Origin of the sequence: Curtobacterium luteum (genome assembly GCF_001475545.1) — a bacterium.
Classification (GTDB): domain Bacteria; phylum Actinomycetota; class Actinomycetes; order Actinomycetales; family Microbacteriaceae; genus Curtobacterium; species Curtobacterium luteum_A.
Genome location: NZ_LDQC01000095.1, coordinates 1 through 41,199 on the forward strand (window position 1 = coordinate 1; position 41,199 = coordinate 41,199).

Sequence of the window (41,199 nt, forward strand, 5' to 3'; positions counted from 1 at the left end):
CCTCGCTGCCGGACGGCGTCAGCCGGCGCTCACCCGGTACACGTCGTACACCGCATCGATGCGCCGCACGGCGTTGAGCACCCGGTCGAGGTGCGTGGTGTCACCCATCTCGAACACGAACCGGCTCAGGGCGAGGCGGTCGGACGAGGTGGAGACGGTCGCCGAGAGGATGTTCACGTGGTGGTCCGTCAGCACCCGGGTCACGTCGCTGAGCAGGCCCGAGCGGTCGAGTGCCTCGATCTGGATCTGCACGAGGAACACCGATTTCGACGACGGAGCCCACTCGACCTCGATCATGCGGTCCGGCTCGTTCATGAGGGACTTCACGTTCGAGCACGACGCCTGGTGGACGGAGACCCCCTGGCCTCGGGTGATGAACCCGACGATCTGGTCGCCCGGCACCGGGGTGCAGCACTTCGCGAGCTTGACCAGGATGTCCGGCGCACCGCGGACGAGGACGCCCGAGTCGCTGTTGCGGAGCTGGCGACTCGTGATCTGCCGCGGGAACGCGAGCTCCGGCTCGTCCGTCTCGGCCTCGGTCTGGACACTGCCCAGCACCTTCTCGATGACGGACTGCGTCGAGACGTGCCCCTCACCGATCGCCGCGTAGAGGGCGGAGACGTCCTCGTACCGCATCGAGGACGCGACCTCGGCGATGGTGTCCTGGCTGAGGATGCGCTGCAGCGGCAGGTTCTGCTTCCGCATCGCACGCGCGATCGCGTCACGGCCCTGCTCGATCGCCTCTTCACGACGTTCCTTCGTGAACCACTGCTTGATCTTGTTCCGGGCTCGAGGGCTCCGGACGAACGTCAGCCAGTCCTGGCTCGGGCCGGAGTCGGGGTTCTTCGAGGTGAAGATCTCGACGACGTCGCCGCTCGACAGTGTGCTCTCGAGCGGGACGAGCCGGCCGTTGACCTTCGCACCCATCGTGCGGTGGCCGATCTCGGTGTGCACCGCGTACGCGAAGTCCACCGGGGTCGCGCCCGACGGCAGACCGATGACCTTGCCCTGCGGCGTGAAGACGTAGGTCTCCTTGGCGCCGATCTCGTAGCGCAGGGAGTCGAGGAACTCCCCCGGGTCGCTCGTCTCGGCCTGCCAGTCGGTGATGTGGGCGAGCCACGCCATGTCCTGGTCGTTCTGACTCGACGAGTCGACGTCGCGGCCGGTGACGCGCTGCTTGTACTTCCAGTGCGCCGCGACACCGAACTCGGCACGCTGGTGCATCTCGTGCGTACGGATCTGGATCTCGACCGCGCGGCCCTGGGGCCCGAGCACCGTGGTGTGCAGTGATTGGTACAGGTTGAACTTCGGCGTCGCGATGTAGTCCTTGAACCGGCCGGGCAGCGGCGTCCACCGTGCGTGCACCGAGCCGAGCATCGCGTAGCAGTCGCGCACGGTCGGGACGAGCACGCGGATCCCGACGAGGTCGTAGATCTCGTCGAACTCGCGCCCGCGCACGATCATCTTCTGGTAGATCGAGTAGTACTGCTTCGGACGCCCCATCACGTCGCCGCGGATCTTGGCGGCCTTGAGGTCCTTCTTCAGCGTGCCGATCACGTTCTGCACGAACTGCTCGCGCTTCGGCTGCCGCTCCTTCACGAGGCTGTCGATCTCGACGTAGAGCTTCGGGTGCAGCACCGCGAACGAGAGGTCCTCGAGCTCCAGCTTGATCATCTGGATGCCGAGCCGGTGTGCCAGGGGCGCGTAGATCTCGAGCGTCTCCTTGGCCTTGCGCGTGGCCGAGGCGGACTCGACGAAGCCCCACGTGCGGGCGTTGTGCAGGCGGTCCGCGAGCTTGATGACGAGCACCCGGATGTCCTTCGACATCGCGATGACCATCTTCCGGACGGTCTCGGCCTGCGCGCTGTCGCCGTACTTGACCTTGTCGAGCTTCGTGACGCCGTCGACGAGCATCGCGATCTCGTCGCCGAAGTCGGCGCGGAGCTGGTCGAGCTGGTAGTCGGTGTCCTCGACGGTGTCGTGCAGGAGCGCCGAGGCGATCGTGATCGTGCCGATGCCGAGGTCCGCGAGGATCTGCGCGACCGCGACGGGGTGCGTGATGTACGGCTCGCCGGACTTGCGCTTCTGCCCGTCGTGCGCCTGCTCGGCGACCGAGTACGCCCGCTCGATGAGCGTGACGTCGGCCTTCGGGTGGTGTGACCGCACCGTGCGGATGAGCGTGTCGACCGCGCCGGCCGGCTGCGCTCGCGAGAACAACCGCGGTAGCAGCGAGCGGAGCGAGCCGAGGTTGCCCGTGGTGTTCGGGCCGATCGGACTCGTCGGTCGGGTGGGCGATGCTGGACGGCTCGCAGCGTCCGACGGCGACGATTCGCGCGTGTCGGTCATGATGCGCCTCCCGAGACCTCGTCCGGTGCGGAGTGCCTCCGCGCTCGATCCGACAAGACTACGCGCGTCCGGTCAGTGCTCGTGACGCGGTTCGCTCTGGGCACCGCGGACGACGTCGGCGCCCGACTGCTCCCACGCGGTCATCCCGCCGAGCACGTTCACGGCGGAGACCCCCGACTGCTCGAGCGCCGCGACCACCCGGGCCGAACGACCGCCGGAGTGGCAGATGACCATCGCCGGGGTGTCCCCGCCGTCGATCTCCTGCCAGCGCGACACCAGTTCGGACATCGGGACGAGCGTGGCCTCGGGAGCGTGGACCTCGTCCCACTCCCCCTGTTCACGGACGTCGAACAGCCGCGCACCTCCGGCCAGGCGGCGCCGGGCCTCCGTGACGTCGATGTCGGTGATCTCGACCGCCATCAGACGCCCGCCGTCGCGTCGACCTGCTGCTGACGCTTCGCCGCGGCCTGTTCCTTCTTCGCGTCGGCCTGCTTGATCTTCGGCTCGTTCTCGCGCAGGTGGGCGTACATCGGCGACGCGATGAAGATCGTCGAGTACGTGCCCACGATGATGCCGATGAACAGCGCGAGCGAGATGTCGCGGAGCGTGCCGGCGCCGAGGACGTACGAGCCGATGAAGAGGATCGCCGCGACCGGCAGCAGGGCGACCACCGAGGTGTTGATCGAGCGCACGAGAGTCTGGTTCACCGCGAGGTTCACCGACTGCTTGAAGGTGCGGATGCTCTCCTGACTGGTGTTCTCCCGCACCTTGTCGAAGACCACGACGGTGTCGTAGAGCGAGTAGCCGAGGATCGTCAGGAAGCCGATCACGGCCGCCGGGGTGACCTCGAGGCCGACGATGCCGTACACGCCCGCGGTGATGAGCAGGTCGTGCAGCAGCGCCGTCATCGCGGCCAGCGACATCTTCCAGGTGCGGAAGTACAGCGCCATGACGACGGCCGCGAGGGCGAGGAAGATCACGAGGCCGCGGATGGCCTGCGCGAGGACGTCAGCACCCCACGTCGCGCCGATGAAGGTCGCCGCGACCTGGCTGTCCGGGACGTCGTACGCCTTCGCGAGGGCGTCCTGGACCTCGGTGGTCTGCCGGTCGGTCAGCTGGCCGGTCTGCACGCGGATGCCGTGCTGACCGAGCTGCGAGACGCGCGGCACACCCTCGGGGACGATCGACTCGACGGTGTCCGTCGCGATCGCCTGGTTCGTGGTCTTGACGTCGGAGATGGTGAACTCCGAGCCGCCGGTGAACTCGATCCCGAGCTGGTACCCGCCGCGCAGCCACGGGATACCGAGGGACAGCACGATCATCACGATCGCGATGAGGTACCACGTGCGGCGGCGTCCGACGATGTCGTATGAGCGCTTGCCCGTGTAGAGGTCGCTGCCGAACTGGCTGAAGCTGGCCATCAGTCGTCCTTCCCGTCCGGCGTCGTGCCGTTGTCGCCCGCGGCTTCGCGGGCCTTCCGCTCGGCGATCGTCTGGCGACGCTGCGCCTCACCGGCGCTCCGCTGCTGACGCTTGCCGTCCACGACCGGTGCCCGGAACTGCGCGCGGCCCCGGTAGACCGCCCCGAGGGCGCTCGGGTCGAGCCCGCTGAAGCGGTGGCCCTCACCGAAGAACCGGCTGCGTGCGATGAGCTGCATCATCGGGTGCGTGAACAGCACCACGACGACGACGTCGATCAGGGTCGTGAGGAGCAGCGTGAACGCGAAGCCCTTCACGTCGCTGACCGCGAGGATGTACAGGACAACGGCGGCGAGGAAGTTGATCGAGTCCGACGCGAGGATCGTGCGCAGGGCTCGACGCCACCCGGACTCGACCGCGCCCTCGAGTCCGCGGCCGTCCCGCAGCTCGTCGCGGATGCGCTCGAAGTACACGATGAACGAGTCCGCGGTGATGCCGATCGCGACGATCAGACCTGCCACACCCGCCAACGAGAGGCGGTAGTCGACGCGCCACGACATGATCGCGATGACGAGGTAGGTCAGGGCTGCTGCGACCGCGAGCGACAGCACCGTCACGAACGCGAGCGCCCGGTACTGGACGACCGAGTAGATGATCACCAGGATGAGGCCGATCAGGCCGGCGACGAGACCGCCGACCAGCTGGGCGGTGCCGAGCGTCGCCGAGATGTTCTCGTTCGACTGGACCTGGAAGTTGATCGGCAGCGCGCCGTACTTGAGCTGGTCCGCGAGGGTCTTCGCGGAGTCGGCCGTGAAGTTGCCGGTGATCTGCGCCTTGCCGTTGGTGATCGCCGCGTTCGATGCCGGCGCGGTGATGACCGTGCCGTCGAGGACGATCGCGAACTGGTTCTGCGGCGCCTGCAGCTTCACGAGTCGGCTGGTGACGTCACGGAAGTCGTCCGAGCTCTTGCCCGAGAACGTCAGGTTGACGGCCCACTGGCCGGTGGACGCACCCTGCGAGTCGGTGGCGAGACCCGAGGTGGCGTTGCTGATGCCGGAGCCCGAGACCTCGACCGGACCGAGGATGTACTTCGCGGCGCCGTCTTGGTCGCACGTCACGAGCGGCTCGTCGTCCGGTGCAGCGGTGACGTCGTCCGGTGCCTTGCAGTTGTAGTTCGTGTAGAGCGCCTGGAGCGCCGGTGTGACCTGCGAGAGGTCGCTGCCGTTCGTCGGCTTCGTGCTCGGCGTCGCCTGCAGCGATGCCGGCGGCGTGTAGGGCGTCGGCGAGGCCGAGGAGCCGTCACTGCCACCGACCGCGGCGTTCGTGGCGGCCTCGGTGTAGAGCACCGGACGGAAGGTCAGCTTCGCCGCTGCCTCGATCCGGTCGATGGTCGCCTGGTCGGGCTTGCCGGGGATCGAGACGACGATGTTGTTCGTCCCCTGCGTGTTGATCTGCGACTCCGACACACCCGTCGCGTTGATGCGCTGACGGATGATGTTCACGGCCTGGTTGAGCTGCTGGCTCGTGACCGAGCCGCCCTCGGTGTTCTGCGCCGCGAGCGTCAGTTGCGTGCCGCCCTGCAGGTCGAGCGCGAGCTCGGGGACCCAGCTGGCGCCCGCGAACCACTTGTCGCCGGCGTCCTTCGTCGTGCTGGCGAGGATCGAGGCGGCGGTGTTCAGCCCCGCGAGGACCGCCATCAGGATCACCAACCAGGTGAGCGAGCGAAGCGCCTTCTTGACGGGTGTCGATCGTGCCACCGGTCGTCTCGTCTTTCTGTCAGGACCGACGGCGACAGCCGGCGGCGGGGATGGTGCTGCCGGACGTCACCGCCGACAGCCCAGGAGATCAGTTGTCGTTCTTGCGGTTCGGCTCGTCGGTGCGCTCACCGTACGCCGGGGCCTGGTCGTCGACGACCGGCTGGCCGTTCAGCTCGGTGACACGCTTCGGCTCGTCCTCGGGGGTGACCGCGGTGTCGACGTCGTTCGCGGTGTCGTCCACGACCCGCGAGAGCGTCTGGCGGTGCACGGTGACGATCGTGCCGGGGGCGATCTCGACCTCTGCGGTGACCTTCTCGTCGTCGACCGAGAGGAGCTTGCCGTACAGGCCGAAGGACAGCATGACCTGGGCACCCGGCACCATCTTGGTGGCGAGCTCCGCCTGCTGCTTCTTGCGCTTCCGGCTGTTGTAGAACATGAAGGCCGCGAACGCCACGACGATGACGATGAGGATGACTTCTTGACCCATGATGCGATGCCTTCTCTGGTTGCTCGGTTTCGGGCCGTAGCAGTCTAGGGCACTCGTCCACGGGGAACGTGTGCGGCCGAGGACCGCGCTGCCCGTCGGTCAGTCTCCGTCGTCGAACAGACCGGGTTGTGCGGTCGCCTGACCCGGTGTCAAGCCGAAGTGCCGCCAAGCCTGCGGGGTGGCGATCCTCCCCCGCGGGGTTCGGGTGACGAGACCGAGACGCACCAGGAACGGCTCGACCACGGACTCGATCGTCTCGGATTCCTCACCGACCGACACCGCGAGCGTGTTCAGCCCGACGGGCCCGCCGTCGAACCGGGTCAGCATCGTCTCGACGACGGCCCGGTCGAGTCGGTCGAGGCCGAGCTCGTCGACGTCGTAGAGGTCGAGGGCGCCCTGGACCGCGGCCATGCCGTCACGGGGCCGGTGCACCAGGGTGAAGTCCCTGACTCGTCGGAGCAGTCGGTTCGCGATGCGCGGGGTACCGCGGGAGCGCCCGGCGATCTCCCGCAACGCGGACCGGTCGATGTCGAGCTCGAGGAGGTGCGCGGCACGGATGAGGACCTGCTCGAGTTCGTCCTTCTCGTAGAACTCGAGGTGGGCGGTGAAGCCGAACCGGTCCCGCAGCGGGTTCGGCAGCAGGCCGGCCCGCGTCGTCGCGCCCACGAGCGTGAACGGTGCGAGGTCGAGCGGGATGCTCGTCGCGCCGGCGCCCTTGCCGACCATCACGTCGATCCGGAAGTCCTCCATCGCGAGGTAGAGCATCTCCTCCGCTGACCGGGCCATCCGGTGGATCTCGTCGATGAACAGGACTTCACCCGGGACCAGTGAGGAGAGCACGGCCGCGAGGTCGCCGGCGTGCTGGATCGCCGGGCCGCTGGACATCCGCAAGGGACGACCGGACTCGTGCGCGACGATCATCGCGAGGGTCGTCTTGCCGAGCCCGGGTGGTCCGGCCATCAGGATGTGATCGGGTGTGCGGTCCTGCATGGCCGCGGCCTTCAGCAGCAGGTCGAGCTGGCCGCGGACCTTGCGCTGCCCGACGAACTCGTCGAGGGAACGGGGACGGAGGGCTCCCTCGAAGGCGAGCTCCTCCTGCGATTCCGCTCCGGCGGCCGTGATGCCGCTCACCGGCCCGCACCGGCGGGTCGGAGCGCTCCGAGCGCAGCGCGGAGGAGCGCCTGGGTCCCGAACGTCGCGGCGGCCGGGTCCTCGGTGACGACGGCGTCGACGGCGGCGCGCGCAGCGTCCTCACGCCATCCGAGCCCGACCAGCGCGACCACGACGTCCTCGGACGCGGGGTGTGCGGTCGGGCCGGCACCCGCAGCCGCTGTGGCCGGCTGCTCGAACGCGGCGAGCTTCCCGGCGAGAGCGACCGTGATGAGCTTCGCGGTCTTCGGCCCGATGCCGGACACCTTCCGGAAGGCCGCGTCGTCCTCGTGCGCGACCGCGGTGGCGATCTGACCCGGGTCCATGTGGGCGAGCACCCCCAGGGCGGACTTCGGCCCCACACCCGACACACTGCGGAGGAGGTCGAACACGCGGAGGGCGTCGGTCGTCTCGAAGCCGAACAGGAGGTGCTCGTCCTCGCGCACGATCATCGCCGTCCGCACGAAGACCTCGGCCCCGTGACGCATCGTCAGGGCGTGCGCTGGCGTGACGGTGACGGCGTACCCGACTCCCCCGACCTCGATCACCACGCTCGACCCGGCGACGTCGATGCAGGTGCCCCGGAGACTCGCGATCATGCCTCGAGCCTAGGGCCGCCCACCGACGTTGCCCCGGCACCACGCGCGACGCCGCGGGAGCCACCGCGCGCCGCGGCCGCCGCCGCGCGGGCCAGGGGCGAGTCGGCGCCGGTGCCCTGCTGCGCGTCGCGCCACGCGCGCTGCGCCGGGGTGAGGGTCGACGGACCGGAACCGACCTGGTCGGGTGATCCGAGCCTCCAGGCGTGACAGACCGCGAGGGCGAGCGCGTCCGCTGCGTCAGCGGGCTTGGGGGCCTCGGCGAGGCCGAGCACCGCGGCGACCATGGTCTGCACCTGTCGCTTGTCGGCGTTGCCGTACCCGGTGATCGCAGCCTTGACCTCGGACGGGGTGTGCAACCCGACCGGCAGGCCGCGCGCCGCGGCAGCGTGCAGGGCCAGTCCAGCAGCCTGTGCCGTACCCATCACCGTCCGGACGTTCGCCTGCGCGAACACCCGCTCGACCGCGACGGCCTGCGGCCGGTGCTCGTCGATCTCGGCGGCGATGCCGTCCGCGATCCGGAGCAGCCGCTGTTCGAGCGCCATGTCCGCCGGCGTCCGGACGACGGTCACGTGCACGAGCCGGGCGCGCCGGTTCGGTGCGACCTCGACCACGCCGACGCCGCACCGGGTGAGCCCGGGGTCGACCCCGAGCACCCGGAGCATCGCTACTCGCCCTCGTCCTCGTCGAGCTCGGCCTGGACGTCGGCGGGGATGTCGAAGTTCGCGTAGACGTTCTGCACGTCGTCGCTGTCCTCGAGCGCGTCGATCAGCTTGAACACCTTGCGGGCAGTGTCGGCGTCGACCGGGACCTTGAGCCCGGGCACGAACTCGGCGTCGGCCGAGTCGTAGTCGATGCCGGCCTCCTGCAGGGCCGTGCGGGCCGCGACGAGGTCGGACGCTTCGGTGATGACCTCGAAACCGCCGCCCTGGTCGACGACGTCCTCGACACCGGCGTCGAGCACGGCACCCATCACGGTGTCCTCATCGAGGCCGTCGGTCTTCGTCACCGAGATGACGCCCTTGCGCGAGAAGTTGTACGCGACGCTGCCCGGGTCGGCCATGGTGCCGCCGTTGCGGGACATCGCCGTCCGGACCTCGGCCGCGGCACGGTTCTTGTTGTCCGTGAGGCACTCGATGAGCATCGCCACGCCGTTCGGGCCGTAGCCCTCGTACATGATCGTGGTGTACTCGATGGACTCACCGGTCAGGCCGGCACCGCGCTTGATGGCGCGGTCGATGTTGTCGTTCGGCACCGAGGTCTTCTTCGCCTTCTGCACGGCGTCGACGAGGGTCGGGTTCCCCGACAGGTCGGCGCCGCCCATCTTCGCGGCGACCTCGATGTTCTTGATGAGCTTGGCGAACGACTTCGCACGGCGCTGGTCGATGACCGCCTTCTTGTGCTTGGTCGTTGCCCACTTGGAATGCCCGGACACGGTGCTCCTTGCGTCTTGCGGAAGATCCTGGTCAGTCTACCGAGCCGGGAGGCACGGTGTCGGTCCGGCGCGCTGGCCTGTGGAGAGTGTGTGACTCGGTCGAGGGAACCAGGCTTCTGACACAGCACCGCGAAGCAGCACGGTGCAGTGTCCGGCACCTGGTTCCGCCGGCCGGGCCGGGTGACGGTCCGGTCAGGCGCTGTGGACGAGGTCGAGGAAGCGCCGGTGGAACCGGTCCTCCCCCGCGACTTCGGGGTGGAACGCGCTGGCGATCACGTTGCCCTGCTGCACGGCCACGACCTGGCCGTCCGGCAGCGCCCCGAGGACCTCGACCCCCGGGCCGTGTTCCTCGACCACGGGCGCGCGGATGAACACGGCGTGCACCGGGGCGTCGCCGAGTTCCGGCATCGGGATGTCGATCTCGAACGAGTCGTTCTGACTCCCGAACGCGTTCCGGCGCACGGTCGTGTCGAGCACGTCGAGCGTCTGCTGACCGGGGATGCCCGCCGCGATGCGCGAGGAGAGCATGATCATGCCCGCGCAGGTGCCGTACGTCGGGAGTCCGCCGCGGATGGCCTCGGCCAGGGGCTCCGCGACGCCGAACGCCCGGGACAGCTTGTCCATCACGCTCGACTCGCCGCCGGGGACGACCACGCCGTCGAGCGACGCGATCTCCTCCGGACGGCGGAGCGGGACGACGTCGGCGCCGAGTCCGGTCAGCGAGGCGATGTGCTCGCGGAAGTCGCCCTGGAGTGCGAGGACCCCGATGCGCGGGTGCGCGGTCGGACTACCAGCCACGCTCGGCCAGGCGGTGCGGCGCGGGGACGTCGGCGACGTTGATGCCGACCATGGCCTCGCCGAGCCCGCGGGAGACCTCGGCGATGACCTTCGGGTCGTCGTGGAAGGTCGTGGCCTTGACGATCGCGGCCGCGCGCTTGGCCGGGTCGCCCGACTTGAAGATGCCGGATCCGACGAAGACGCCGTCCGCGCCGAGCTGCATCATCATCGCGGCGTCGGCCGGGGTGGCGACACCGCCGGCGGTGAAGAGCACGACGGGGAGCTTGCCGGTCTGGGCGACCTCCTTGACGACGTCGAACGGCGCCTGGAGCTCCTTCGCGGCGACGTAGAGCTCGTCCTCCTTGAGGTACCGGAGGGCAGCGATCTCCTTGTTGATCGTGCGGATGTGCTTGGTCGCCTCGGACACGTCGCCCGTGCCGGCCTCGCCCTTGGAGCGGATCATGGCCGCGCCTTCGGTGATGCGACGGAGGGCCTCACCGAGGTTGGTCGCACCGCAGACGAAGGGGGTGGTGAAGTTCCACTTGTCGATGTGGTTGACGTAGTCGGCGGGCGAGAGCACCTCGGACTCGTCGATGTAGTCGACGCCGAGCTCCTGCAGCACCTGCGCCTCGACGAAGTGGCCGATGCGGGCCTTCGCCATGACGGGGATCGACACCGCGGCGATGATCTCCTCGATCATGGACGGGTCGGACATGCGGGCGACGCCGCCCTGGGCACGGATGTCGGCGGGGACACGCTCGAGCGCCATGACGGCGGTCGCGCCGGCCTCTTCCGCGATGCGGGCCTGCTCGGCGTCGACGACGTCCATGATGACACCGCCCTTGAGCATCTCCGCGAGGCCGCGCTTGACGCGGTCGGAGCCGGTGATCGAGGTGCCGGGGGTGCTCGGGGTGCTGCTGCTGTCGCTCATGATGCCGACAGTCTAGTGCTCCGCAGGCCACCCTTCCGCGACGAGTCGGCGGGTGTCCCCGAGCAGCTGGGACATCGACTTCGTGCGCGCGATGATCGGGAAGAAGTTCGAGTCGGACTGCCAGCGCGGGACGATGTGCTGGTGCAGGTGCCCCGCAACGCCGGCGCCCGCGACCTCGCCCTGGTTCATGCCGATGTTGAAGCCGTCGCAGTGCGAGACGGCACGGAGGACGCGCATGGCGACCTGCGTCAGCTCCCCCATCTCGCGGACCTCGTCCGGGGTGGCCTCGTCGTACAGCGGGACGTGCCGGTAGGGGCACACCAGCAGGTGCCCGTTGTTGTACGGGAACAGGTTGAGCAGCACGTAGGCGTGTTCCCCGCGGGCCACGATGAGGGCGTCCTCGTCGGACTTCTTCGGCGCCTCGCAGAACGGGCAGTCGTCCTCGTGGCCGCGGCCCTTGCCCTCGCGACCGGCGTCGATGTACGCCATGCGGTGCGGGTTCCAGAGGCGCTGGAAGGCATCGGGCACAGCGGCGCCGGTCGCGGCGTCGCGGATCACGAGCGGGTCGTCTGCGGAACCCGTGCCGGGGGTCCCGGAACCGGACACGTCGGCGACGTGACCGGTTCCGGGCACGGGCTCGGTGCCTCCCGGCCGCTCCTGGTCCATCAGACCTGCGCGCGGTCGCGGATCGCGGTCAGGATGCGCTCGACCGCCTCGTCCACCGGCACGGCGTTGTCCTGCCGACCGTCGCGGAAGCGGAACGACACGGCTCCGGCGTCGCGGTCGTCGCCGCCCGCGATGAGCTGGAACGGCACCTTCGCCTTGGTGTGCGTGCGGATCTTCTTCTGCATGCGGTCGTCGGAGTGGTCGACCTCGGCGCGGACGCCGTGCGACCGGAGCTTCGCGATGACCTCGTCGAGGTAGTCGCCGTACTCCGCGGCGACCGGGATGCCGACGACCTGCACCGGGGACAGCCACGCGGGGAAGGCGCCTGCGTAGTGCTCGGTGAGGACGCCGAAGAACCGCTCGATCGAACCGAAGAGGGCACGGTGGATCATCACCGGGCGCTGACGCGATCCGTCGGGTGCGGTGTACTCGAGCTCGAACCGTTCCGGCAGGTTGAAGTCGAGCTGGACGGTCGACATCTGCCAGGTGCGGCCGATGGCGTCCCGCGCCTGCACGGAGATCTTCGGGCCGTAGAACGCCGCGCCGGCGGGGTCGGGCACGAGCTCGAGGCCGGACTCCTCGGCGACCTCGCGCAGGGTGTCCGTCGCGACCTCCCACACCTCGTCGTCGCCGACGTACTTCTCCGGGTCCTTCGTGGACAGCTCGAGGTAGAAGTCGTCGAGTCCGTAGTCGCGCAGGAGCGAGAGCACGAACTCGAGGGTCGTCGTGAGCTCCTCCTTCATCTTCTCCTGCGTGGTGAAGATGTGGGCGTCGTCCTGGGTCATGCCCCGGACGCGGGTGAGGCCGTGGATCACGCCGGACTTCTCGTTGCGGTACACGGTGCCGAACTCGAACATCCGGAGCGGCAGGTCGCGGTAGGAGCGGGCCTGCGAGCGGTACGCGAGGATGTGCATCGGGCAGTTCATCGGCTTGAGGTAGTAGTCCGCGCCCTGACGGGTGACGTTGCCGTCCTCGTCACGGGCCTCGTCCATGTGCATGGCCGGGAACATGCCGTCCTTGTACCAACCGAGGTGACCCGACTGCTCGAACAGGTCGCCCTTGGTGATGTGCGGCGTGTAGACGAACGAGTAGCCCTCTTGCTCGTGCCGGCGACGCGAGTAGTCCTCCATCTCGCGGCGGATGATGCCGCCCTTCGGGTGGAAGATCGCGAGGCCGGAGCCGATCTCGTCCGGGAACGAGAAGAGGTCGAGCTCGGCACCGAGCTTGCGGTGGTCGCGCTTCGCGGCTTCCTCGAGCCGGACGAGGTAGGCCTTCAGCTGGTCCTTGTCGGGCCAGGCGGTGCCGTACACGCGCTGCAGCTGCGGGTTCTTCTCCGAGCCGCGCCAGTAGGCCGCCGCGACGCGCATGAGCTTGGACGCATTGCCGATCCAACGGGTGTGCGGGACGTGCGGACCGCGGCAGAGATCCTGCCAGACGACCTCACCGGTCTTCGGGTCGACGTTCTCGTAGACGGTGAGCTCGCCGGCACCGACCTCGACGCTCTCGCCGGAGTCGCCGGCGTCCGCGGCGCCCTTGAGGCCGATGAGCTCCTGCTTGTAGGGCTCACCCGCCATGCGCTCGCGGGCTTCCTCGTCGGTGACGACGACGCGACGGAAGCGCTGGGACTGCCGGACGATCCGGTCCATGCCCTTCTCGATCGCCTTGAGGTCCTCCGGCGTGAAGGGGTCGGTGACGTCGAAGTCGTAGTAGTAGCCGTCGGTGACGGGCGGTCCGATGCCGAGCTTCGCGTCGGGGTTGATCTGCTGCACGGCCTGCGCGAGCACGTGCGCGGCGGAGTGGCGGAGGATGTCGAGGCCGTCCTGCTCGTCGAGGGTGACGGGCTCGACGACGTCGCCCTCGTGCACCTCGGCGTCGAGGTCCTTCAGCACGCCGGCAACGCGGATCGCGACCACGCCGCGGACCCCGTCGAACAGCTCCGTGCCGGTCGTGGTCGTCGTCGCGGTGCGGGGCTCGGGTGCCTGGGGAAGCTCTGCGGGCTCGGCGCCGTCGGCGGGCGCTGCGACTGACTCGGTCACGATCGTGGTGCTCCTCGATTGGTTCAGGGGTGGATCAAGACTAGTGCGCCGCGACCGCGGCGCGGCCCGGCTGTGGAACGCACGCACGGCCGTCGACGGTGTGCAGGAACGGCCTGGAGGCGCGGTGCGGCTCCGTCAGGCCGGGACGCTGCCGAGCGTGGTCACCGGGACGCGAGCCCCGACACGCTCGCGGCCCGCGAGGCCGTCGAGCTCCAGCAGCGCGGCGAACCCGATGGCCTCGTAGCCGGCACGCTCGAGGAGCGTGATCGTCGCGGCCGCGGTGCCGCCGGTCGCGAGGACGTCGTCGACGACGAGCACACGGGTGCCCTGCGGCAACTGCCCGGGGCGCAGCTCGAGCTCGGCCTCGCCGTACTCGAGGGCGTACTGCTCGCTGAGCACCTCGCCCGGGAGCTTGCCGGCCTTGCGGACGGTGAGGACGCCGACCTGGTGCTGCGCGGCGATGCCCCCGGCGAGGGCGAAGCCGCGGGCCTCGATGCCGGCGACGGCCTGGAAGCCCTCCCCCACGGCGAACGGTGCCGCGAGGGCCTCGCACACCCGACCGAACGCCACCGGGTCCGAGAACACGGGTGTGACGTCGCGGAACAGGATCCCGGGCTTCGGGAAGTCCGGCACGATCGCGGTGAGTCGGTCGACGAGGGCAGCTGCGGTTTCGGTCACCGCACAACGGTACGGCAGCGCGAGCACCAGACCGGACGTGGTCCGGATCCGCGGCGCACAACCGAAGTCACCCCGAACCACGGCGACGCGCAGTTCGAGGCGACTCCGGTTGTGCGAACCCGAACGGCCCGAGCGGCCCGACCGGCGCGAGCGGCGCGAGCGGCCCGAGCGGCCCGACGGGCGCGAGCGGTCCGGCGCGAGCACCGGTCCGGCGCGAGCACCGGTCCGGCGCGAGCACCGGTCCGGCGCGGCTCAGCGCCAGAGCTGCATCGCGCCGCTCTGCAGCAGCAGCCGGAGCTCGCTCTCACGCTGTTCGCGCTCGAGCCGCTGCCGGGTCGCGAAGTCGACGGACACGCGGATGCGCGTGGTCCGACGACTCCACAGGATCAGCCAGAGACCGACCCGGAGGGCGATGCGGTCGGGCAGTGAGACCCGACGGCGCACCGCACGGGTATCGGGAGGACGGGTGGTGGTTCTCGTTGACATGGTGGTGGATCCCCTGCTGCATGGTTGCCCGGACGATTTCCGGGCGCGACGGATCGACCCGGGGTGCGGGCCGATGAGAATGACGGGTGAATGCATTCCGGACGTCACGAGGTCAGCGTGGTCGTGACACTCGAAGAATGCGTCGGAATGCGATCAGGAATGCGTACCGATGGGCGGAGCGTCACCGGCCGCCGCCGTCCACGACGCATGCTCCGCGACGCCGCTCCCCGACCACCGACGGTGGCCGCGGACGGACGACGTCACGGGCAGCGGGTGTGAGCCGAGGGGCTCAGCGGCGCTGCGTGCGCAGGAGTGCGGTGGAACGGACGCTCCAGGTCAGCGGACTCGGACAGGGGTGCCGAAGAGCCCGGTGATCCCACGGAACAGCACAGTGCCGGTGTACGGCTGCGTGCGGTGCGTCGTGATGGTGGTGATCATCATGGTCTCGCCCCCTCTCGGTCTCGTGCTGAACGGTGCTCGTGCTGAACGGTGCTCGTGCACACTATCCACACCAGGAATGTCTGCGCAAGCATTTCCACGGATTTCTTCCGGAATTGCTGCCGACAACAGCAGAACGGCCCGGTGTCGTGATGACACCGGGCCGTTCGTGGGAGTGAGCGGGATCAGACCTCGGCGGGCTGCGCCGCGTCGACGCGCAGTGCGCCGTCGACCGCGTCGACGCGCACCGTGTCTCCGCTCCGGACCGCGTCGGAGACCACGAGGGTCGCGATCCGGTCGTCGACCTCGCGCTGGATGAGCCGGCGGAGCGGGCGGGCGCCGTACTCCGGCTCGTAGCCGTGCTCGGCGAGCCAGGCGACGGCCTCGTCGGAGACCGACAGGGTCATGCCCTGACCGAGCAGCCGGAGCGCGGTGTCCTCCAGCAGGAGCGTCACGATCGACGAGATCTGCGACGACGTCAGCTTGCGGAACAGCACGATCTCGTCGATGCGGTTGATGAACTCCGGCCGCATCGCCTCACGCAGCTTGCCCATCACCCTCGCGCGCAGGTCGTCCTCGGCGTAGCCGTCCGCCGCGCCGACGGGCGAGAACCCGAGCGCACCGGAGCGCGACGCGAGGAACTCGGACCCGATGTTCGAGGTCATGATGACGACCGTGTTCCGGAAGTCGACCGTGCGACCCTGCCCGTCGGTCAGCCGGCCGTCGTCGAGTACCTGCAGCAGCAGGTTGAAGACGTCCGGGTGTGCCTTCTCGACCTCGTCGAGCAGGATCACCGAGTACGGGTTGCGACGCACGCGCTCGGTGAGCTGTCCGGCCTCGTCGTAGCCGATGTACCCGGGAGGGGCGCCGACCAACCGCGAGACCGTGTGCCGTTCGCCGAACTCGCTCATGTCGAATCGGAGCATCGCCGACTCGTCACCGAACAGCGATGACGCGAGCGCCTTCGCGAGTTCGGTCTTGCCGACACCGGTCGGTCCGAGGAACAGGAAGCTGCCCACCGGACGCCGGGGGTCGCCCATACCGGTCCGGCTGCGCCGCACCGCACGGGCGATCGCCTGCACGGCGTCGTCCTGTCCGACGACGCGCTCGTGCAACTCCGCCTCCAGGACGGCCAGGCGGGAGCGGTCGCCCTGGCTCAGCCGCGTCGCCGGGATGCCGGTGGCGCGGGACACCACGCTGGCGATGTCGGCCTCCGTGATGAGTCGGTCACCCGGTTCCGGACTGGAGTCACGGCTCGCGCCCGCCTCCGAGGCGGCGGTGATGCGGGCCTCCAGACCGTCGATCTGGTCCCGCAGGCGCGACGCCTCCTCGTAGTGCTCCTCCGCCACCGCAGCGTCCTTGGAGGCGCTGAGCGCGACGACCTCGGCGCGGAGCGTCTCGACGTCCACGTCGCCGGACAGCGCCAGACGACGACGGGCACCGGCCTGGTCGACGAGGTCGATGGCCTTGTCGGGCAGGTGGCGGTCCGTCACGTAGCGGTGCGAGAGTTCGACGGCTGCACGGAGCGCTTCGGGCGTGTAGGTCACGTCGTGGTGCTCCTCGTAGCGCGGCGCGAGGCCGGTGAGGATCGCGACGGCGTCCTCCACGCTCGGCTCCCCCACGGTCACCGGCTGGAAGCGACGCTCGAGCGCGGCGTCCTTCTCGATGCGGCGGTACTCGCTGAGCGTCGTCGCACCCACCATGTGCAGGTCCCCGCGGGCCAGGCGCGGCTTGAGGATGTTGCCGGCGTCCATCGAACCGCCCTCGCCGCCACCGCCGGCGCCGACGAGCGTGTGCAGCTCGTCGACGAACACGATGAGCTCGTCCGCGTGCTCGGCGATCTCGTCCATGGTCTTCGTCAGGCGTTCCTCGAAGTCACCGCGGTACTTGGCTCCGGCGAGCATGCCGGGCAGGTCGACCGCGACGACGCGCTTGCCCTGCAGGAGCACCGGGACGTCCCCGTCGACGATGCGCTGTGCGAGCCCCTCGACGATGGCGGTCTTGCCGACGCCGGGCTCACCGATGAGGACGGGGTTGTTCTTGGTCCGGCGGAGCAGGATCTCGACGGCCTGCTCGATCTCGTCCGCACGGCCGATCACGGGGTCGATCTTCCCGTCGCGGGCGCGGGCCGTGAGGTCCGTGCCGTACTGGTCGAGCGTGGGGGTCGCGCTCTGGTCGGCGGTCTCGGTCGTGGTTCCGGGCATCGGGCTCCCTGCTCGTGCGGCCGCTGCGGCCTCCTGTGCGTACTCCTGCACCACCTGCGGGGTGACGCCGGCGCTCGCGAGGAGCTGCCCGGTCACGGTGTCCTGGTCCATGACGAGCGCGAAGAAGACGTGCTCGGGGTCGGTGTAGGTGCTCCCGAAGCCCTTGGCGGCCTGGGTCGCCTCGAGCAGGATGCGCTGGGCGGTACCGGTCAGGGCCGGTCGGCCCTCGCGCTCCACACCGTTGTGGGACGGAGCAGGCAGGCGCTGCTCGACCTCGTCGGCGAGGCGCTCCGGGTCGGCGCCGGCGTGGCGGACGACCGCGGTGAACGGGTCGGTGCGGACGAGGACGTGCAGCAGGTGCAACGCGTCGATCTCGTGCTGGCCCTGCTCGGTCGCGTACTCCGCGGTCCGCTGGAGCAGCTGGTGGGTGCGACGGCTGAGCAGTCGCGTGATGTCCACCGGTCGACCCAGCGGTACGGAACGCTGGGCACCGGGGTTCTGCGCCGCGAGCAGACGAGCGAGGAACTCGTCGAACGAGTCACTGCCGTTGGTCGGGCCGAACGTCTCTGGCAACGGGACCTCCTGGGAACTTGAGTGCCTTCGACTCAATGCAACGCAGGGGTGAGCGGACCATTCCCGTTCACGGAGAAAAGTTGCGGCGAACTGGCTCAGGTCCGAGCGATGGGCTTCGTGACCGCATCCGTGACCCGGACGAGGTCGGCAGGGGTGAGCTCGATGTCGAAGCCCCGGCGTCCGCCGGACACGAAGATGCTGTCGTACGCCAGGGCCGACTCGTCGAGGACCGTCCGGAGTGCGGTCTTCTGCCCCACGGGGCTGATGCCGCCGACGACGTAGCCGGTGCGCTTCTCGGCGAGGGCCGGATCGGCGAGCGTGGCCTTCTTCCCGCCGACGGCCGCGGCGATCGCCTTGAGGTCGAGTCGGTTCGCCACGGGCACGATCGCCACGGCGAGGGTGCCGTCCACCGAGACCACCAGGGTCTTGAACACCTGCTCCTCGCGGAGCCCGAGGGCGGCGGCCGCTTCTTCCCCGAAGTTCGTGGCGGTCTCGTGGTGCTCGTACACGTGCGGCGTGTACGGCACACCCGCGCGGTCCAGTGCGACCGTCGCGGGGGTGCTCGGCGATGCAGCGGTCATGCCGCGATCATGCCGCCCCGCGGACGCCGGACCGGGGCGGCGCGCGGACGCTACGCTGAACGCACCATGGTCGTCGTCGAGTTCCTGCTGCGCCTCGTCGCCGTGCTCAGCGCGGGGGCACCGGTCGCGACGGGGGCGAGCGACCTGCTCCCCGCGGTCGTCGCCACGGCTCTCGGCGGTGCCGCCGCGGTCGCGCTGGTGGTCCTCACCACGGTCGCCGCTGCGGTCCTCGGCCTCCGACCGCACGACGGCGGGGTCGACCACGCCGCGTGGGCCGTGCTCCGGACGGAGATCGCGTCGTCGCACCCGGACGCGGACGGACACGCGCGACCGAGGGCACCGGGAGTCGTCGCACCGGTCTGACCGCCGTGGTGGTCGGACCGCTCCGCGACCCCTCCACCTCGACCGATCGGACCACCATGGACCTCACCGCCCTGCCCGTCGTCGGCGCGCTGCTGCACGCCGGCGCCGACCTCCTCGCCGCCCTCACCGCGAGCCTCGAACCGTTCGCGGGGTCGTTCTCCGCAGCACTGGCAGTGATCGCCCTCACCCTCGCCGTCCGTGTGCTGCTCGTCCCACTGTCCGTCCTCCAGGTCCGAGCCGAGCGCGATCGACGCCGGCTCGCGCCGCAGCTCGCCGCGCTCCGCCGCCGGTACGGTCGGGACCGCGAGCGCCTGCAGCGCGCCGTCCAGGAGTTGTACGCCTCGGAACGGGTCTCGCCGCTCGCCGGGTGTCTCCCGGTGCTCGCGCAGGCTCCCGTGGTGTCGCTCCTGTACACGCTCTTCACGCACGCATCGATCGGGGGCGTGGCGAACACGCTGCTCGAGGCGACGCTCGTGGGCGTTCCGCTCGCACAGTCGCTCGTGGTCACGGTCACGTCACCGCTCTGGGTGCACGCCTGGGTCGTCCTCGTCCTGCTCGCCGTCCTCGCGGTGGTGGTGGAGGCGAGCCGACGGTCGAACACCCGGTGGAACCCGACGGACCCGGTGGACCAGGACGTCCCCGGCGCCGCGGCCGCTGCGTCGGTCGGACGGATCGCGCCGTTCGTGACGGTCGTGTTCGCGGCGATCGCGCCCCTCGCGGCAGCGCTGTACGTCGTCACGAGTGCCGTGTGGGCCCTCGGTGAGCGCGCGGTCCTCCGGCGCGCGCTGGACCGGACCGCAGGCTAGCCGCCCTGGCCCTCCTGCTGCGGGCCCTGGTCGACGGGGTCGTACTCGGTGCCGCGGCCCTGTTCCTCGTCGGCGGTCGGCACGTGGCGCTCGGTACCGGTCCCGCCCGGGCTCGTCGCGACGTAGTCGGCCTCGCCGGACTGGGTGTCGTGACCGAGTGGCTCGAGGGTCTCGTCGGCGGCCGGTCGGGGATGGTCGTTCGCGGGGGTGGTCATCCTCCCTGGGTACTCCTCGCGCACTGGGTGAACACGGTCGACCTCCGAGTGCGAACATGGGGCGGGCAGCAGGGACCCGGAACGGGAGCACGGCATGGCCGACGACGACCTGGCGACGGAGCGAGCGCGACTCGAAGCCGTGGCGTGGGGTGCCGACTCGACGCCGATGGAGGCCGCGCGCGCCCGCATCGCGCTCGAGGACCTCACGGCGGGGCCGCGGCCACGTCGGCCGTCGTCCGCCGAAGCGCACGCGGAGCGCGAGGCCCGGCAGATCCCCGGATCGGGAACGACCGGCGGGCACAGCGCCCCCGACATCCCGACCGCTCGAGCCGCTGCCGTCGTTCCCGTCGGCGACGCGCGCGCGGACGACCGACGTGACGACCCCGGCCCCGCGCCGGTCGCTGCCGCAGCGGTCGACTCGGCACCCGGAGCGGCTGGTTCCGGGGTCACGAGGATGCCGCCGACCGATTCCCCGACCGGCCCCGGTGACGGCGCGACGGCGGGTGCCGGAGGTGGGGCGGGCCTCCAGGCCGGGTGGCGCCGACGTGCTCACGACCTGCTGTGGACCCGTCGACCCCGCGTGTGGATCGCGCTCGGCGCGGCCGCCGCCGTCGGGGTGGCGTTCGCGGCCGGCACGGTCGTCGGGACGGCGCAGCCGTCGATGCCCGCGGCACCGAGCATCACACCGACGGCGGGCACGGTGACGCTGGAGCAGTTGCTCGACGTGCCGCAGACCTACGCGGACCAGCTCCCGGGGCCCGTCGACGCTCCGGTGAGCCTGCACAGCACCCGGCTGATCTTCACGAACCGGGCGCTCGACGGCGGCGACCTGGAGACGCCGTGGAACGTCTGGGCGGGGGTCGGCACCGACCGGTCGACCATCTGCCTCGTGGCCACCGCCGACCGGATCGAGTCGTCGACTGCGTGCTACCCCCGAGAGGACGCGCTGCACGGGTCGGTGTCGCTGTCCGCGCAGTCGAGGAGCGGGACGCTGACCCTCTGGCTGCGCGGCGGCGGGGTGCAGGGCACGGTCACCGACACGTACTGAGCGACGCGCGCTAGGCGGTCGGCTCGCCGGTGCGGTGGGTGCGGACCGTGCCGGTGACGACGGCGACCGACCCCGTGAGGGTCTGGATCGCCCGGCTGATCGTCGGGACCGACGTCGTGACCACGGCGAGCGACGACGTGATCGCCTCGATCGAGGAGGTGGACAGGTGCTCCTGCGCGCGCGAGTGCACCGGGAAGCCCCTGCGCGCCGCGACGACGACGCCGAGGGACGCGAGCAGGACCGCGCCGCCGGCGAGCGGCATCCACTGCAGGCCGACCACGCCGAGGGCCTGCCCGCCGAGCGCCGCTCCCCCGGCGATGCCGATGTTCGACGCGCCGTTGACGAGCGCGCCGGCGATGTCCGGCGACACACCACCGGTCCGGATCGCGGCGGCCATGAACAGCGTGCCGGTCGTGCCGTTCGCCGCCATCCAGACACCGGCGACCGCCATGGTGCCGACGAGCGAGCCGTGCACGAACGGCAGCACGGCGAACGCGGCCGCCATCACCGCGACGGCGACGATGAGGGTCTGGCGCGGTGCCCGGTCGACGAAGAGCCCCGCGATCCAGAGCCCGACGACCCCGGTGGCGCCGAGGACGAGCAGGGCGCCGGAGACGAGGTGCGCGTCGAGCCCGGCGTCGATCGCGTACGGGCCGATGTACGTGTAGACGACGTAGTGCCCCGCGAACAGCAGCAGGTCGGCGACGACGACCGAGAGCAGCCCGGTGCGCGCCCACGCACGTGGCGAGCCGATGTGCGGGGACGACGCGCCGCGGACGGCCGGGAGGAACGCGAGCGCGACGCCCGCGAGCACGGCCGAAGCCACCGCGACCGAACCGACGGCCGGACGCCACCCGATGGTCTGCGCGACCCACGTGGCGATCGGCACACCGAGCACGAAGCCGAGCGAGCTGCCCGAGTAGACGAACGCGATCGCGCGGCCCGCGAGTCGCGGTGGCACGATGCGGGTGGCGTACGCCGACGCCACCGAGAAGAACAGCGCGTGGGCGACGCCACCAACGACCCTGCCGGCGCACACCACGGCGAACGAGGGCGCGAGCGCCACCATGAGGTTCGACACCGCGTAGCCGACGAGGGTCGCGACGAGCACGGTCTTCCGGGGCAGCCGCGCGGTGAAGGACGTCAGCGGCAGCGCGAGCAGGGCGACGGCTGCGGCGTAGACGGTGACGACCACGCCCATGGTCGACTCGGAGACACCGAGGTCGCGGCTCATGGTGCCGAGCAGCCCGACCGGCATGAGCTCGGTGGTGATCGCGAAGAACGTCGCGAGTCCGAGGACGGCGATGCCGACGATCGAGCCCGTCGTGACGGTGATCGGCCGCGTGTGCGCGGGCACGGCCGAGGTTCGGGTGGTGGCGGTTGTCACGGGGCTGACCTCCTCGCTGGGGACGTCCGAGCGCACGGCGACGACGTCGGGGACGACGAGGAGCTGCGCGCTCGAGCTGTGGACGATGTGGTGGGTACGACTCCACGGCGAGTGCGCCTCTCCAGTGTTGCACGGCGTTCGGACGTGCGCGAGGGGGCTACCGCTGAGAACTTCCTCGGAGCGCTCCAACGGCGCCGGTCCGGGAAATGTTCCCGGGACGACGAACGGGGTGGGACCGATCGGCCCCACCCCGTTGTGCAACAGGTGTCAGTCGCGCAGGTGCGTCCGGCGACGGTGCCGCACGGAGCGGTACGTCAGCAGGCCCGCGCCGAGCAGCACGAGCACGCCGGCGGCTACGAGCCCCGGGCCGAGGTCCGCGCCCGTGTAGGCGAGGGCGCCCGTCGTCGGACCGGAGCCCGTGGCGGCGACCGGCGCGGTCGTCGGGGCCGCGCTCGCCGTGGGTGTCACGGTCGGCGTGGGGCTCGGGGTTGCGGCGGCGGCGACGACGAGGTCGTCGACGGTCACCACGTCGCCCGAGTCCGTCCCCGAGGTGAAGTCCACGGTGACGGTGCTGCCGGAGACGGAGACCGTGTAGGCCGTCGAGGGGTTGAGCCCCTCGAGCGTGTACCGGCCGTCCGAGCCGGTCGTCGCGATCACCGGGCCGCCGGAGTCGGCCTCGTCGGGTGTCGCCGTCACGGTGCGACCGGCGACCGGTGCGTCGTCCGTGTCGACGACGCGGCCGGTCGCGCTGGTGGTGACCACGAGCTCGACGGGAGGCACGACCGTCAGCTCGTTCGCTGCTCCTGTCTGCACCACGACCGGGTCTCGTCCGTCGACCGACACCTGGACCGATCCGTCCGGTGTGAACCCGGACCCCGAGTAGAACCCGGCTTCGTTCGTGGTCGTCTCGATCGTCGCGGCCGGATTGTCCGGATCGGTGATCGTGACGGGCACGTTGACTGCCGGTTCGCCGTCGTCGGTCACGGTACCGGCGACCGAGGTCGTGTCCGGCGGTGATGCGAAGGCGAAGGGGACGACCTGGTCCGCACCCCCGGCGACGGTGTTCAGCGATGCCGTGGCGGTGGGGCTCCCGGTCGCGCCCGGCGGGGCCGTGATCGCCACCGTGTACCCGCCGATGACCGGGAGTTCCGGGAACGAGTACGTGCCGTCGGCCGTGGTCGTCGTCGTGTACACCGTGCCACGCGGAGCGGTGACCGTGACCGTCGCACCGGGGATCGGCGTGCCGTCGAGTGTCGCGGTGCCGGTGATCGCCGCGGTGCGGTTCGCGAACCAGGTCTGGTAGACGGGGAACCCGCTGCGACGCTCGAACGTGAGCGTGAGGCTGGTGAGCGGCACGGTGGGCGTGAACCACGCGGTGGCCCCCGAGGTGTCGACGGAGCCCGCGTTGCCGGTGAGGGTCAGCGTCGCCGCGTCCCAGGAGGGGACGTCCCGTCCAGTGGTGCCGTCCGGATCAGCCGGACAGGACCACCCGCCGGGCGACGCCGCCGAACAGGAGTTGTACACGCTCTGGAAGCCGAGGTCCGCCGCGGTCGCGGCGCCCCCGGACTGCCTCGTCGCCGCGATGGTCACCCGGTCGGCATCGACGTCACCCAGCACGAACGACCAGCTCCCGGCCGGGGTCGCGTCGGCGAAGGTGTACGTCGTGACCGAGGGCTGCCCAGCCGCGTCTGCGAGCGGCCGCTGGTTCAGGTAGGTGTTGCCGCGGCTCGAGCCGTAAGCGGCGCCCGGGCCGGTGTTCGGCCCCTGCCAGGTCGAGTTCCCGCTGACGACGGTCGACTGCCGCGAGTTCGAGGTGAAGGTGGTCTCCGGGAAGCCCGCCATGCTGACGGTGCCCGTGTAGGCCTTGCTCTGGCCGGCGAGGGTGAACGTCCCCCAGTGCCCGGCCGGATCGGCGGAGGCCGACGACGCGCCGACGAGCGCGAGTCCCCCTCCGAGTGCGAGGGCGGTCAGTGCCGCCGTGACGGTGCGTAGCCGCATCGTGCTCCCCTGCTCGTGCTGACCTGGTCCCTGCGCCAGACGCCGCTGTCTCGACGTTCGCTCAGGCTATCCAGGGAGCGCGGAATCGGTCCAGACCGCAATCGGCCCGTTACGTGAGACGGACTTCCCGGACCAGGGCGTCGAGGGCCGAGAGCTGTCCGAGGACGAGCAGGTCCCGTGCCTCGTCGACGGGCATCCACCGCGCGGCGTCGACCTCGGGCACCTCCACGAACCGACCGGAGCCGCGTGGGAGCTCGAGCCGCACGGTGTTGCTCACGACCTCGGCGACCTCGAAGCGCGGCGCGTGCAGGGCGAACACCCGCACCACCTTGGCGGACTGCCGGTGCTCCCCCAGGTCGACGACGTCACCGTCGGGAGCGGCGGTCCCGATCTCCTCGGCGAACTCCCGCCTGGCCGTCCCGAGCGGGTCCTCGCCCGACTCCACCTCGCCCTTCGGGATCGACCACGACCGCGGGCGGCGCTGCCAGAACGGTCCGCCCATGTGCGCGACGAAGACCTCCGGGCCACTCGGTCCGGCACGGTGGAGGAGGAGTCCGGCGCTCGTTCGCACGTCCCGAGGCTACGCAGCGCACGCGGCACCCGTCTCGGCGCGGTCTCCGTCACCCGTCGGTCCGGACTGGAGGCGCGGTGCGGGTCCGCCACGTCCGGCGCGGCACGGCGCAGGACCCGTGACCGCGCCGGACCTCGGAGGGACCGCAGGGAGCGCGCAGCCGGCGCTGCGCGCACGGGAGTACGCTGCGCGGCCAAGGAGCGCCGACAGACGCCCCGACACCGGCACGAGGAGGTCGATCGGGATGGACGGACGGTGGTCGACGGTGACGTTGGCAGCGGACGCGGCGAAGCCCCACGAGCAGGCGCTCCGGTGGGTCGCCGGCAGGTCGGGGACCGGCATCGAACGGGTCCGGGTGATCGGCGTGGACCCGGCGCAGGAGGGCCGGGTGGGCCCCGACGGGAAGCGTGTCGCGGACGCGCTCGCCGACGCCGCACGTGCAGCACTGCCCGGCGTCGAGGTCGTGGTCGACCGGCATGCGGGGCCCTTCGTCAACGCCCTCGTGACGGCGTCCGGCGAAGGTGACCTCCTGGTGGTCGGGTCCTGGCGAAGCCGTCGCGGAACGACGATCGGGTCCGGGCCGGCACGCGTCGCGGAGCGCGCTCCCGTGCCGACCATCGTGGTGCCGGACGGGCCGCACCCGATCGACGGCGACGTCGTCCTCGCGGTCGACGAGCCGCTCGACGAACGGGCGCTCGCGATCGCCGTCGACGAGGCGGAGCGGCGGCACCGGCGGCTGACGGTGCTCCGGGCGTGGGAGATGCCCGTCCTCACCCGGACCGGCCTCACCGACTTCGCGGAGGACCCGATGCGATGGCGGGCACGGAACGCCGAGCTGCTCGACCGCGTGACGGCCGAGTTGCGGCAGCGGTTGCCGCACCTGCGGATCCACCCGCTGCTGGTGGAGGGGCACCCCGGTCACGCGATCGCGCTGCACTCGCGCACGGCGTCGCTCGTCGTGCTCGGGCAGGGCCACGTGCACGCCCTGTCGGGGTCGGTCCTGCACGACGTGCTCCGGGAGGCGGTGTCGCCGGTGTGCGTCGTCCCACCGACCGCGCACGACGCCGTCGAGGCACGTGCAGCGACGGCGTGACGCAGCACGGGCGGTGGGTCAGCCGGCGAGGTCCCGCACGGCCGACGCCACCCGGTCGGTGAGGTAGGCGACCCCGCGCTCGTTCGGGTGCAGCGCGCCGGGCTCGAGGTCGATGCGCTGCAGGTTGCTCGTGCCGTCGAGCGACACGCCTGCGACGTACGGCCGCTTCGTCGCGCACGCGGACCGTGCCTGCGTGTCCGCGAACACGTCGACGAACCGGACCCCAGCGGCACGGGCGGCGTCGGCGGACACGTCGTCGAGCTGCTCCTGCACGCCGTGGAGGTACACGACGTCGGTGTCGGTGAACGGGTACGTGTCGGTCGGGAAGGAGCCCGCGAGGGTCCCGAGGTCGACCGCTGCGCGGAAGCAGCCCTTCGCCGGCGTGTGCTCGGCGTCGGGGAAGATCGCCGGGTAGCCGAGGAACACGACGACCGCGTTCGGTGCCGCCTCCTCCACGCGGGCGAGCGTGTCCGCGACGCCGAGCGCGACCCGGGAAGCGATCCTCGTGCCGAGCTGGTCCTCGCCGTCCCGGACGAGGGTGCTCTCGCAGGACGGGGCGTCGCGGCCGGAGAACACGGGTCCCTTCGCGCTGAGCGCCAGGCACGACGCGGCGGTGCCGAAGAGGTCGGCGTCGTTGCCGCCGATCGTCAGCGTGACGAGCCGCGTCGAGGCGGACAGCGCACGGATCTGCGGCGGGACCCCCTTGAACTGGAAACCCGAGGTGACGTCGTCGCTCGTGGCTCCGGCGCACGTGACGTCGGTGAGCTGCAGTCCGAAGCGCTGTGCGATCCGGTGCGGGTAGTCGCGGGCGGACTGCCCGCAGGCGTTCGTCGGCAGGTGACTCGGGTCGTCGAGTCCGTACCCGGCCGAGTACGAGTCACCGAGCGCCACGTACTCGCTGCCGGGCGGGACGTCGGCGAGCCGCTCGGGCGGATCCGACGACACCGGGAACGGCTGGGGCTGCGGCCAGGACGGCGCTGCCGCGGCGGTCGACGGCCCCGGGGCACCCGGCACCACGGCGGTCGTCACGAGGACGGAGACCGCGGCGACCAGGGCCAGGACGGCGACGGAAGCCGGGCGGACCGAGCGGGACAGGGTGACCTCCGGCGGACGGGTGGAGTGGACGGGCGGACCGCCCAGGCTAGCCGCTCGACCTCGGCGTCACCCGCAGCGTGCCCCTCAGCGCCGCCCGAGTCGTCGCTCGCCGTTGCTGCCGGTCTGGTAGGTCAGCCCGTAGTGCTCGTACAGGCCCGGCTCGATGGCGGAGTCGAGCTCCCCGTCGGTGGCGATCGACGGTGCATCCTTGACGAGCTTCTTCGGGAACGCGACGACGAGGTGCTTCGGGGCGACGAGCGCACCGGTGAGCGGCACGAAGACGAGCTTCTGGAACCCGACGAGTCCCGTCGTCACCGCGCCGAACGCCGGGTCGGAGGTCGCGGTGTCGTAGTAGATGCTCTCGAGCGTCCCGATCTTCTCCTCGGACTGGTCCACGACCGGCAGGCCGATCCAGTCCCGGATGTTCGCAGCTTCGAACACGGTCGTTCCCTCCCGGCGGCCGGACCCTCCGGCTGCCCGCCCCCGAACCTACTGACGGACGGCTGAACCCGACCGCCCCGGCACGACCCCGAGTCCGTCCACCGCCGCGAGCACGTCGTCGGGCCCCACGGCCAGCAGCGCCGGGTCCGGTTCCTCGGAGAACACGTCGCCACGTCGCTGCGCCGCGTCGGTGAGGACGACGTGCGGCCCCGACGCGGGCGGACCCCACGCCTCGGGCGGTGCCGGTCCGAACAGGACGACCGACGGCACGCCGTAGGCGGAGGCGAGGTGCGCCGCGCCCGTGTCGACAGTGACGACCACCGCCGCTTCGGCGACGACCGCGGCGAACGGCTGCAGGTCGAGGACCCCCGCGAGGACCGCCCCCGGCGGCAGGCCGGCCGCGTCCGCGACCGCCCGGGCGCGGACGACGTCGTCCGCGCCTCCCGTCAGGACCACGTCGTGACCGCGCGCACGCAGTCCGCGCACCACCTCGGCGAAGCGGTCGGTCGGCCAGTGCCGCGCGCCGTGGAAGGCACCCACGTGCACGACCGCAGCCCCGGGCACGACCGACGGCGTGGCGGGACGGTCGATCGCGGCCTCGTTCGGGTCGGCGGGGATGCCGTGCCAGCTGAGGAGGCGCGCCCAGCGCTCACGTTCGTTGATGCCCTCCGGCCACTCCGGTCCGTCGTGTCCGCGGTCGGGGTCCCGGTGGCCGATCACCCGTCCCGGGCGGAGGGCCTCGAGGAGGTCGTTCGACTCCGGGCCGACCCCGTGCAGGTTCACCGCGACGTCGACGGAGCCGGTCGGCGCGGCGATGGGGTGGTCGAGGCCGTGCTGGGCGAGGTGCACGTCGACCGCCGGGACGAGCTCGACGACGGGGGCGAGCCAGGCCGTCGTCGCGAGCGTGATCCGGTGACCGGGGAACGCACGGCGCAACGCGGTCAGCGCGGGGACGGCCACGAGCAGGTCCCCGAGCTTGATGGCGCGGAGCACGAGGAGCTCCGGGCGGCCGTCGGACGGGGGCATGGTCGGCAGGGCGGTCACGGTCGCGAACGGTAGGCGGACGTCCCTGCGGGCACGGTCAGCACCGCGCGGAACGGCTCTTCCTGGGCCGGTGCGGGGTACCCGGCCGGTACTGCTCGGTGCATGGCCCTCGCTCCGGACCGCCCCGTCGGCGGCATCCTCTTCGATCGTGACGACACGCTCGTCGTCGACGTGCCCTACAACGCTGACCCGCACCTGGTCGTCCCGGTGCCGGGTGCGCACCGGGCGGTCGAGCGAGTCCGTGCGGCGGGCCTGCGGACCGGGGTCGTCACGAACCAGTCGGTCATCGCGAAGGGCATGGCCACCAGGGAGGAGGTCGACGCGACGAACGCGCGGGTCGACGAGCTGGTCGGACCGTTCGACGTGTGGTGCGTCTGCCCGCACGACGCCGACGACGGCTGCGACTGCCGGAAGCCCCGGCCCGGCATGGTCCTGCATGCCGCCGAGGTCCTCGGGATACCAGCCGCCGGACTCGTGGTGATCGGTGACATCGGCGCCGACGTCGAGGCCGCCCGGGCAGCCGGGGCGCAGGGCATCCTCGTCCCGACCGCACGGACGCGACAAGCCGAGGTCGACGCAGCGGACACCGTCGCCGCGACCCTCGACGATGCGGTGACGCTCGTCCTCGCACAGCGTCCGACGCCGGTCGCGTGAGCGGGACCGGCGGTCCGCGCGTCCTCGTCGCGCGCCTCGACTCCTTCGGTGACGTCCTGGTCGCCGGTCCCGCCGTGCGAGCGGTCGCCGCCGGGGCCTCGCACGTCACGCTCCTCTGCGGCCCCCAGGGCGCACCCGCGGGGCGGCTGCTCCCCGGCGTCGACAGCCTCCGGACGTGGGCTGCGCCGTGGGTGACCGAGACGGCCCGACCGATCGACGACGCGGTCGTCGACGAGTTCCGTGCGCTGGTCGCCGAGGAACGCCCGGACGAGGCCGTCGTCCTGACGTCCTTCCACCAGTCCCCGCTCCCGCTGGCGCTGCTGCTCCGGCTCGCCGGTGTCCGGCGGGTGAGCGGCGCGTCGGTCGACCACCCGGGGTCGCTCCTCGACGTGCGGCTCCGACCGGGCGAGGACCTGCCCGAGGAGCTGCCCGAGCCCGAGCGCGCGCTGCGGATCGCCGAGGCCGCGGGCTTCGCGCTCCCCGACGACGATGCCGGGAGGCTCGCGGTGCGCCTCGACGCCGACCCGCCCCCGGCCGTGTCCGGTCTGGTCAGGTACGTGGTCGTCCACCCGGGCGCGAGCGTCCCGGCCCGAGCGTGGCCGGCCGAGCAGCACCGAGCGCTCGTCGCCGCCTACGCCGCAGCCGGGGTCCCCGTGGTGGTCACCGGGTCCCCCGGTGAGCGAGCACTGACGGCCGAGGTCGCGGGGAACACCGGGATCGACCTCGGCGGAGCGACGACCCCTGCGCAGCTCGCGGCGGTGCTCGCGGGCGCGGAGGTGGTCGTCGTCGGCAACACCGGCCCGGCGCACCTCGCGGCCGCCGTCGGCGCACCGATCGTCAGCCTCTTCTCCCCCGTCGTGCCGGCCGTGAAGTGGGCGCCGTACGCGCCGCTCGTCGAACTGCTCGGCGACCAGGCGGCGCCGTGCCGTCTCAGCCGGGCCCGCGCGTGCCCGGTCCCCGGCCACCCCTGCCTGTCCCGTGTGTCCGTCCAGGATGTGCTGGATGCGCACCGCCGGCTGCTGGACCGCGCTTCGCGGATCACCGAGCGCCTTCCTGCGACGTAGCGGGGCGGGCGCTGCGTAGCGTGCGCCACTGCTTCTCCTTCTCCTCCTGCTCCTCGACCCGGAAGGCCTGCATGCGCATCCTCGTGTGGCACGTCCACGGCGGCTGGATGGACGCCTTCGTCCGCGGCCAGCACCAGTACCTCGTCCCGACGACCGCGGCGCGCGACGCCGACGGGCTCGGACGCGGGGGCCGGGACTGGCCCGACTCGGTCGTCGAGATCGCCCCCGAGGACGTCGCCGACGCCGAGGTCGACGTGGTCGTGCTGCAGCGCACGGAGGAGCTCGAGGCTGCCGAGCGGCTGCTGGGGGGCCGCTCGGTACCGATCGTCTTCGTCGAGCACAACGCGCCGCGCGTCGACGTGCCGAACAGCCGGCACCCGCTACGGGACCGCGACGACCTCGTCATCGCCCACGTCACGCACTGGAACGCCCTGATGTGGGACTGCGGCACGACACCGACCACCGTGGTCGAGCACGGGGTCGTCGACCCCGGGCCGCTGTACACCGGGTCGCTCGAGCGCTTCGGCGTCGTCATCAACGAACCGGTGCGCCGCGGCCGGGTCGTCGGCAGCGACCTGCTCCCCCGCTTCGCCTCGGTGGCGCCCGTCGACCTCTGGGGCATCGGCTCCGAGCGGATCGGCGAACTCGGCTTCGGCGATCGCGTCGTCGCACAGGGTGACGTCCCCGCCGACCCGATGCACCGCGCGCTCGCGGAGCGTCGTGCGTACGTGCACCCGAACCGGTGGACCTCGCTCGGGCTGTCGCTCATCGAGGCCATGCACATGGCGATGCCCGTCCTCGTCCTCGCGACGACGGACGCACCGCGGACCGTGCCCGCCGACGCCGGCGCGATCGCGACGGACGTCGACGAGCTGGTCCGTGCCTCCCGGCTGCTGCTGGAGGACCCGGACGAGGCGCGCCGACGCGGTGCCGTCGCCCGGGAGGCCGCGCTGGAGCGCTACGCGCTCACGCGGTTCACCGCCGACTGGGACGACCTGCTCGACCGGGTCGTCTCCGACCACCGGACCGCGCGCGCCGCGCGGCGGAACGGCACGACCGAGGTCGTGCTCGAAGGGAGTGCCCGATGAAGATCGCGATGGTCTCCGAGCACGCGAGCCCGCTCGCGACCCTCGGCGGCGTCGACGCCGGCGGCCAGAACGTCCACGTCGCCGAGCTGTCCGGGGCGCTCGCCGACCGCGGCCACCAGGTGACCGTCTACACCCGACGCGACGCGGCAGACCTGCCCGTGCGGGTGCTCCTGCGCCCCGGCGTCGAGGTCGTCCACGTCGACGCCGGGCCCGCCCGCTCGGTGCCGAAGGACGAGCTGTTCCCGTACATGGGCACGTTCGCCGCCGTCCTGGCCGCCGAGTGGTTCGTCGACCGACCCGACGTCGTGCACGCACACTTCTGGATGTCCGGGCACGCCGCACTCGACGCCGTCGCCCAGGTGCAGGCCCGCACCGGCGGGGTGCGGATCCCCGTCGCGCAGACCTTCCACGCGCTCGGGGTCGTCAAGCGCCGCCACCAGGGTGCGGCGGACACCAGCCCGGCCGAGCGCGAGTGGGTCGAACCCGCCGTCGGACGGAGCGTCGACCAGGTCGTCGCGACCTGTTCCGACGAGGCGTTCGAGCTCAAGGCGCTCGGGGTCCCGCTGCACCGCATCTCCGTGGTGCCGTGCGGCGTCGACGTCGAGACCTTCCGACCCGACGGGCCCGTCGAGGAGCGCGGGCGCACGCAGCGGGTGCTCACCGCGTCCCGACTCGTGCAGCGGAAGGGCGTCGGCACGACCATCGCGGCCGTCGCCGAGCTCGTGCACGAGGGCCGCGACGTCGAACTCGTCGTCGTCGGCGGTGCCGGTGTCGCGGGGGCCGACCTGCCCGACGACCCGGAGTACCAGCGCCTCGACGCACTCGCCCGGTCGCTCGGCATCCGGGACCACGTCCACTTCCGCGGGCAGCTCGGCCAGCACGACATGCCGGCCGTCTACCGGAGTGCCGACGTCGTCGTCTGCGCGCCCTGGTACGAGCCGTTCGGGATCGTGCCGCTCGAGGCGATGGCGTGCGGACGGCCGGTCGTCGCGTCGAGCGTCGGCGGCCTCATCGACACGGTCGTCGAGGACGCCACCGGCCTGCACGTCCCACCGCGCGACGAGGACGCCGTCGCCACCGCGATCGGCGCGCTCCTCGAGGACCCGGAGCGACGCGAGGCGTTCGGCGCCGCCGGCCGCGAACGCGCGGTCGCCCGGTACACGTGGCAGAAGGTCGCCGCCGAGAGCGAGCGCGTCTACGACCGGCTCATCGCCGGCGGCGGCGCGGTCGCGGACACCCGCTCCGGCGCACGTCGCGCCCCCCGTCGCACCGCGACCACCGAGAGGACCGCACGATGACGATCTCCCCGACCGAGACCACGCCCGGCGCCGCCGGCGCCGGTCCGACCACCGTTGCCGACAGCGTGCGGCTCGTCCGCGACCACGTCGCCGCGTCCGTCCCCGTCATCGCCTCGCTCGTCGACCACGGCGACCACATCGCCGCGTGGGCCGACGACATCGCCACGCGGCTCGTCGCGGGTCGGCGGCTCCTCGCCGCGGGCAACGGCGGATCGGCGGCGGAGGCGCAGCACCTCACGTCCGAGCTGACCGGCCGGTTCGACGGGGACCGCCCGGCGTACTCGGCGATCTCCCTGCACGCCGAGACCTCCGCCGTCACCGCGATCGGCAACGACTACGGGTACGACGAGGTGTTCGCCCGCCAGGTCCGGGCCCACGCCCGCGCGGGGGACGTCGTCGTGCTGCTCAGCACGAGCGGCAAGAGTCCGAACCTGCTCCGTGCCGCCGAGGCCGCACGAGCCGTCGGTGCCCTCGCGATCGCCATGACCGGGCCCCGGCCGAACCCCCTCGCTTCGGTCGTCGACGACGCGATCTGCATCGACGGCCCCTCCGCGAACGTGCAGGAGGCCCAGCTCGTCCTCGTGCACGCCCTGTGCCGCGCGATGGAGCCCGCCCTGCGCCGCGGAGCCCGCCGGTGACCGGGGGCGCACACGACACCGCGCGCCGGATCGTCGTCGTCGGTGACACGCTGCTCGACGTCGACGTCTCCGGCACGAGCGAGCGCCTCAGCCCCGACGCCCCGGTGCCCGTCGTCGACGTCCGCACCGACGACCGCCGCGCCGGCGGCGCCGGACTCGTCGCGACCATGCTCGCGAAGGACGGGCACGACGTGACCCTCGTCACGGTCCTCTCCGACGACGGCCGCGGCGAGGAGGTCCGTGCGCTCCTCCCCGGTGTGCACGTCGTCGCCGGGCCGTCCGGTGCGCCGACGCCGGTGAAGACCCGCGTCCGCGTCGTCGACCACGCGCTCGTCCGCATCGACGAGGGCTGCGCGACCCCGCCCGTCCCCGACGTCACGCCCGAGATGACCGGCGCGCTCACGGGGGCCGACGCGATCGTCGTCGCCGACTACGGCCGCGGCGTGGCCGCCGCGCCCGCCCTCCGCGCGGCACTGTCCGCCGTGGCCGCGCACACGCCCGTCGTGTGGGACCCGCACCCGAAGGGCGCCGAGCCGGTCCCCGGGACCACGGTCGCGACCCCGAACGCCGCGGAGGCCCGGACCTCCAGCGGCCTCGGCGGCGACGGCGTCCCGTTCGCGACCGACGCCGCCGCAGCGCTCCGCGAGCGCTGGGGCACGCATGCCGTGGCCGTCACGATGGGCGACCGCGGCGCGCTCGTCGCCTCCCCGTCGGGCAGCCGCTTCGTCCCGGCGCCCTCCGTCACGGTCGGCGACCCGTGCGGTGCCGGCGACCGACTCGCCGCCGGGGTCGCGGTCGCGCTCGCCGGCGGTGCGGACGTCGTCGACGCCGTGGCAGCCGGGGTCGCGGACGCCTCCGCCTACCTCGCGGCTGGTGGTGTGACCGCACTGTTCGCCGACCGCGGCACCGAGCCGGTGGCCGTGCCGGGCGTCGACCGGGACGCGATGCGTCTGGTGCACCGGGTCCGCGCCGAGGGCGGCACCGTCGTCGCCACCGGTGGCTGCTTCGACCTGCTGCACGCCGGACACGCCCGCACGCTGTCGGCAGCCCGGGCGCTCGGCGACTGCCTGGTCGTGTGCCTGAACTCGGACGACTCCGTCCGGGCACTCAAGGGACCCGAGCGACCGATCATGACGCAGGACGACCGCGTGGAGCTCCTGCTCGCGCTGGACTGCGTCGACGCCGTCGTGGTCTTCGACGAGCACACGCCGGACGAGGCCCTCCGCCGGTTCCGTCCGGACGTCTGGGCGAAGGGCGGCGACTACGACGCCGCCGACCTCCCCGAGGCGGCCACCCTCGCCGAGTGGGGCGGGCGCGTCGTCACCGTCCCGTTCCACCCGGGCCGCTCCACCACCCGTCTCGCCGCGGCGCTCGCGCACGTCGGCTGAGCGGCACGCCCTGCTCGCAGCCCGCGGGCCCAGGAGCGTGCCCCACCCTCACGAAAGGATGTCCATGCCCGTCCCCACCACCCCCATCGGACGCGTCCTCGTCACCGGCGGCGCCTCCGGCCTCGGCGCGGCGGTCGTCGCTGCCGTCACCGAGGCCGGCGGCACCCCCGTCGTGCTCGACCTCGCCGTCGACGCCGTGCCGGAGGGCGTCGACGCCGTCGCGGTCGACGTCACGGACACCGCCGCGACCGAGCAGGCGGTCCGGGACGCCGCGGAGCGCCACGGCGGTCTCGACGCGGTCGTCACCGCTGCCGGGATCGACAAGCCGGCCCCGATCGGCGGTATCTCGTCCGGCGACTGGGAGCGCATCGTCGCCGTGAACCTCCTCGGCACCGCCGCGGTCGTCCGCGCCGCGCTGCCCGCCCTCGAGGCCTCGCACGGCCGGGTCGTCACGATCTCCTCGTCGCTGGCCCTGCGCGGCGTCGGCGACGGCACCGCCTACTCGGCGTCGAAGTTCGGCGTCCGCGGGTTCTCCCAGGCACTCGCCGCGGAGACCGGCGGTCGCGTCGGCGTCACGAACGTGATCCCGGCGGGCATGCGCACGAACTTCTTCGCCGACCGCACCGAGCAGTACAAGCCGGGTCCGGACGCGCAGCTCATCGAGCCGGAGTACGTCGCGAACGCGATCGTCTTCGCCCTCGCGCAGCCCGCGGGCTGCGAGATCCGCGAGCTGTCGATCATGCCGGCGACCGAGCCGAGCTGGCCGTAGGCGTCACCCGGGCGTGGTGGTCGCGACCACGTGACGGACGGGAGGCGCGGTGCCGGCTGGCACCGCGCCTCCCGTCCGTGGTCGCGTCGCGACCCGGTGCTGTCAGCGACCCAGCACGACCGGCGGTGTCGCGACGCGACCGTCAGCGTCGCCGTGGGACCGTCAGCGCCCCCGTGCGACCGCCAGTGTCGCGACGCGACCGTCAGCGTCGCCGTGCGACCGCCAGCGCGCCGTGCGACCGCCAGCGCCCCCGTGCCGACCGCCAGTGTCGCGACGCGACCGTCAGCGTCGCCGTGCGACCGTCAGCGTCGCCGTGCGACCGTCAGCGTCGCGACGCGACCGTCAGCGTCACCGTGCGACCGTCAGCGTCGCGGCGCAACCGTCGCCAGCAGGTCGGCGACGTCCGCCAGCACGACCTCGGGTGTGACCTCGTCGACGAAGGACGGGTCGTGCTCGCAGCGTTCGGCCGTCCACCCGACCTGCGTGACGTCGATCCCGCACACCGGGCACCGGGTGACGTAGGACATGTGGACGCGGTGGCGTCCGCGGTCGAACGGACCCGCGTTCACGACGTTGCCGAACCAGAACACACCGACCGTGGGCGTGCCGACCGCGACCGCGAGGTGCCGCGGCCCGGAGTCGTCACCGACCATGACGTCGGCAGCGGCGAGCACCACGGGCAGCTCGGTCAGGGGCAGGGCGTCCACGAGGTCGTGCAGGCGCGCGGGGTCACCGAGCTCGGCGCGGATCGCATCGGCCGCCACCCGGTCCGAGGCGTCCCCGACCAGGAGGACGTCGTCCCCCGCCGCCAGTCGTGCCCGCGCGATCGCCGCGAACCGCTCCGGGCTCCAGCGGCGGCGCGGGTCCGTCGCTCCCGGGTGCAGTGCGACGAGCCGGTCCGCGACCCCCAGCCGCTCACGGACCGCGGCCCGCTCCGGCTCCGTGACGAGCACGCGCGGATCGAGCGTCACCGGAGCGGCCCCGGCGAGCGAGACGACCTCGAGCCCGCGGACCACCTCGTGCTGGTAGTAGACGTAGCGGACCCAGCGTTCGAGGACCTCGGCGTCCTCCGTGGCGGTGCCGACGGTGTGGCGGGCCCCGAGACCGAGGAGGAACGGGTTGGAGTTCCGGCCACCACCGTGGAGCTGCACCGCCAGGTCGAAGCGTCCGCGCGTCCGGGCGTAGAACTCCTCCCGGCTCGGCGCTCCGTCACCGGAGTCCCGGACACCCGTCGCGATCGGCAGTTCCTCGAAGGCGTGCACGGACGCGGTCCGACCGGCGAGCACCGCGGGCGCGACCGGGGTGCCGAGCAGGGTGACCCGGGCGTCCGGGTACGCGGCGGCGAGGGCGTCGATCGCGGGCAGGGCGAACAGCAGGTCTCCGAGTCCCCCGCCCCGCAGCACCGCGACCTCGTGGACGTCGTCGAAGCGGGGACCACCGTTGCCGATCAGTTGCACCGGTCCAGGTCTACCCACCCGGGGCCGACAGTCCGGCACCGGATGGACGAGAAGCGCGGATCCGTGACCGTGCCCAGGGCCGTCCGAGGAACGTGCGAGTCCCGCACGGAAGGACCCGCATGACCCTCGCCGCCCCACGCACCGCCCCCGCCACGACCGGCTCCGGCTCGTCCGACATCGTCGTGACCGACCCGGTCGACGGCTCCGTCGCCTCGACCACCGCTCGTGCCACCGCCGAGGACGTGCGGGACGCCGTCGCACGGGCCCGCGCGGCTGCACCGGCCTGGCGTCGGACGGCCCCCGCGGAGCGTGGGGCGCTGCTCCGGGCCGCGGCCGAGCACCTCCGCCAGCACACCGACGAACTCGCAGCGCTGAACACGCGCGAGACGGGGAAGGTCCCCGGGGACGCGCGCGGTGGGGTCGAGGCCGGGATCGGCACGCTCCTGCAGTACGCGGAACTCGGACCCGTGCACCGGGGCGAGTCGCTCCGTGGCCAGCACGGCGCCGCCGACTGGACCGTGCCGCACCCCCGCGGCGTCGTCCTCGCCCTGACACCCTGGAACGACCCGGTCGCGGTGGCGTGCGGGATCCTCGGCGCGGCGATCGTCACCGGCAACACCGTGGTGCACAAGGGCTCCGAGCGCAGCCCCGCGACCATCGCCCGTCTGAACGACCTCCTCGCCGAGGTCCTGCCCGACGGCGTCCTCGTCGGGGTCGACGGCGACGCGGCCACGGGCGAACTCCTGCTCGAGCAGGACGGCATCGACGTGTACGCGCACGTCGGCTCGACCGCGACCGGCGACCGACTGACCGAGGTCGCCGCCAGCACCCGCGCCCACGTCGTGCGGGAGAACGGCGGGAACGACGCCGTCGTCGTCGACGCCGACGTCGACCCCGCGTGGGCAGCGGCGCAGGTGGCGCTCGGGGCCTTCGCGAACACGGGCCAGATCTGCACGAGCGTCGAGCGAGTGTACGTCCACCGTGCGGTCGCCGACGCCTTCGTCGCCGCACTCGTCGCCGAGGCCGACCGCCGCACCACGGCACCCTCCGCCGAGTACGGCCCGCTCGTCGACGACCGGATGCGGGACGCCGTGCACGCGCAGGTCCGTGACGCCGTCGACCGCGGTGCCGTGCTCCGCACCGGTGGTGTCGTCCCCGACGGACCCGGATCGGCGTACCCGGCCACCGTGCTCACCGGGGTCACCGACGCCATGACCGTGATGACCGAGGAGACCTTCGGCCCGGTCGCCCCGGTCCGCGTCGTCGACTCGTTCGACGAGGGCCTCCGGCTCGCCGCCGCCGACCGCTACGGGCTCGCGGCGACGGTGCTCACGAACGACACCGGCAACGCGCTCCGGGCCGCGGCGGAACTGCCGGTCGGCACCGTCAAGGTGAACGCCGTCTTCGGCGGCGCCCCGGGCGGCAGCGCCGAGCCCCGCGGCGCGTCCGGCTCCGGGTTCGGGTACGGCCCACACCTCCTCGACGAGCTCACCACCACGACCGTCGTCCACCTCGAGCCCGCCGGCGGTGTCCGGTGACCGCCGACGTGCGCCTCGTCCGCGAACTCGTGGGTCGCATCGACGACCGCGAGCCGCTCGTCGTCGTGATCGGCGACGGCATCCTCGACCGCTGGACCGTCGGCGAGGCCGAGCGGGTCTCACGCGAGGCCCCGGCCCCGATCGTCCGTGTCACCGAGAGCATCGCGGTGCCGGGTGGCGCGGCCAACACCGCCGTGAACGCCCGCGCGCTCGGCGCCCGGGTCCGCATGGTCGGGTACGTGGGCGACGACGAGTCCGGTCGGACCCTGCGCGACCGGCTGACGGCGGCCGGCGTCGACACGTCCTTCCTCGTGGAGGTCACCGGAGCCCGCACCACCACGAAGGACCGGGTCGTCGGCGGGGACCGCGTCGTTGTCCGGGTCGACGACATCGCCGCGCCGCCGGACGATGCCGCCCGGGCACGATTCGGCGAGGCCGTCGCCCGTGCCGTCCGCTGTGCCGATGCCGCGGTGGTGTGCGACTACGGCCTCGGGGTCGACCCGGAGACCGTCGTCCCGATGCTCGACCGGGACCGTCCGGCAGCCGTCGTCGTGGACGCGCACGACCTGACGCGCTGGGCCGGACTCCGGCCGGACCTCGTGACACCGAACGCCGGCGAGACCACGGCACTGCTGGCCCGCTCCGGCGTGGACGGAGCCGCTGCCACCCTCGGCCAGGGCTCTGCACGTGTCGCCGCGGTCGTCGACGCCCGCGACACGCTCCTCGCCGCCACCGGGGCCCGTGCCGCCGTCGTGACCCTCGACCGCGACGGGACCGTGCTGCTCGAACCCGACACCGACCAGGCCTTCCGGACCCGTGCGACGCCCGCCGCGGAGCAACAGGCGTCCGGGGCCGGCGACACGTTCTGCGCCGGGGCGACCGTGGCGCTCGCCGTCGGCGCCGACCGTCGGCAGGCCGTGTCGTTCGCCCAGGCCGCCGCCGACGTCGTCGTCCGCGAGGCCGGCACCTCCGTGTGCTCGGCGCGTGCGCTGGTCGACTCCGTCACCGCGCCGGCCGAGACCGTCGTGGACCACGACGAACTCGCCGACGCCGTCGCCGCAGCCCGCGCGGCCGGTCGCCGCATCGTGTTCACGAACGGCTGCTTCGACGTCGTCCATCGTGGGCACACGACGTACCTGCGGCAGGCGAGCGAGCTCGGCGACCTGCTCGTCGTCGCGCTCAACGACGACGACTCCGTGCGCCGGTTGAAGGGTCCCGAGCGGCCGATCAACACCGCCGAGGACCGCGCTGGCGTCCTCGCGGCCCTCGCGTGCGTCGACCTCGTCACCGTCTTCGCGACCGACACGCCCATCCCGTTGCTCCGGCGCATCCGGCCCGACGTCTACGTCAAGGGCGGGGACTACTCCCCCGAGATGCTCTCCGAGACCGCGGTGGTGCGCGAGTACGGCGGCGAGGTCGTCATGGTCGACTACGTCGCGGAGCACTCCACGACCGCGGTCGTGCGGCGCATCCGCGAATCCTCGTGACCGCGCGCTGGTCCGGCGACTGGGCGCGGCCCCGGGTCGACGGGACAGCGCCCGCGGTCGACGTCCTGGTACCGACGGTCGGCCGGTCCGCCGAGCTCGCGACCACGCTCGCCGGGCTCGCCGCACAGGTCGACGTCGACCTGCGGCTGGTCCTGAGCGACCAGTCCGCGGACGGGGACGCCGCCTCCCGGCCGGCGGTCGCCGCCATGCTCCGCGTCCTGGAGGCACAGGGCCGGCCCGTCACCCTCCTCACCCACCACGAGCGGCTGGGGCTCGCAGAGCACCGGCACTTCCTGCTCGACCACGCCTCGGCGCCGACCGTGCTGTTCCTCGACGACGACGTCTGGCTCGAACCGGGCAGCGTGCGGCGGATGCTCGACGCGCTCCGGACGCTCGACTGCGGCTTCGTGGGCTCGGCGGTGCAGGGGCTGTCGTACCTCGCCGACCGGCGCCCGCACGAGACCGCGGTCTTCGAACCGTGGTCGGACGGCGTCGAGCCGGAGGTGGTCCGCCGCGGGACCCCGGCGCACGACCGCTGGTCGCTCCACAACGCCGCGAACCTCGCGCACGTCGCCTCGGACCTGGGTGTCGAGCACGGCGGCTGGGTGCCCTACCGGGTGGCATGGGTCGGCGCCTGCGTCCTGTACGACCGGGAGCGGCTCGAGTCCGTCGGCGGGTTCCGCTTCTGGCCGGAGCTGCCGCCCGAGCACGCCGGTGAGGACGTCGTCGCGCAGTGGCGGGTGATGGAGCGGTTCGGCGGTGCCGGGATCGTGCCGTCGGGTGCGGTGCACCTGGAGTCCCCCACCACCGTGACCGACCGGCGCGTGGACGCGCCGGACGTCGTCTTCCGCTGAGGGCGGAGCTCCGCGCCGTGCGACGTCGTTCCCTCAGCGAGTGCGATGGCAGGTGAGATCGGGCGTTCCCAGCGGAAACGATCGACGAGGCACGCCCGGATCGACCAGGCACGCCCGGATCGGCCAGGCACGACTGAGTCGACGAAGCGCGCCCGGATCGACGGGGCCGGGGCGTCGCGTGCGCGATCTGACCCGAGATGCCCGTTCTTTCCCACACCGTGTGCGATGGCAGGCGAGATCGGGCTTCCTTGGCGGAAGCGATCGACCAGGCACGCCCGAATCCGCCAGGCACGCCCGAATCCGCCAGGCACGCCCGAATCCGCCAGGCACGCCCGAATCTGCCCG

At 72.3% G+C, this 41,199-nt stretch carries 39 protein-coding genes; 14 read left to right on the forward strand and 25 right to left on the reverse strand.

Annotated features, from left to right (window positions below; genetic code table 11):
* Positions 1–18: 18 nt before the first annotated feature.
* The 17 genes from NS184_RS14735 to ybaK form a co-directional block, all read right to left on the reverse strand.
* Entirely contained in the window at positions 19–2,346 is a 2,328-nt protein-coding gene (locus tag NS184_RS14735; protein ID WP_242863073.1) for a RelA/SpoT family protein, read from the reverse strand.
* A gap of 72 nt (positions 2,347–2,418) precedes the next feature.
* Entirely contained in the window at positions 2,419–2,766 is a 348-nt protein-coding gene (locus tag NS184_RS14740) for a rhodanese-like domain-containing protein (RefSeq protein WP_083513740.1), read from the reverse strand.
* Positions 2,766–3,767: a protein translocase subunit SecF gene (secF, locus tag NS184_RS14745; RefSeq protein WP_058726855.1), complete on the reverse strand. Its 1,002-nt coding sequence runs from the start codon at positions 3,765–3,767 to the stop codon at positions 2,766–2,768. Before secF ends, NS184_RS14740 begins: the two co-directional genes overlap by 1 nt.
* Complete coding sequence (secD, locus tag NS184_RS14750; protein WP_058726856.1) at positions 3,767–5,521, reverse strand: protein translocase subunit SecD; 1,755 nt, start codon at positions 5,519–5,521, stop codon at positions 3,767–3,769. Before secD ends, secF begins: the two co-directional genes overlap by 1 nt.
* Before the next feature lie 88 nt (positions 5,522–5,609).
* The gene (locus tag NS184_RS14755; RefSeq protein ID WP_058726857.1) at positions 5,610–6,008 is read right to left on the reverse strand and encodes a preprotein translocase subunit YajC; all 399 of its coding nucleotides are present in this window, start codon (positions 6,006–6,008) and stop codon (positions 5,610–5,612) included.
* 99 nt (positions 6,009–6,107) lie between these two features.
* A complete protein-coding gene (ruvB, locus tag NS184_RS14760) occupies positions 6,108–7,139 on the reverse strand; it encodes a Holliday junction branch migration DNA helicase RuvB (protein ID WP_058726858.1) in 1,032 nt (343 codons plus the stop codon).
* Positions 7,136–7,756: a Holliday junction branch migration protein RuvA gene (gene ruvA, locus NS184_RS14765; protein WP_058726859.1), complete on the reverse strand. Its 621-nt coding sequence runs from the start codon at positions 7,754–7,756 to the stop codon at positions 7,136–7,138. The genes ruvB and ruvA overlap by 4 nt, the downstream gene beginning before the upstream one ends.
* Positions 7,753–8,418, reverse strand: a complete 666-nt coding sequence (ruvC, locus tag NS184_RS14770) for a crossover junction endodeoxyribonuclease RuvC (RefSeq protein ID WP_058726860.1) — start codon at positions 8,416–8,418, stop codon at positions 7,753–7,755. Before ruvC ends, ruvA begins: the two co-directional genes overlap by 4 nt.
* A 2-nt stretch (positions 8,419–8,420) precedes the next feature.
* The gene (locus tag NS184_RS14775) at positions 8,421–9,188 is read right to left on the reverse strand and encodes a YebC/PmpR family DNA-binding transcriptional regulator (RefSeq protein WP_058726861.1); all 768 of its coding nucleotides are present in this window, start codon (positions 9,186–9,188) and stop codon (positions 8,421–8,423) included.
* 192 nt (positions 9,189–9,380) lie between these two features.
* Complete coding sequence (pdxT, locus tag NS184_RS14780) at positions 9,381–9,986, reverse strand: pyridoxal 5'-phosphate synthase glutaminase subunit PdxT (RefSeq protein WP_058726862.1); 606 nt, start codon at positions 9,984–9,986, stop codon at positions 9,381–9,383.
* Positions 9,976–10,896 (reverse strand): pyridoxal 5'-phosphate synthase lyase subunit PdxS, encoded by a 921-nt coding sequence (pdxS, locus tag NS184_RS14785; protein ID WP_058726863.1) that lies wholly within the window; start codon positions 10,894–10,896, stop codon positions 9,976–9,978. The genes pdxT and pdxS overlap by 11 nt, the downstream gene beginning before the upstream one ends.
* A 12-nt stretch (positions 10,897–10,908) precedes the next feature.
* Entirely contained in the window at positions 10,909–11,562 is a 654-nt protein-coding gene (locus NS184_RS14790) for an HIT family protein (protein ID WP_083513741.1), read from the reverse strand.
* Positions 11,562–13,598 carry a threonine--tRNA ligase gene (thrS, locus tag NS184_RS14795; RefSeq protein ID WP_193750487.1) on the reverse strand — a complete coding sequence of 679 codons (2,037 nt, stop codon included), beginning with the start codon at positions 13,596–13,598 and terminating at the stop codon, positions 11,562–11,564. Before thrS ends, NS184_RS14790 begins: the two co-directional genes overlap by 1 nt.
* Positions 13,599–13,733: 135 nt before the next feature.
* A complete protein-coding gene (locus NS184_RS14800) occupies positions 13,734–14,276 on the reverse strand; it encodes an adenine phosphoribosyltransferase (RefSeq protein WP_058726891.1) in 543 nt (180 codons plus the stop codon).
* 252 nt (positions 14,277–14,528) lie between these two features.
* A complete protein-coding gene (locus NS184_RS14805) occupies positions 14,529–14,762 on the reverse strand; it encodes a hypothetical protein (RefSeq protein ID WP_152998245.1) in 234 nt (77 codons plus the stop codon).
* Between the two features lie 623 nt (positions 14,763–15,385).
* The gene (locus tag NS184_RS14810; RefSeq protein WP_058726865.1) at positions 15,386–17,977 is read right to left on the reverse strand and encodes an ATP-dependent Clp protease ATP-binding subunit; all 2,592 of its coding nucleotides are present in this window, start codon (positions 17,975–17,977) and stop codon (positions 15,386–15,388) included.
* A 95-nt stretch (positions 17,978–18,072) separates the two neighbouring features.
* A complete protein-coding gene (gene ybaK, locus NS184_RS14815; RefSeq protein WP_058726866.1) occupies positions 18,073–18,558 on the reverse strand; it encodes a Cys-tRNA(Pro) deacylase in 486 nt (161 codons plus the stop codon).
* 66 nt (positions 18,559–18,624) lie between these two features.
* Between ybaK and NS184_RS14820 the strand changes: the two genes are divergently transcribed.
* Together NS184_RS14820 and yidC are read left to right on the forward strand one after the other, a co-directional pair.
* Complete coding sequence (locus tag NS184_RS14820; protein ID WP_058726867.1) at positions 18,625–18,921, forward strand: DUF6412 domain-containing protein; 297 nt, start codon at positions 18,625–18,627, stop codon at positions 18,919–18,921.
* 56 nt (positions 18,922–18,977) lie between these two features.
* A complete protein-coding gene (yidC, locus tag NS184_RS14825) occupies positions 18,978–19,727 on the forward strand; it encodes a membrane protein insertase YidC (protein ID WP_058726892.1) in 750 nt (249 codons plus the stop codon).
* Here the strand turns inward: yidC and NS184_RS14830 are convergent.
* A complete protein-coding gene (locus NS184_RS14830; protein ID WP_058726868.1) occupies positions 19,724–19,942 on the reverse strand; it encodes a hypothetical protein in 219 nt (72 codons plus the stop codon). The genes yidC and NS184_RS14830 overlap by 4 nt on opposite strands.
* A 94-nt stretch (positions 19,943–20,036) precedes the next feature.
* On the opposite strand from NS184_RS14830, the gene NS184_RS17990 reads away from it, so the two are divergent.
* Positions 20,037–20,990, forward strand: coding sequence for a hypothetical protein (locus tag NS184_RS17990; RefSeq protein WP_058726869.1), 954 nt, complete (start codon positions 20,037–20,039; stop codon positions 20,988–20,990).
* Between the two features lie 10 nt (positions 20,991–21,000).
* Here NS184_RS17990 and NS184_RS14840 read toward each other — a convergent pair whose 3' ends face one another.
* The 3 genes from NS184_RS14840 to NS184_RS14850 form a co-directional block, all read right to left on the reverse strand.
* Positions 21,001–22,377: an MFS transporter gene (locus NS184_RS14840; protein ID WP_152998246.1), complete on the reverse strand. Its 1,377-nt coding sequence runs from the start codon at positions 22,375–22,377 to the stop codon at positions 21,001–21,003.
* A gap of 267 nt (positions 22,378–22,644) precedes the next feature.
* Positions 22,645–24,375: a carboxypeptidase-like regulatory domain-containing protein gene (locus NS184_RS14845; RefSeq protein ID WP_058726871.1), complete on the reverse strand. Its 1,731-nt coding sequence runs from the start codon at positions 24,373–24,375 to the stop codon at positions 22,645–22,647.
* A gap of 109 nt (positions 24,376–24,484) precedes the next feature.
* The gene (locus NS184_RS14850; RefSeq protein WP_058726872.1) at positions 24,485–24,946 is read right to left on the reverse strand and encodes an NUDIX domain-containing protein; all 462 of its coding nucleotides are present in this window, start codon (positions 24,944–24,946) and stop codon (positions 24,485–24,487) included.
* A 265-nt stretch (positions 24,947–25,211) separates the two neighbouring features.
* On the opposite strand from NS184_RS14850, the gene NS184_RS14855 reads away from it, so the two are divergent.
* Positions 25,212–26,039 carry a universal stress protein gene (locus NS184_RS14855; protein WP_193750488.1) on the forward strand — a complete coding sequence of 276 codons (828 nt, stop codon included), beginning with the start codon at positions 25,212–25,214 and terminating at the stop codon, positions 26,037–26,039.
* Between the two features lie 18 nt (positions 26,040–26,057).
* Here the strand turns inward: NS184_RS14855 and NS184_RS14860 are convergent, their stop codons facing one another.
* The 3 genes from NS184_RS14860 to NS184_RS14870 form a co-directional block, all read right to left on the reverse strand.
* Positions 26,058–27,068: an SGNH/GDSL hydrolase family protein gene (locus NS184_RS14860; RefSeq protein ID WP_058726874.1), complete on the reverse strand. Its 1,011-nt coding sequence runs from the start codon at positions 27,066–27,068 to the stop codon at positions 26,058–26,060.
* A 150-nt stretch (positions 27,069–27,218) separates the two neighbouring features.
* Positions 27,219–27,575 carry a PRC-barrel domain-containing protein gene (locus NS184_RS14865; protein ID WP_058726875.1) on the reverse strand — a complete coding sequence of 119 codons (357 nt, stop codon included), beginning with the start codon at positions 27,573–27,575 and terminating at the stop codon, positions 27,219–27,221.
* Positions 27,576–27,623: 48 nt separating this feature from the next.
* Positions 27,624–28,619 (reverse strand): glycosyltransferase family 9 protein, encoded by a 996-nt coding sequence (locus NS184_RS14870; protein WP_083513746.1) that lies wholly within the window; start codon positions 28,617–28,619, stop codon positions 27,624–27,626.
* A 102-nt stretch (positions 28,620–28,721) separates the two neighbouring features.
* Here NS184_RS14870 and NS184_RS14875 point away from each other — a divergent pair, with 102 nt between their 5' ends.
* The 7 genes from NS184_RS14875 to NS184_RS14905 all read left to right on the forward strand — a co-directional run bounded on the left by NS184_RS14875 (position 28,722) and on the right by NS184_RS14905 (position 35,518).
* Entirely contained in the window at positions 28,722–29,273 is a 552-nt protein-coding gene (locus NS184_RS14875) for a D-glycero-alpha-D-manno-heptose-1,7-bisphosphate 7-phosphatase (protein ID WP_058726876.1), read from the forward strand.
* Positions 29,270–30,337, forward strand: a complete 1,068-nt coding sequence (locus tag NS184_RS14880; RefSeq protein ID WP_058726877.1) for a glycosyltransferase family 9 protein — start codon at positions 29,270–29,272, stop codon at positions 30,335–30,337. Before NS184_RS14875 ends, NS184_RS14880 begins: the two co-directional genes overlap by 4 nt.
* Before the next feature lie 71 nt (positions 30,338–30,408).
* Positions 30,409–31,425: a glycosyltransferase gene (locus tag NS184_RS14885; protein ID WP_058726878.1), complete on the forward strand. Its 1,017-nt coding sequence runs from the start codon at positions 30,409–30,411 to the stop codon at positions 31,423–31,425.
* Complete coding sequence (locus NS184_RS14890) at positions 31,422–32,723, forward strand: glycosyltransferase (protein ID WP_058726879.1); 1,302 nt, start codon at positions 31,422–31,424, stop codon at positions 32,721–32,723. Before NS184_RS14885 ends, NS184_RS14890 begins: the two co-directional genes overlap by 4 nt.
* Positions 32,720–33,361 (forward strand): D-sedoheptulose-7-phosphate isomerase, encoded by a 642-nt coding sequence (locus NS184_RS14895; RefSeq protein ID WP_058726880.1) that lies wholly within the window; start codon positions 32,720–32,722, stop codon positions 33,359–33,361. The genes NS184_RS14890 and NS184_RS14895 overlap by 4 nt, the downstream gene beginning before the upstream one ends.
* Positions 33,358–34,749, forward strand: coding sequence for a PfkB family carbohydrate kinase (locus tag NS184_RS14900; RefSeq protein ID WP_058726881.1), 1,392 nt, complete (start codon positions 33,358–33,360; stop codon positions 34,747–34,749). Before NS184_RS14895 ends, NS184_RS14900 begins: the two co-directional genes overlap by 4 nt.
* Before the next feature lie 64 nt (positions 34,750–34,813).
* Entirely contained in the window at positions 34,814–35,518 is a 705-nt protein-coding gene (locus NS184_RS14905; RefSeq protein WP_058726882.1) for an SDR family oxidoreductase, read from the forward strand.
* A 362-nt stretch (positions 35,519–35,880) separates the two neighbouring features.
* Here the strand turns inward: NS184_RS14905 and NS184_RS14910 are convergent, their stop codons facing one another.
* The gene (locus NS184_RS14910; protein WP_058726883.1) at positions 35,881–36,975 is read right to left on the reverse strand and encodes a glycosyltransferase family 9 protein; all 1,095 of its coding nucleotides are present in this window, start codon (positions 36,973–36,975) and stop codon (positions 35,881–35,883) included.
* Positions 36,976–37,094: 119 nt separating this feature from the next.
* On the opposite strand from NS184_RS14910, the gene NS184_RS14915 reads away from it, so the two are divergent.
* The 3 genes from NS184_RS14915 to NS184_RS14925 are packed head-to-tail and all read left to right on the forward strand — an operon-like array spanning position 37,095 to position 40,854.
* Positions 37,095–38,513, forward strand: coding sequence for an aldehyde dehydrogenase family protein (locus NS184_RS14915; RefSeq protein ID WP_058726884.1), 1,419 nt, complete (start codon positions 37,095–37,097; stop codon positions 38,511–38,513).
* Positions 38,510–40,000, forward strand: coding sequence for a D-glycero-beta-D-manno-heptose 1-phosphate adenylyltransferase (gene rfaE2, locus NS184_RS14920; protein ID WP_058726885.1), 1,491 nt, complete (start codon positions 38,510–38,512; stop codon positions 39,998–40,000). The genes NS184_RS14915 and rfaE2 overlap by 4 nt, the downstream gene beginning before the upstream one ends.
* Entirely contained in the window at positions 39,997–40,854 is an 858-nt protein-coding gene (locus tag NS184_RS14925) for a glycosyltransferase family 2 protein (protein WP_058726886.1), read from the forward strand. The genes rfaE2 and NS184_RS14925 overlap by 4 nt, the downstream gene beginning before the upstream one ends.
* Positions 40,855–41,199: the final 345 nt, after the last annotated feature.

What these genes read in the sequence shown, in the direction of transcription:
- NS184_RS14735 (WP_242863073.1), bottom strand. Translation starts at nt 2,346, where the DNA reads ATGACCGACACGCGCGAATCGTCGCCGTCGGACGCTGCGAGCCGTCCA.
- NS184_RS14740 (WP_083513740.1), bottom strand. Translation starts at nt 2,766, where the DNA reads ATGGCGGTCGAGATCACCGACATCGACGTCACGGAGGCCCGGCGCCGC.
- secF (WP_058726855.1), bottom strand. Translation starts at nt 3,767, where the DNA reads ATGGCCAGCTTCAGCCAGTTCGGCAGCGACCTCTACACGGGCAAGCGC.
- NS184_RS14755 (WP_058726857.1), bottom strand. Translation starts at nt 6,008, where the DNA reads ATGGGTCAAGAAGTCATCCTCATCGTCATCGTCGTGGCGTTCGCGGCC.
- ruvA (WP_058726859.1), bottom strand. Translation starts at nt 7,756, where the DNA reads ATGATCGCGAGTCTCCGGGGCACCTGCATCGACGTCGCCGGGTCGAGC.
- ruvC (WP_058726860.1), bottom strand. Translation starts at nt 8,418, where the DNA reads ATGCTCCGGGTGCTCGGGGTCGACCCCGGGCTCACCCGGTGCGGCGTC.
- pdxS (WP_058726863.1), bottom strand. Translation starts at nt 10,896, where the DNA reads ATGAGCGACAGCAGCAGCACCCCGAGCACCCCCGGCACCTCGATCACC.
- NS184_RS14790 (WP_083513741.1), bottom strand. Translation starts at nt 11,562, where the DNA reads ATGGACCAGGAGCGGCCGGGAGGCACCGAGCCCGTGCCCGGAACCGGT.
- NS184_RS14805 (WP_152998245.1), bottom strand. Translation starts at nt 14,762, where the DNA reads ATGTCAACGAGAACCACCACCCGTCCTCCCGATACCCGTGCGGTGCGC.
- ybaK (WP_058726866.1), bottom strand. Translation starts at nt 18,558, where the DNA reads ATGACCGCTGCATCGCCGAGCACCCCCGCGACGGTCGCACTGGACCGC.
- NS184_RS14820 (WP_058726867.1), top strand. Translation starts at nt 18,625, where the DNA reads ATGGTCGTCGTCGAGTTCCTGCTGCGCCTCGTCGCCGTGCTCAGCGCG.
- yidC (WP_058726892.1), top strand. Translation starts at nt 18,978, where the DNA reads ATGGACCTCACCGCCCTGCCCGTCGTCGGCGCGCTGCTGCACGCCGGC.
- NS184_RS14830 (WP_058726868.1), bottom strand. Translation starts at nt 19,942, where the DNA reads ATGACCACCCCCGCGAACGACCATCCCCGACCGGCCGCCGACGAGACC.
- NS184_RS17990 (WP_058726869.1), top strand. Translation starts at nt 20,037, where the DNA reads ATGGCCGACGACGACCTGGCGACGGAGCGAGCGCGACTCGAAGCCGTG.
- NS184_RS14845 (WP_058726871.1), bottom strand. Translation starts at nt 24,375, where the DNA reads ATGCGGCTACGCACCGTCACGGCGGCACTGACCGCCCTCGCACTCGGA.
- NS184_RS14875 (WP_058726876.1), top strand. Translation starts at nt 28,722, where the DNA reads ATGGCCCTCGCTCCGGACCGCCCCGTCGGCGGCATCCTCTTCGATCGT.
- NS184_RS14885 (WP_058726878.1), top strand. Translation starts at nt 30,409, where the DNA reads ATGCGCATCCTCGTGTGGCACGTCCACGGCGGCTGGATGGACGCCTTC.
- NS184_RS14890 (WP_058726879.1), top strand. Translation starts at nt 31,422, where the DNA reads ATGAAGATCGCGATGGTCTCCGAGCACGCGAGCCCGCTCGCGACCCTC.
- NS184_RS14895 (WP_058726880.1), top strand. Translation starts at nt 32,720, where the DNA reads ATGACGATCTCCCCGACCGAGACCACGCCCGGCGCCGCCGGCGCCGGT.
- NS184_RS14905 (WP_058726882.1), top strand. Translation starts at nt 34,814, where the DNA reads ATGCCCGTCCCCACCACCCCCATCGGACGCGTCCTCGTCACCGGCGGC.
- NS184_RS14915 (WP_058726884.1), top strand. Translation starts at nt 37,095, where the DNA reads ATGACCCTCGCCGCCCCACGCACCGCCCCCGCCACGACCGGCTCCGGC.